The sequence below is a fragment of the Pseudomonas sp. SDO5215_S409 genome (assembly GCF_054071325.1).
The window spans coordinates 1-51,811 of sequence record NZ_JBSVWN010000048.1; the positions used below are offsets into that span (position 1 = coordinate 1).

At 63.2% G+C, this 51,811-nt stretch carries 46 protein-coding genes; 28 read left to right on the plus strand and 18 right to left on the minus strand.

Annotation, left to right across the window (positions count from 1 at the left end; all coding sequences use genetic code 11):
* Window positions 1-525: 525 nt before the first annotated feature.
* Together ACW9H9_RS21580 and hslO are read right to left on the minus strand one after the other, a co-directional pair.
* Complete coding sequence (locus tag ACW9H9_RS21580) at window positions 526-2,067, minus strand: phosphoenolpyruvate carboxykinase (RefSeq protein WP_457344456.1); 1,542 nt, start codon at window positions 2,065-2,067, stop codon at window positions 526-528.
* 179 nt (window positions 2,068-2,246) lie between these two features.
* Window positions 2,247-3,149, minus strand: a complete 903-nt coding sequence (gene hslO / locus ACW9H9_RS21585) for an Hsp33 family molecular chaperone HslO (RefSeq protein ID WP_457344455.1) — start codon at window positions 3,147-3,149, stop codon at window positions 2,247-2,249.
* 124 nt (window positions 3,150-3,273) lie between these two features.
* Here hslO and ACW9H9_RS21590 point away from each other — a divergent pair, with 124 nt between their 5' ends.
* On the plus strand, window positions 3,274-4,077 hold the full coding sequence (locus ACW9H9_RS21590) for a phosphatase PAP2 family protein (protein WP_457344454.1): 804 nt from the start codon (window positions 3,274-3,276) through the stop codon (window positions 4,075-4,077).
* Window positions 4,078-4,093: 16 nt separating this feature from the next.
* Here ACW9H9_RS21590 and ACW9H9_RS21595 read toward each other — a convergent pair whose 3' ends face one another.
* Window positions 4,094-4,501, minus strand: a complete 408-nt coding sequence (locus tag ACW9H9_RS21595) for an RNA-binding S4 domain-containing protein (protein WP_457344453.1) — start codon at window positions 4,499-4,501, stop codon at window positions 4,094-4,096.
* Between the two features lie 267 nt (window positions 4,502-4,768).
* On the opposite strand from ACW9H9_RS21595, the gene rimB reads away from it, so the two are divergent.
* Both rimB and rimK read left to right on the plus strand, forming a co-directional pair.
* The gene (gene rimB, locus ACW9H9_RS21600) at window positions 4,769-5,251 is read left to right on the plus strand and encodes a retropepsin-like aspartic endopeptidase RimB (protein WP_457344452.1); all 483 of its coding nucleotides are present in this window, start codon (window positions 4,769-4,771) and stop codon (window positions 5,249-5,251) included.
* Window positions 5,248-6,153: a 30S ribosomal protein S6--L-glutamate ligase gene (rimK, locus tag ACW9H9_RS21605; protein WP_457344451.1), complete on the plus strand. Its 906-nt coding sequence runs from the start codon at window positions 5,248-5,250 to the stop codon at window positions 6,151-6,153. Before rimB ends, rimK begins: the two co-directional genes overlap by 4 nt.
* Before the next feature lie 64 nt (window positions 6,154-6,217).
* On the opposite strand, the gene ACW9H9_RS21610 is transcribed toward rimK, so the two are convergent.
* Together ACW9H9_RS21610 and ompR are read right to left on the minus strand one after the other, a co-directional pair.
* A complete protein-coding gene (locus ACW9H9_RS21610) occupies window positions 6,218-7,531 on the minus strand; it encodes an ATP-binding protein (RefSeq protein ID WP_457344450.1) in 1,314 nt (437 codons plus the stop codon).
* Between the two features lie 117 nt (window positions 7,532-7,648).
* Complete coding sequence (gene ompR, locus ACW9H9_RS21615; protein WP_457344449.1) at window positions 7,649-8,386, minus strand: osmolarity response regulator transcription factor OmpR; 738 nt, start codon at window positions 8,384-8,386, stop codon at window positions 7,649-7,651.
* A 356-nt stretch (window positions 8,387-8,742) separates the two neighbouring features.
* Here ompR and ACW9H9_RS21620 point away from each other — a divergent pair, with 356 nt between their 5' ends.
* From ACW9H9_RS21620 to ACW9H9_RS21660, 9 genes are all read left to right on the plus strand, one after another.
* Complete coding sequence (locus ACW9H9_RS21620) at window positions 8,743-11,067, plus strand: Tex family protein (RefSeq protein ID WP_457344448.1); 2,325 nt, start codon at window positions 8,743-8,745, stop codon at window positions 11,065-11,067.
* The gene (locus tag ACW9H9_RS21625) at window positions 11,067-11,450 is read left to right on the plus strand and encodes a PaaI family thioesterase (RefSeq protein WP_457344447.1); all 384 of its coding nucleotides are present in this window, start codon (window positions 11,067-11,069) and stop codon (window positions 11,448-11,450) included. The genes ACW9H9_RS21620 and ACW9H9_RS21625 overlap by 1 nt, the downstream gene beginning before the upstream one ends.
* Before the next feature lie 215 nt (window positions 11,451-11,665).
* Complete coding sequence (gene gshA / locus ACW9H9_RS21630) at window positions 11,666-13,249, plus strand: glutamate--cysteine ligase (RefSeq protein WP_457344446.1); 1,584 nt, start codon at window positions 11,666-11,668, stop codon at window positions 13,247-13,249.
* 158 nt (window positions 13,250-13,407) lie between these two features.
* On the plus strand, window positions 13,408-14,385 hold the full coding sequence (gene tauA, locus ACW9H9_RS21635) for a taurine ABC transporter substrate-binding protein (protein ID WP_457344445.1): 978 nt from the start codon (window positions 13,408-13,410) through the stop codon (window positions 14,383-14,385).
* Window positions 14,386-14,401: 16 nt separating this feature from the next.
* The gene (gene tauB, locus ACW9H9_RS21640; protein ID WP_457344444.1) at window positions 14,402-15,181 is read left to right on the plus strand and encodes a taurine ABC transporter ATP-binding subunit; all 780 of its coding nucleotides are present in this window, start codon (window positions 14,402-14,404) and stop codon (window positions 15,179-15,181) included.
* Window positions 15,178-16,014 carry a taurine ABC transporter permease TauC gene (gene tauC / locus ACW9H9_RS21645; RefSeq protein WP_457344443.1) on the plus strand — a complete coding sequence of 279 codons (837 nt, stop codon included), beginning with the start codon at window positions 15,178-15,180 and terminating at the stop codon, window positions 16,012-16,014. Before tauB ends, tauC begins: the two co-directional genes overlap by 4 nt.
* 22 nt (window positions 16,015-16,036) lie before the next feature.
* Window positions 16,037-16,873: a taurine dioxygenase gene (gene tauD / locus ACW9H9_RS21650; protein WP_457344461.1), complete on the plus strand. Its 837-nt coding sequence runs from the start codon at window positions 16,037-16,039 to the stop codon at window positions 16,871-16,873.
* Window positions 16,874-16,973: 100 nt separating this feature from the next.
* Window positions 16,974-17,138 (plus strand): hypothetical protein, encoded by a 165-nt coding sequence (locus ACW9H9_RS21655; protein ID WP_457344442.1) that lies wholly within the window; start codon window positions 16,974-16,976, stop codon window positions 17,136-17,138.
* Window positions 17,139-17,215: 77 nt separating this feature from the next.
* The gene (locus tag ACW9H9_RS21660) at window positions 17,216-18,418 is read left to right on the plus strand and encodes a helix-turn-helix domain-containing protein (protein ID WP_457344441.1); all 1,203 of its coding nucleotides are present in this window, start codon (window positions 17,216-17,218) and stop codon (window positions 18,416-18,418) included.
* A 42-nt stretch (window positions 18,419-18,460) separates the two neighbouring features.
* Here ACW9H9_RS21660 and mgrA read toward each other — a convergent pair whose 3' ends face one another.
* From mgrA to ACW9H9_RS21675, 3 genes are all read right to left on the minus strand, one after another.
* Entirely contained in the window at window positions 18,461-19,498 is a 1,038-nt protein-coding gene (mgrA, locus tag ACW9H9_RS21665) for an L-glyceraldehyde 3-phosphate reductase (RefSeq protein ID WP_457344440.1), read from the minus strand.
* Between the two features lie 106 nt (window positions 19,499-19,604).
* Window positions 19,605-20,933 carry an OprD family outer membrane porin gene (locus ACW9H9_RS21670; RefSeq protein ID WP_457344460.1) on the minus strand — a complete coding sequence of 443 codons (1,329 nt, stop codon included), beginning with the start codon at window positions 20,931-20,933 and terminating at the stop codon, window positions 19,605-19,607.
* A gap of 161 nt (window positions 20,934-21,094) precedes the next feature.
* Entirely contained in the window at window positions 21,095-21,985 is an 891-nt protein-coding gene (locus tag ACW9H9_RS21675) for a LysR family transcriptional regulator (RefSeq protein ID WP_457344439.1), read from the minus strand.
* 124 nt (window positions 21,986-22,109) lie between these two features.
* On the opposite strand from ACW9H9_RS21675, the gene ACW9H9_RS21680 reads away from it, so the two are divergent.
* Window positions 22,110-22,841: an SDR family oxidoreductase gene (locus tag ACW9H9_RS21680; RefSeq protein WP_457344438.1), complete on the plus strand. Its 732-nt coding sequence runs from the start codon at window positions 22,110-22,112 to the stop codon at window positions 22,839-22,841.
* Window positions 22,842-23,132: 291 nt separating this feature from the next.
* On the plus strand, window positions 23,133-23,381 hold the full coding sequence (locus ACW9H9_RS21685; protein ID WP_457344437.1) for a hypothetical protein: 249 nt from the start codon (window positions 23,133-23,135) through the stop codon (window positions 23,379-23,381).
* Here the strand turns inward: ACW9H9_RS21685 and betT are convergent.
* Both betT and epsC read right to left on the minus strand, forming a co-directional pair.
* Entirely contained in the window at window positions 23,378-25,339 is a 1,962-nt protein-coding gene (betT, locus tag ACW9H9_RS21690) for a choline transporter BetT (protein ID WP_457344459.1), read from the minus strand. The two genes, ACW9H9_RS21685 and betT, sit on opposite strands and share 4 nt — an antisense overlap.
* Before the next feature lie 359 nt (window positions 25,340-25,698).
* Complete coding sequence (gene epsC, locus ACW9H9_RS21695) at window positions 25,699-26,625, minus strand: serine O-acetyltransferase EpsC (protein WP_457344436.1); 927 nt, start codon at window positions 26,623-26,625, stop codon at window positions 25,699-25,701.
* Window positions 26,626-26,792: 167 nt separating this feature from the next.
* Here epsC and ACW9H9_RS21700 point away from each other — a divergent pair, with 167 nt between their 5' ends.
* The 13 genes from ACW9H9_RS21700 (at window position 26,793) to ACW9H9_RS21760 (ending at window position 39,350) form a co-directional block, all read left to right on the plus strand.
* A complete protein-coding gene (locus tag ACW9H9_RS21700; RefSeq protein ID WP_457344435.1) occupies window positions 26,793-27,785 on the plus strand; it encodes a D-cysteine desulfhydrase in 993 nt (330 codons plus the stop codon).
* A gap of 169 nt (window positions 27,786-27,954) precedes the next feature.
* Entirely contained in the window at window positions 27,955-28,749 is a 795-nt protein-coding gene (tcyJ, locus tag ACW9H9_RS21705; protein ID WP_457344434.1) for a cystine ABC transporter substrate-binding protein, read from the plus strand.
* On the plus strand, window positions 28,749-29,414 hold the full coding sequence (tcyL, locus tag ACW9H9_RS21710; protein WP_457344433.1) for a cystine ABC transporter permease: 666 nt from the start codon (window positions 28,749-28,751) through the stop codon (window positions 29,412-29,414). Before tcyJ ends, tcyL begins: the two co-directional genes overlap by 1 nt.
* Window positions 29,415-29,417: 3 nt before the next feature.
* Window positions 29,418-30,164: an L-cystine ABC transporter ATP-binding protein TcyN gene (gene tcyN / locus ACW9H9_RS21715; protein ID WP_457344432.1), complete on the plus strand. Its 747-nt coding sequence runs from the start codon at window positions 29,418-29,420 to the stop codon at window positions 30,162-30,164.
* A 302-nt stretch (window positions 30,165-30,466) separates the two neighbouring features.
* Window positions 30,467-31,240, plus strand: coding sequence for a hypothetical protein (locus tag ACW9H9_RS21720; protein ID WP_457344431.1), 774 nt, complete (start codon window positions 30,467-30,469; stop codon window positions 31,238-31,240).
* 182 nt (window positions 31,241-31,422) lie between these two features.
* Window positions 31,423-32,664, plus strand: coding sequence for an SfnB family sulfur acquisition oxidoreductase (locus ACW9H9_RS21725; RefSeq protein WP_457344430.1), 1,242 nt, complete (start codon window positions 31,423-31,425; stop codon window positions 32,662-32,664).
* A gap of 5 nt (window positions 32,665-32,669) precedes the next feature.
* Window positions 32,670-33,863: an SfnB family sulfur acquisition oxidoreductase gene (locus ACW9H9_RS21730; RefSeq protein ID WP_457344429.1), complete on the plus strand. Its 1,194-nt coding sequence runs from the start codon at window positions 32,670-32,672 to the stop codon at window positions 33,861-33,863.
* A complete protein-coding gene (locus ACW9H9_RS21735) occupies window positions 33,863-35,248 on the plus strand; it encodes an LLM class flavin-dependent oxidoreductase (protein WP_457344428.1) in 1,386 nt (461 codons plus the stop codon). The genes ACW9H9_RS21730 and ACW9H9_RS21735 overlap by 1 nt, the downstream gene beginning before the upstream one ends.
* Window positions 35,249-35,250: 2 nt before the next feature.
* Window positions 35,251-36,060 (plus strand): MetQ/NlpA family ABC transporter substrate-binding protein, encoded by an 810-nt coding sequence (locus tag ACW9H9_RS21740; protein ID WP_457344426.1) that lies wholly within the window; start codon window positions 35,251-35,253, stop codon window positions 36,058-36,060.
* 2 nt (window positions 36,061-36,062) lie between these two features.
* On the plus strand, window positions 36,063-37,175 hold the full coding sequence (locus ACW9H9_RS21745) for a methionine ABC transporter ATP-binding protein (protein WP_457344425.1): 1,113 nt from the start codon (window positions 36,063-36,065) through the stop codon (window positions 37,173-37,175).
* The gene (locus ACW9H9_RS21750; protein WP_457344424.1) at window positions 37,165-37,809 is read left to right on the plus strand and encodes a methionine ABC transporter permease; all 645 of its coding nucleotides are present in this window, start codon (window positions 37,165-37,167) and stop codon (window positions 37,807-37,809) included. Before ACW9H9_RS21745 ends, ACW9H9_RS21750 begins: the two co-directional genes overlap by 11 nt.
* A 319-nt stretch (window positions 37,810-38,128) precedes the next feature.
* Complete coding sequence (locus ACW9H9_RS21755) at window positions 38,129-38,629, plus strand: hypothetical protein (RefSeq protein WP_457344422.1); 501 nt, start codon at window positions 38,129-38,131, stop codon at window positions 38,627-38,629.
* Between the two features lie 94 nt (window positions 38,630-38,723).
* Window positions 38,724-39,350 carry a class I SAM-dependent methyltransferase gene (locus ACW9H9_RS21760; RefSeq protein ID WP_457344421.1) on the plus strand — a complete coding sequence of 209 codons (627 nt, stop codon included), beginning with the start codon at window positions 38,724-38,726 and terminating at the stop codon, window positions 39,348-39,350.
* Here the strand turns inward: ACW9H9_RS21760 and ACW9H9_RS21765 are convergent.
* From ACW9H9_RS21765 to ACW9H9_RS21780, 4 genes are all read right to left on the minus strand, one after another.
* The gene (locus ACW9H9_RS21765) at window positions 39,347-41,521 is read right to left on the minus strand and encodes a glycoside hydrolase (protein ID WP_457344420.1); all 2,175 of its coding nucleotides are present in this window, start codon (window positions 41,519-41,521) and stop codon (window positions 39,347-39,349) included. The genes ACW9H9_RS21760 and ACW9H9_RS21765 overlap by 4 nt on opposite strands.
* Before the next feature lie 140 nt (window positions 41,522-41,661).
* Window positions 41,662-44,715: an efflux RND transporter permease subunit gene (locus ACW9H9_RS21770; RefSeq protein WP_457344419.1), complete on the minus strand. Its 3,054-nt coding sequence runs from the start codon at window positions 44,713-44,715 to the stop codon at window positions 41,662-41,664.
* Window positions 44,712-45,782, minus strand: coding sequence for an efflux RND transporter periplasmic adaptor subunit (locus ACW9H9_RS21775; protein WP_457344418.1), 1,071 nt, complete (start codon window positions 45,780-45,782; stop codon window positions 44,712-44,714). The genes ACW9H9_RS21770 and ACW9H9_RS21775 overlap by 4 nt, the downstream gene beginning before the upstream one ends.
* Window positions 45,779-46,864, minus strand: a complete 1,086-nt coding sequence (locus tag ACW9H9_RS21780; protein ID WP_457344417.1) for an efflux RND transporter periplasmic adaptor subunit — start codon at window positions 46,862-46,864, stop codon at window positions 45,779-45,781. The genes ACW9H9_RS21775 and ACW9H9_RS21780 overlap by 4 nt, the downstream gene beginning before the upstream one ends.
* Window positions 46,865-47,004: 140 nt before the next feature.
* Here ACW9H9_RS21780 and ACW9H9_RS21785 point away from each other — a divergent pair, with 140 nt between their 5' ends.
* On the plus strand, window positions 47,005-48,165 hold the full coding sequence (locus ACW9H9_RS21785; protein WP_457344416.1) for an AAA family ATPase: 1,161 nt from the start codon (window positions 47,005-47,007) through the stop codon (window positions 48,163-48,165).
* Window positions 48,166-48,208: 43 nt separating this feature from the next.
* On the opposite strand, the gene ACW9H9_RS21790 is transcribed toward ACW9H9_RS21785, so the two are convergent.
* Genes ACW9H9_RS21790 through ACW9H9_RS21805 form a run of 4 tightly spaced genes read right to left on the minus strand, consistent with a single transcriptional unit; the run spans window position 48,209 to window position 51,150 of the window.
* Window positions 48,209-49,075 carry a transporter substrate-binding domain-containing protein gene (locus ACW9H9_RS21790; protein WP_457344415.1) on the minus strand — a complete coding sequence of 289 codons (867 nt, stop codon included), beginning with the start codon at window positions 49,073-49,075 and terminating at the stop codon, window positions 48,209-48,211.
* Entirely contained in the window at window positions 49,072-49,848 is a 777-nt protein-coding gene (locus tag ACW9H9_RS21795; protein WP_457344414.1) for an amino acid ABC transporter ATP-binding protein, read from the minus strand. Before ACW9H9_RS21795 ends, ACW9H9_RS21790 begins: the two co-directional genes overlap by 4 nt.
* Window positions 49,845-50,504, minus strand: coding sequence for an amino acid ABC transporter permease (locus ACW9H9_RS21800; protein WP_457344413.1), 660 nt, complete (start codon window positions 50,502-50,504; stop codon window positions 49,845-49,847). Before ACW9H9_RS21800 ends, ACW9H9_RS21795 begins: the two co-directional genes overlap by 4 nt.
* Complete coding sequence (locus ACW9H9_RS21805) at window positions 50,485-51,150, minus strand: amino acid ABC transporter permease (protein ID WP_457344412.1); 666 nt, start codon at window positions 51,148-51,150, stop codon at window positions 50,485-50,487. Before ACW9H9_RS21805 ends, ACW9H9_RS21800 begins: the two co-directional genes overlap by 20 nt.
* Window positions 51,151-51,811 lie beyond the last annotated feature (661 nt).

Here is a 51,811-nt window from a genome sequence, read left to right on the forward strand (position 1 = left end):
GCTCCCGCGTGGGAATGCCTCCTGTGACGCTCTGCGTCACCGGTGCACCGGCCTGCGAGCGGGACGCAGAGCGTCCCGGGCTGCGTTCCCACGCGGGAGCGTGGGAACGAGTGAGAGGTAATACAAAATCAGCGCGCACAACTTCGGCACAGCCGCCTGGATCGCATCACTCACCTCAAACTTCCTGACGCTCGATCGTTCCCACGCTCCCGCGTGGGAATGCCTCCTGTGACGCTCCGCGTCACCGGTGCACCGGCCTGCGAGCGGGACGCGGAGCGTCCCGGGCTGCGTTCCCACGCGGGAGCGTGGGAACGAGTGAGGGGTGATACAAAATCAGCGCGCATAACTTCGGCACAGCCGCCTGGATCGCATCGCTCACCTCAAACTTCTTGAAGCTCCATCGTTCCCACGCTCCCGCGTGGGAATGCCTCCTGTGACGCTCTGCGTCACCGGTGCACCGGCCTGAGGAGTGCGCACAAAAAAGCCGCCCACTAAGGGCGGCTTTTTCGTACAGCCAACCGACCCTTACAACTTCGGCCCAGCCGCCTTGATTGCATCGCTCACTTCAAACTTCTTGAAGTTCTCAATGAACAACCCAGCCAGCGTCTTCGCCGCTTCGTCGTAAGCGGCTTTGTCAGCCCAGGTATTACGCGGGTTCAGCAGCACGGTATCAACGCCCGGCACGGCCAGTGGCACGTCCAGGTTGGCGATGTCCAGGTGCTCGGTTGCAGCACCGATCAGCGCGCCGCTCTGGATCGCTGCGATCACCGCGCGGGTGGTCGGGATGTTGAAGCGTTTGCCCACGCCGTAGCCACCGCCGGTCCAGCCGGTGTTGACCAGGTAAACCTTGGAACCAAAGCCACGGATACGCTTGATCAGCAGCTCAGCGTATTCACCGGCCGGGCGCGGGAAGAACGGCGCGCCGAAGCAGGTGGAGAAGGTCGACTTGATGCCGCCGCCCGAGCCCATTTCGGTCGAGCCCACCAGCGCGGTGTAGCCAGACAGGAAGTGGTAGGCCGCTTGTTCTTCGTTGAGGATGGACACCGGCGGCAGGACGCCGGTCAGGTCGCAGGTCAGGAAGATCACCGCGTTGGGCTCGCCGCCCAGGTTTTTCTCGGAGCGTTTGGCAACGTGTTCCAGCGGGTAAGCGGCGCGGCTGTTCTGGGTCAGGCTGACGTCGGTGTAGTCGGCGTGCTTGGCGCCGTCAATCACGACATTTTCTAACACTGCGCCATGTTTGATGGCTTTCCAGATGACCGGCTCGTTTTTCTCGGACAAATCGATGCACTTGGCGTAGCAACCGCCTTCGATGTTGAACACCACGCCTTCGCCCCAGCCGTGTTCGTCGTCGCCGATCAGGTAGCGGCTTTCGTCAGCGGACAGGGTGGTTTTGCCGGTGCCCGACAGGCCGAAGAACAGGGTCACATCGCCCTCTTCGCCGATGTTGGCGGCGCAGTGCATCGGCAGCACGTCGGCGGCCGGCAGCAGGAAGTTCTGCACCGAGAACATGGCTTTCTTCATTTCACCGGCGTAACGCATGCCGGCGATCAGGACTTTTTTCTGCGCGAAGTTGAGGATCACGCAACCGTCGGAGTGGGTGCCGTCACGCTCTGGTACGCACTCGAAATTGGCCACGTTGAGCACTTGCCATTCTTCACGACCCGCCGGGTTGTACTGGGCCGGGTTGATGAACAGGCAACGGCCGAACAGGTTCTGCCAGGCGGTCTGGGTGGTCATTTTGACGGCCAGGTAGTGGTCTGCAGCCGCCCCTACGTGAACGTGGGAAACGAAGTGTTCTTGCGCGTTGTTGAAGGCCTCGACGCGAGCCCACAGGGCGTCGAACTTGTCGGCCGGGAACTTGCGGTTGATGGGGCCCCAGGCAATGGCGGCCTGGGTGGAAGGCTCGTCAACGATGAAACGATCGACCGGCGAACGGCCGGTACGGTGACCGGTGTGCACGACCAGCGCGCCGGTGTCGGCAAGCTCGCCTTCACCGCGGCTCAGGGCTTCTTTGACCAGATCGTCGACACTCAGATCGGTGTACACGGTGTTATTGGCTTGCGTCATGAGGTTCCCCGTCGGCCTGTGGCCGAGTGCTCCAAACGTTTTGTAGTAGAAAGTTGCGCACTACTACCGCGAAAAAAGTGGGCCGGATTATGCCAGAAAAGCCCAAAAAGAGTAGGGCCCTCCGGTCAGAACAGCGCTACCCCGGCATTTGTCAGGTGATTTACCTGTGCTTAAACGTTTTAGTGGCGGGTGCCCGATGGGGTGTCGACGCCAGCGCCGGCGAATAACTGGGTGATATCGGCCGCGTCGAACAGGTAGCGCTGGTTGCAGAACTGGCAGTCGATCTCGACAGTGCCGCCCTGCTCCACGGCCAGATTTTGCGCATCTTCAAGGCCCAGGCTGACCAGGGCGTTGCCCGAACGCTCGCGCGAGCAACTGCAGTGGAAACGCAGCGGCTGTTCGTCGAACAGGCGCACGGCCTCTTCGTGGTACAGGCGATGCAGGATGGTTTCGTTGTCCAGGCCCAGCAGTTCTTCGGCCTTGACGGTGTTGGCCAGGGCGATGATGTGCTGCCAGCTGGCGTCGCGTTCGTCTTCGTCCTTGATGCGGTCGGCCGGCAATTGTTGCACCAGCAGGCCACGGGCGCGTTGGCCGTCAGCGTTGAGCCAGAAGCGTGTGTTCACTTGCTGGGACATCACGAAATAGTTAGTGAAACACTCCGATAGCGTTTCTCCGTCCAGGTCGACGATGCCTTGGTAGCGCTGGCCTTCGGTAGGGTCGACGGTCAGGGCCAGCACGCCGTTGGGCATCAGGTCGGCGAGGGTCGCGTCTGCGGCAATTTGACTCGCTTCGTAGCGGGCCAGGCCGCGGATTTCACGCTCGCTGGAGCACTCGATCATCAAGAGCGGCACCGGGCCTTCGGAACGCGCCTGCAAGATCAGCAAACCGTCGAATTTCATGGTGCCCACCAGCAACGCGGCGGCAGCCATGAACTCGCCGAGCAGTTGCGCGACCGGCTCCGGATAGGGGTGCTTGGCGAGGACTTCAGCATAGCTGCGCTCCAGGGCGACCAGTTCGCCACGGGCGTCGCTGTCGTCGAAGATGAAGCGTTGGGAGAAGTCGGTATCCGGCAAATCAGTCATAGGTCTGGGTATCTGAATGGATGACAAAAATGTGACAGCGTTTATAAACTTACGCGCTTTGGCACCATCTTGGTGCGACTTTCGACAGGAAATCGAAGGGTTTAAAGCAATGAGGAAACAGTTTATGAACAATCCGGGTTTGTTCCAAGCCAAGTGGAACCTCGGGCGATGGGCCCTGTGCAATTTACTGGCAGTAGGGCTGTTGTGTTTCTGGCTATGGCCGACAGGCCAGATGCTCTGCACGGTTTTCGACGAGTGGTTGTTTCACCGTCTCAATGACCCGCTGGCGACCCACACAGTGTGGTTGCACGTCTGGGCGGTGGGCAGCCTGCGACCGTTCGATGCGGTGGTGGGCGTGATTTTGCTGACGCTGCTCATTCGCGGGGAATGGGTATTCAAGGCCGTCGAGGTGCGCCAGGCGTTTTTTGGCTTTCTGGGCATCCTGTTGTTGCTGCTGTTTATCCGCCTGTTGTTTTCCAAACTGGTGGCCCAGATGGACTGGCAACACAGCAGCCCTTCGATGGTGATCAGTGGGGCCGTTCACATGAGCACCTACTTTCCCGACCTGGAAAAAACCTGGGAGTTGAAAGACCGCTCCAGCCAGAGCTTCCCGGGGGATCACGCCTCGGTGCTGTGGATCTGGGGGCTGTTCATGAGTGTGTTTGCCAAGCGTGCCGGGCAGTTCGTGGTGATCTGGGCACTGGCGTTGCTGTTCATGATGCCGCGCCTGGTGGCCGGGGCACATTGGGGCCAGGACGATTACATCGGCGGCGTGTTGCTGGCACTGCTGGCGTTGGGTTGGGGTTACTACACGCCCTTTGCGGCGCGGTTTTGCGGGCTGATGCTATGGGCGACCGGGCCGGTGTTCGGGCTGCTCGGCAAGCTGCCGGGGTTGCGGCGGTTGAGCGTCATGCGAGCGACTGCATGACGCCTGGTTCGCATCGTTAATCGTCGTTGCCGCTGCCGCGAAACTTGAACAGGTCGCGGCGCTGCTTCTTGCTGGGTTTGCCGTCGGTGCTCAGGCCCATCGCCCCGGCCTTGCGCAGGGCGGCGGCGTTTTCGCGCTTGGCGATGCTGGCTTCGGTTTCGGCATACAGGGTCTGCGCCTCGGGCGCTCCCCGGCGCACGATAGACAGCGCCTGAACCACCACGGAGCGTTCATCAAACCCGGTCCGAATCTCGAACTCATCGCCAATGCGCGGCTCCTTGCCAGGCTTGCAGCGCTCGCCACGGTGGTGCACCTTGCCGCTCTCGATGGCCGCCTTGGCCAATGCGCGGGTCTTGTAGAAGCGCGCCGCCCACAACCATTTGTCCAACCGGACCTTGTCTTCTTCTTCCTGCTTTTGAGCCACGGGTACTCCTCGCTCTGAAAAACGTCGCAACTTAACAGTCGATGCCCCCCGACGCATAAATACGGAGGCTCACCTAAGATACGTCAGCCGCCGGGCAGTTTCTGTGGGGAGCCCTAGATAACTGTCGCCATTTGCTGAATATTCTGCGTGAATACCGCGAAATCGGCACCGGGCCCTAAATCCACTCGCGGCTGTCACAATCCGTGAGCAGTGGGGCGCTACTGTCATTGCCGACTACGAAACATTTCTGATTGCCGGTTACCCATATTGAAGACATTTGACCATTTGACCGTTGTGGGTCTGCGTGAGTGGGTGGCCCTTCCCGACCTGGGAGTGGCCGGCCTGCGCGCCAAGATCGACACCGGGGCCAGCACCTCAAGCCTGCACGCCACCGAGATCGAGCCTTTTGAGCGCGATGGCGAAAAATGGGTGCGCTTCACCGCGCACCTGGGCAGCGTGGTGCAACTGCGTCACCGCCGCTGCGAAGCGCCGCTGGTGGCCATGAAAACCATTAAAAGCTCCAACGGCCAGGCCCAGGTGCGGTATGTGATCAGCACCACGCTGGCCCTGGGCGACGGGTTGTGGCGGGTGCAATTCACCCTGGCTTGCCGCAAGTCCATGCGTTACCGCCTGCTGCTCGGTTCCAAGGCACTGATTGATGGCCAGTTGGTGGTCAATCCCGGGCTCAAATACGTTCAAGACAAGCCGGTGTTCCCGGTGTCCACTCTCTCTGCCACAGGTGTTGCATGAAGATCGCTGTGCTGTCGCGCAACCCGCGCCTGTATTCCACCCGTCGCCTGGTCGAAGCCGGAACCGAACGCGGCCATGAGATGGTGGTGGTCGACACCTTGCGGGCCTACATGAACATCGCCAGCCACAAGCCGCAGATTCATTACCGCGGCAAACCGCTGGAAGGCTTCGATGCAGTCATTCCGCGTATCGGTGCGTCGGTCACGTTTTACGGCTGCGCCGTGTTGCGCCAGTTTGAAATGATGGGGGTCTTTCCCCTCAACGAATCGGTGGCCATCGCCCGCTCGCGGGACAAACTGCGCTCGCTGCAACTGCTGTCGCGCCGAGGCATTGGCCTGCCCGTGACCGGCTTTGCGCACTCGCCCGATGACATCCCCGACCTGATCGAGATGGTCAACGGCGCCCCCCTGGTGATCAAGGTGCTGGAAGGCACCCAAGGCATTGGCGTGGTGCTGTGCGAAACCGCCACGGCGGCAGAATCGGTGATCGAGGCGTTCATGGGCCTCAAGCAGAACATCATGGTCCAGGAGTACATCAAGGAAGCGGGCGGTGCGGATATTCGCTGCTTCGTGGTGGGCGACAAAGTGATTGCAGCGATGAAGCGCCAGGCGCGCCCGGGCGAGTTCCGCTCCAATTTGCATCGAGGCGGCAGCGCCAGCCTGATCAAGATCACCCCCGAAGAACGCATGACCGCCTTGCGGGCGGCGAAGGTGATGGGGTTGAGCGTGGCGGGCGTGGATATCCTGCGCTCCAACCATGGGCCATTGGTGATGGAAGTGAACTCGTCACCGGGGCTGGAAGGGATTGAAACCACCACGGGCAAGGATGTGGCGGGGATCATCATTCAGCATCTGGAAAAGAATGGTGGGCCGAACATGACGCGGACCAAGGGGAAGGGGTAAGCGGAAAGCTTCAAGCGGCAAGCAAAAGCGGCGACCTCGCGCTTGCTTGCCGCTCGCTGCTCTCTTAGACCGCGTCCCTTGGCAGCATCAGGCCCAGCGGCAATCGCACCCGGGCCTCCAGGCCGCCGTCTTCGCGGTTGCGCAGTTCGACGTTGCCACCGTGCATCGACGCAATCCGCCGCACAATCGCCAGGCCCAGCCCGGTGCCCTTGCCACCCCGGGCACGGTCGCCACGGGTGAAGGGGTTGAAGATCCCCTCCAGTTCCGCCGGGTCGATCCCGGCGCCTCGGTCCATCACGCTCAGCACCACATAAGGCGCGCTGGTGTCGCCCGACACATACGCCGCCACTTCCACATCGGAACCTGCGTGATGCAGGGCATTGCCGATCAGGTTGTTGAGCAGGCGCTTCATGGAAACCCGGCGCAATGCAAACGGCTGGATCGGCTCCAGGCGCATGCGCACCTGCTCGTCCTTCTGGTTGTACGGCGCCACCACCTCACGCACCAACTCGGTCAGGTCAACCTCTTCCACCACCTCGTCACGCCCGTCGCGGATGAAGGCCAGGAACTGGTCGAGAATCGCGTCCATGTCCTCGATATCGCGCACCATGTCGTCCGTCAGGTCGGTGTGGTCGCCCATCAACTCCAGGGACAACCGCAAGCGCGTCAGCGGGGTGCGCAAGTCATGGGACACGCCCGCCAGCATCAACTCGCGCTCACGACCGGCCTGTTCGACATCTTCAGCCATCTGGTTAAACGCGCCGTATACCTCGGTCATTTCACTGGGTGTGTCGCTGATGGGTAGGCGCACGCTACGGCCCTGCCCCAGTTGCCGAGCGGCAAACACCAGGCGTTTCAGCGGCTGATTGAGCTGGCGCACAAAAATCCACGCCGACGCGGTGGACAAGAGCCCGATGGCCAGGAACCACCCCAACACGTTCCAGATTTTCTGCCCGCGCAACGGGTGCGGATACAGCGGCACTTTCAGCCAGTCTTCACCCAGGCTCGGCGCTCGCACCCACAGCGCGGGGGAGACGTGCATGCGCAGCCGCACCTCGGTGTCTTCACCCAGTTCGGCCTGCATCTGGCGTTGGTAAATCTCACTGTAGGGCCAATGTTGCTCGCCTTCGGGCACCCCGGCACCCGCCACGCGCACCAGGGTGGCGGCCTTGGCGATTTTCTCGCGGTTCTCGGGGTCGGCGGCCCAGTAGGCCCGTAATGTCAGGGCCACGCCGTGGCTGTACTGGCGGTCCACCAGCACGTCTTCGTTCATCAGCAGATAAACCAGTGTCAGCGCCTTGGAAAACAGTACGACGATCAGCACCAGCCAAAGGGTGCGGGAGAAGAAACTTTGCGGGAACCACAGCGGGGTTTTCATAGGAGACAGCTAGACACCTTGCAGGCGCGAGCGACGCTCGCACAATCGCAGAATCCGGGCAACCGGCCGGCTCGTGTCGAGCCTGGCACCGGAGCGCCCGTCCCTGCAAAACGGGGGTTACTTGGCATTGCCGTCCGGCACGAACACGTAACCCACACCCCACACCGTCTGGATATAACGCGGCTTGGACGGATCCGGCTCGATCATGCGACGCAGACGGGAGATCTGCACGTCGATGGAGCGCTCCAACGCGTCCCACTCGCGACCACGGGCCAGGTTCATCAGCTTGTCGCGGGTCAGCGGCTGGCGGGCGTTCATCACCAGCGCCTTGAGCACGGCGAATTCGCCGGTGGTGAGCATGTGCACTTCTTCGCCACGCTTGAGCTCACGGGTGGCCAGCGACAGCTCGTAGTCACCAAAGGTCACGCTTTCGTCTTCGCTGCCTGGGGCGCCCGGCACCGGGGCAGACTGGCGACGCAAGACGGCTTTGACCCGTGCCATCAGCTCGTCAGGGTTGAACGGCTTGGCCAGGTAATCGTCGGCGCCCAGTTCCAGGCCCTTGATGCGGCTCAGCTCGTCGCCCTTGGCGGTCAGCATGATGATGGGGATCTGGTTGTTCGCGTTGCGCAGGCGTTTGCAGGCGGTCAGGCCGTCTTCGCCGGGCAGCATCAGGTCGAGCACCACCAGGTTGAACACTTCGCGTCCCAGCAGGCGGTCCATCTGTTCGGTGTTGGGCACCGCGCGTGCACGGTAGCCCTTGGAGTTGAAGAACCGCTCCAGCAGGCTGCTCAGCCCTGGATCGTCATCAACGATGAGAATTTTTTCGCCTTCAGCAGTTTGTACAGTGCTGCTCATTGGATGCTCCTCTTATCTCGGCGCGCATTATGGCTTAGGTGCCGTTATACGCACCGTGTGCATTGTTAGCAGATTTTTCCTATACCGCCAGCAACCTCACGCCCTGTCACCTTTGGCGCAGTGCCCTCAACCGCGGAACGCTGGTTATAATGCGGCGCCTTTGTGCAGGGCAACGTCAGTTCGTTACCGTTTGCTGCCGGGGATTTTTTTACCCGCTTGTCGCGATTTTTTATGTTTCGAGGGTCAACAGGCTGCCTCTTGACCCAGGCAACGGCGCCCCACGGGCCGCTCAACCAACCTCACAGGGCCTTGTTTTCCGGGCCTGCGAGCTGCTTTCAAGAATTTCAGGTGGTTTTATGGACAGCATCAACAGCCGCATCGCCGAAGAACTCGGTGTACGCCCGCAACAGGTCGAAGCGGCCGTCGCGCTATTGGATGAAGGCTCCACGGTGCCCTTCATCGCCCGTTACCGGAAAGAAGTGACCGGCAGCCTCGACGACACGCAATTGCGTCATCTGGAAGAGCGCCTGCGCTACCTGCGAGAACTCGACGAACGGCGGACCAGCATCCTCGCCAGCATCCAGGAGCAGGGCAAGTTGACCCCGGCCCTTGAGCGCGACATCAAGCTGGCCGACACCAAGACCCGCCTCGAAGACCTCTACCTGCCGTACAAGCAAAAGCGCCGCACCAAGGGCCAGATCGCCCTGGAGGCGGGCCTGGGGGACCTGGCCGACGGCCTGTTCAACGACCCGTCGTTGACCCCGGACAGCGAAGCCGCCCGCTTCGTCAACGCCGAAAAAGGCGTGGCCGACGTCAAGGCGGCCCTGGAAGGCGCCAAGTACATCCTCATGGAGCGCTTCGCCGAAGACGCCAACCTGCTGGAAAAACTGCGCACCTACCTCAAGCAGGAAGCCACCCTCAGTGCCCGTGTCATCGCCGGCAAAGAAGAGGAAGGCGCCAAGTTCCGCGACTACTTCGAGCACGACGAACCGCTCAAGAGCATGCCGTCCCACCGTGCGCTGGCCATTTTCCGTGGCCGCAACGAAGGTATTCTCAGTTCCGCACTTAAGGTCGGCGACGAGCTGCCGGGCACCATGCACCCGTGCGAAGGCATGATCGGTCAACAATTCGGCATCCAGAATCAGAATCGTCCTGCGGACAAGTGGCTCGGTGAAGTCGTGCGCTGGACCTGGAAGGTCAAGCTCTACACCCACCTGGAAACCGACCTGCTGGGCGAGTTGCGCGACGGCGCCGAAACCGAAGCCATCAACGTGTTCGCCCACAACCTGCACGATCTGCTGCTGGCCGCCCCGGCGGGCCCGCGGGCCACACTGGGCCTGGACCCGGGCCTGCGCACCGGCTGCAAGGTCGCCGTGGTGGACGCCACCGGCAAACTGCTGGACCACGCCACCGTGTACCCCCACGTGCCGCACAACAAGTGGGACCAGACCCTGGCCATCCTCGCCGCCCTGTGCGCCAAGCACTCGGTGGACCTGATCGCCATCGGCAACGGCACCGCCAGCCGGGAAACCGACAAGCTGGCTCAAGAACTGATCAAAAAATACCCGGGCATGCAGTTGACCAAGGTCATGGTGTCCGAGGCGGGCGCTTCGGTGTACTCGGCCTCGGAGCTGGCGTCCAAGGAATTCCCGGACCTCGACGTGTCGATCCGGGGCGCCGTGTCCATCGCCCGTCGCCTGCAAGACCCGCTGGCGGAACTGGTGAAGATCGACCCGAAATCCATCGGCGTCGGCCAGTACCAGCACGACGTGTCGCAGCTCAAACTGGCGCGCGGCCTGGATGCGGTGGTGGAAGACTGCGTGAACGCCGTGGGCGTGGACGTGAACACCGCCTCCGTCGCCCTGCTGGCGCGTATCTCGGGCCTGAACACCACCCTGGCGCAGAACATCGTCACCCACCGCGATGAAAACGGCGCGTTCAAAACCCGCGCCGCGCTGAAAAAAGTACCGCGCCTGGGCGAGAAAACCTTCGAGCAATCCGCTGGTTTCCTACGCGTCATGAACGGTGACAACCCGCTGGACGCCTCCGCCGTGCACCCGGAAGCCTACCCGCTGGTGCAGCGCATCGCCGCTGAAACCGACCGCGACATCCGCTCGCTGATCGGCGACGCCACCTTCCTCAAGCGCCTGGACCCGAAAAAGTACACCGACGAAACCTTCGGCGTGCCCACCATCACCGACATCCTGCAAGAGCTGGAAAAACCGGGCCGCGACCCGCGTCCCGAGTTCAAGACCGCCGAGTTCCAGGAAGGCGTCGAAGACCTCAAGGACCTGCAACCGGGCATGATCCTCGAAGGCGTGGTGACCAACGTGACCAACTTTGGCGCTTTTGTGGATATCGGCGTGCATCAGGACGGTTTGGTGCACATCTCTGCACTTTCGGAGAAGTTCATCAAGGACCCGCGTGAAGCGGTGAAAGCCGGTGACGTGGTCAAGGTCAAGGTCATGGAAGTCGACATCCCGCGTAAACGCGTGGGCCTGTCGATGCGCATGAGCGACACCCCCGGCGAGAAAATCGACGGGGCCCGTGGCGCCCGCCCGGGCTCGGCGCCGCGCCAGTCCCAAGGCAGCGCACCGCGCAAGGAAACCGCCGCACCGGCAGCCGCCAACAACGCGATGGCGTCGCTGTTCGCCAACGCCAAACAGCTGAAGAAACGTTGATGGACGTTCCGGCCAGCTTGACCCAGAGCGCCTTCAGCGAGCTGATCGGCTGCCGCCTGCAACGCCTGGACGAGGGCGTTGCCGAGGTGGCCCTCACCCTGGAGCCGCAACTGCGCAACCGCGCGGGCAAGCTCCATGGCGGGGCGATCTTCAGCCTGGTGGACATCACGATGGGGCTGGCCTGTTCCAGCGCCCATGGGTTCGACCAGCAGAGCGCGACCATCGAGTGCAAGATCAACTACATCCGCGCCGTGTCCGATGGCGATGTGCTGTGCACGGCCCGCGTCATTCACGCGGGCCGGCGCACGTTGGTGGTAGAAGCCGACGTGGTCCAGGAGCAGAAACTGGTCGCAAAAGCACAAGGCACCTTCGCGATCCTGTAGCTCCCTGTCATCTATTTGAGTTAATTTCGGCGCTGCGAAAGCGGCGTCGGAAGTTTCTTCCCTCCCGATAGCCAGATTCAAGGACTGAAGTCGGCACTTTCTGAACGGGCCACACCGGCCCTAAAACCAGGCGATCACGCCAGTTTCAACTTCACCCTTGTAGACCGTCCTGCCCACCCCCATATTGGGGCGACTGACGCGTGAAGGAATCCAACTTGAGCGAACTTCTCAACCGCCGCCTGGCCCTGCTCGGCAAGCACGAACACCTCTCTTTGCTCGAGCAATGCCTGCACGGCATCGAGCGTGAATGCCTGCGCGTTACCGGTGAAGGCCGCCTGGCGCAAACGCCGCACCCCGAAACCCTGGGCGCTGCGCTGACCCACGAACAGATCACCACCGACTACTCGGAGTCGCTGCTGGAGTTCATCACCCCAGCGCTGCCCAACCCGGCAGACACCCTGAGCAGCCTCGACAAGATCCATCGCTTTGCCTACAGCAAACTCGGCAGCGAGTACCTGTGGAGCCCCTCGATGCCGTGCCCGTTGCCGGCCGAGGAAGATATTCCGATTGCCTACTACGGCACCTCCAACATCGGACAGCTCAAGTACGTGTATCGCAAGGGCCTGGCCCTGCGTTACGGCAAGACCATGCAATGCATCGCCGGGATCCACTACAACTTTTCCCTGCCGGAAAAGCTCTGGCCGCTGCTCAAGGACGCCGAAGGTTTCGTGGGCACCGACCGGGACTTCCAGTCCACGGCCTACATCGCCCTTATCCGCAACTTCCGCCGCTACAGCTGGCTGCTGATGTACCTGTTCGGTGCCTCACCGGCCCTGGACGCGGGCTTCCTGCGCGGTCGCGCCCATCAGCTGGAACAGTTCGACGCCGACACCCTGTACCTGCCGTATGCCACCAGCCTGCGCATGAGCGACCTCGGGTATCAGAGCAACGCCCAGGCCGGCCTCACCCCTTGCTACAACGACCTGAACAGCTACACCGACAGCCTGCGCGAAGCGGTGGCAACGCCCTACGCGCCTTACGTCGAAGTCGGCACGCACAAGGACGGTGAATGGGTACAGCTCAACACCAACATCCTGCAGATCGAAAACGAGTACTACTCCAACATCCGCCCCAAGCGTGTGACCTACACCGGCGAGCGGCCGATCCAGGCCCTGATGGCCCGTGGCATCCAGTACATCGAAGTGCGCTGCCTGGACATCAACCCGTTCCTGCCCATGGGCATCGACCTGCAAGCCTCGCGTTTTCTCGACGCGTTCCTGCTGTTCTGCGCCCTGAACGACAGCCCGCTGTTTGAAAACAACGAATGCGGCAACGCCACGTCCAACTTCCTGAGCGTGGTCAAGGAAGGTCGCCGTCCGGGCCTGCAATTGCAGCGCCGAGGCCAGCCGGTGGACATGAAAGAGTGGGCCGCGCAGTTGCTCGAACAGATCGCACCCCTGGCCGCCCTGCTGGACCAGAGCCTGAACACCCAGGAACACAGCCATTCGCTGGACGCGCAACTGGCCAAGGTGCAAGACCCGTCGCTGACGCCATCGGCCCAGGTGCTGGCTGCGATGACCCAGCGCAAGGAAAGCTTTGCGCAGTTCTCCTTGCACCAGAGCCAGGTGCACGCCGAATTCTTCCGCAAAGAGCCGCTGGCGCCCGAGGAACAAGCGCACTTTGAAACCCTGGCGCGCAACTCCCTGGCCCAACAGGCTGAGCTTGAGCAGAACGAAGTGGGCGACTTCGACGTGTTCGTCGGTTCGTACCAGGCCAGCATCCTGGCCATCAGTAACTGAGCCCAGGAGGATCGTTCCCACGCGCCGTGTGGGAACGATCACCGCGCAACGCTCTTCCCCTCATAAGCTAATTCAAAAATGTTATTTATTTTCTGATTCTTAGATCATTTAGTCTCCTCATACGCCGACACTCGCGCGCCTTATTGAGGAACTTCCCTTTGAAACTGCACTTTCCCCTACGCCTCTTGGCAGCGTTGTCCCTGGCCGGTGCCAGCCTGTTTGCCCAGGCCGCCGATTTTACCGTCGCCTACCAGACCACCGTAGACCCGGCCAAAGTCGCCCAGGCCGACGGCGCGTACGAAAAAGCCACCAACGCCAAAATCAACTGGCGCAAATTCGATAACGGCGTCGACATCATCGGCGCCATCGCCTCCGGCGACGTGCAGATCGGCTACCTCGGGTCCAGCCCGCTCACCGCCGCCATCTCGCGCAACGTGCCGGTGGAAACCTTCCTGGTCGCCACCCAGATCGGCGGCGCCGAAGCCCTGGTTGCGCGCAATGGCGCCGGCATCAACAGCCCACAAGACCTGATCGGCAAGAAAATCGGCGTGCCGTTCGCGTCCACCGGCCACTACAGCCTGCTGGCCGCGCTCAAGCACTGGAACATCGACCCGTCCAAAGTCACCATCCTCAACCTCGCGCCACCGGCCATCGTTGCCGCCTGGAAGCGTAATGACATCGACGCCACCTACGTCTGGGACCCGGCGCTGGGCGTGGCCAAGGAAAACGGCAAAGTGCTGATCGACTCGGGCGAGCTGGCCAAGCTCGGCGCGCCGACCTTCGATGCGTGGATCGTGCGTAAAGACTTCGCCGAAAAACACCCGGAGATCGTCAGCGCGTTCGCCAAAGTCACCCTGGATGCCTACGCCGCCTACCGCAAAGACCCACAAGCCTGGCTGGCCAACACCAGCAACGTCGACAAACTCGTGAAGCTGTCCGGTGCCAAGGCCACTGACATCCCGGCCCTGCTGCAAGGCAACGTGTACCCGCTGGCCGCCGACCAGGCCACCCTGCTCGGTGCGCCCACCATCACGGCCATCACCGACACCGCCAAGTTCCTGAAGGAGCAAGGCAAGGTCGATGCCCTGCTGCCGGACTACGCCCCGTACGTCAGCGCCAAATTCGTCAAAAACTGATCAGGAGTTAACCGCGATGGCCTTGCTACAACTGGAGCGCATCAGCGCACAGTACCCAGGCGCCGCAGAACCGGTACTGTCCGACATATCCTTGAACCTGGGGCCCCAGCAATTGCTGGTGGCCCTCGGCCCGTCCGGCAGTGGCAAGACTTCGCTGTTGAACCTGATTGCCGGTTTCGTCGAACCCAGCGCCGGGCGCATCACCCTGGACGGCGTGCCCGTCAAAGGCCCGGGCGCCGAACGCGGCGTGGTGTTCCAGGACGACGCCCTGTTGCCCTGGCAAGATGTGCTGGCCAACGTCGGCTTCGGCCTGGAACTGGCCGGCGTGCCCAAGGCCCAACGGGAAATCCGCGCCCGCGAAATGCTTGCGCTGGTGGACCTGGCAGGCTTTGACAACCGCCGCATCTGGCAGCTGTCCGGCGGCCAGAAACAACGGGTGGGCCTGGCCCGCGCGCTGGCGGCCGACCCACGTTTATTGCTGATGGACGAACCCTTCGGCGCCCTCGATGCCTTTACCCGCGAACAGATGCAGGAGCTGTTGCTGCAAGTCTGGCGCCGCACCGCCAAACCGGTGTTCCTGATTACCCACGACATCGAAGAAGCCGTGTTCCTGGCCACCGACCTGATCCTGCTGGCGCCCAACCCGGGCCAGATCGTCGAACGCCTGAACCTGGACTTCGGCCTGCGCTACGCGGCCGGTGAATCGGCCCGGGCGATCAAGTCCGACCCGCGCTTTATCGAAACCCGCGAACACGTGTTGAGCAAAGTGTTCTCGCAACGGCAGGTGTCCGCATGAGCAGTTATGAATTACCCGCCACCGCCACCCAGCCGGTGACACACCCGCTGAAACCTGCGCGCCGCAGCCTGAGCACCCGCTGGATCAGCGTGCTGACCCTGTTGGCCTTGCTGGCCATCTGGTGGGCCGTGACCGCGGCGGGCTGGATCGAACCGTTGTTTTTGCCATCGCCCGGCGCCGTGCTGCAAAAAGGCTGGCTGCTGGCGACCACCGGCTACATGGACTCCACCCTGTGGCAGCATTTGGCGTCGAGCCTGGGCCGAATCGGCCTGGGCCTGGGTTTTGCCGTGCTCACCGCCGTGCCGGTGGGCATCGCCATCGGCTCCAACCGAGTGGCCCGGGGCATTCTCGACCCGCTGATCGAGTTCTACCGGCCGATTCCGCCGCTGGCGTACCTGCCGCTGATCGTGATCTGGTGCGGCATTGGCGAGCTGTCCAAGGTGCTGCTGATTTACCTGGCCATCTTCGCGCCCATCGCCATTGCCACGGCAACCGGCGTGCGCACCGTCGACCCGGCCAAACTGCGCGCCGCGCAGTCGCTGGGGGCAACACGGGCCCAACTGATTCGCCATGTGATCCTGCCCAGCTCCCTGCCCGACATCCTCACCGGGGTGCGCATCGGCCTGGGTGTCGGCTGGTCCACACTGGTGGCCGCCGAACTGATCGCCGCCACCAGCGGGCTGGGCTTCATGGTGCAGTCGGCGGCGCAGTTTCTGGTCACCGACGTGGTGGTACTGGGGATCCTGGTCATCGCCCTGATCGCTTTCGCCATGGAAATGGGCCTGCGCGCCCTGCAACGCAAACTGGTGCCCTGGCATGGCCAGGCACACTAAGCACACCACCTTCGAGAATCGCATGAGCCGCCTGACCGTTACGCCATTAAGCACCGCCCTGGGCGCCCTGATCAGTGGCGTCGACATTGCCCAACCGCTGCCCAGCGAGCACCGCGACGCCATCGAACAGGCGCTGCTCACGCATTCGGTGCTGTTCTTTCGCGACCAGCCGATCACCCCGCAGCAACAAGCGCGTTTTGCCGCGAACTTCGGCGACCTGCACATCCACCCCATCTACCCCAACGTGCCGGAACAGCCCGAAGTGCTGATTTTGGACACCGCCGTGACCGACGTGCGCGACAACGCCGTGTGGCACACCGACGTGACCTTTTTGCCCACCCCGGCGCTGGGCGCCGTGCTCAGCGCCAAACAGCTGCCGGCGTTCGGCGGCGACACACTGTGGGCCAGCGGGATCGCGGCCTATGAGGCCTTGTCCGAACCGTTCAAACGCCTGCTCGACGGCCTGACCGCCACCCACGACTTCACCAAATCCTTCCCACTGGAACGCTTCGGCAACACCGCCCAAGACCTGGCCCGCTGGGAAGAAACCCGCAAGAAAAACCCGCCGCTCTCCCACCCGGTGATCCGCACCCACCCGGTGAGCGGGCGCAAATCGCTGTTCGTCAGCGACGGCTTCACCACCAAAATCAACGAACTGGAACCGGCCGAAAGCGAAGCGATTCTAAAACTGCTGTTCGCCCACACCACCCGCCCCGAATTCACCATTCGCTGGCGCTGGCAAGAAAACGACGTCGCCTTCTGGGACAACCGCGTGACCCAGCATTACGCCGTGGACGACTACCGCCCGCAACGCCGCGTGATGCACCGCGCGACGATTTTGGGGGATGTGCCGTTCTGACCGCCTGTCCAATACAACTGGATAAACACACAGCACGCCCTTCCATAACGAATAAAATCGGCGTAGAAATCCGCTTACCGAATTGTAAGGGGGTGCTGTTATGGTCACCACAGAAGAGATCCTCGGATTCATCCGCGCCCAAGTGGACAGGGACTTTTTCGAGGAGCTGGAAATCCTCATTCCGCAAACCTTCCAGAAAGCCGCCAAGGATGCTCAAAGCCTCCTGATCAACATTCCCGCGCAAGACCTACCCGGCCACCTGTGACATTCGCCGGTGCAAGATGTCGCGCTGAAGAAACCGAAGATCAAGCCGATGACGAGCAAAACGCCAAGAGGTAAAGCATGAGAACTGGAGTTGCGGGCTTTCAGTCAGAGCGCCTCAAGCAACTGCGTTTGGCGTTTGGCATGACCCAGGCCGCACTGGCCGACCTGGTGGGGCGCGCCGCTGGGAACATATCGAAGTGGGAAAATGGGCTTCAGGTTCCCGAAGCCGATGCCTTTCAGCGTCTGTGTGAAGTGTTTGGCATCAGTGAAAACTGGCTGCTGGAAGAACAGGCCACGATGGATAAGCGCACCCCCTTTTTCTTTCGGTCCCAGCTGATCACTGCAACCCATGCCAGAGAGGTCGCCGAGGTTCGCCTGGAATGGCTACAGGAAATCGCCTACAAGCTGCAAGAAAGCCTTGAGTTCGCTGACGTCAACGTGCCCTGCCTGGACGAAACCAACTGCGAGCTGATCTCTGACGCAGAGATAGAACAAATGGCCAGCAACTGCCGCCAAGCGTGGGGGCTCGGCAGTGCGCCGATTCCCAACGTCATAGCGGTCATGGAGCGCGCGGGCATCGTCTGCGCCCGCACGGTGCTTGGCCATCTGAAAATGGATGGCGTATCCAACTGGTGCAGCCTCGATCAGCGTCCTTACGTACTCGTCGTTGCAGACAAAGCCAACGGCATCCGCAATCGATTTGATGCCGCCCACGAGCTCGGGCACATCGTACTTCACCGGCATATATCCAAAGAACAGTACGCGTCGAACCATGCTCTTCTTGAGTCTCAGGCCCATCGCTTCGCAAGCGCTTTTTTACTGCCTGCGCAGAGTTTCCTGAGGGAAGTGCGGTGGCCTACCTTGGACACGTTGCTCGCGTTGAAACCACGCTGGAAGGTGTCTGTGGCGGCGATGGTCAAACGTTGCCTTGATCTGGAAATCATCAACGACACGACGATAACCCGGTTGTGGAAAGCACGCTCGGCCAGGGGGTGGGTCAAAGGCGAGCCCATGGACGAGGACTTCGGTTTTGAAAAACCGCAGTTGCTGGCGCAAGGCGTGAAAATGCTGGTTGAACACAAGGTGCTTTCGCGCTCCCAGGTCCGGCAAATATTGGGATTGCCTCTGTCCGTATTAGAAAGCCTATGCAGCCTGGATGAAGGCTATTTCAACCTGCCTGACAGGCCCCAGGTGGTGGACCTTCACCTGCGAAAACGCCCCTCACGAGACAGACGCTTGAACGACACCGCCGACATTCTCGGCTTTCCAACCAAGAAGTGAACCGGCAAGCCCAGCCACGGATGCGCTGGGCTGCGCCACGGCTTATTCAGCGCTCGACGGCTTTTCCCACAAGTTGATCCCACCCTCGCGCGCGTGCTGGTCGATCTCGGCCAGTTCCTGTGCGCTGAAGCTCAGGTTTTTCAGGGCGCCGACGTTTTCGATGATCTGCTCCGGGCGGCTGGCGCCGATCAGGGCGCTGGTGACGCGCGGGTCGCGCAGGGTCCAGGCCAGGGCCAGTTGCGCCAGGCTTTGGCCACGGCGTTTGGCGATTTCGTTCAGCGCACGGGCGTGGGCGATGTTGGTCTCGGACAAGTGCTTGGCCTGCAACGAGCTGCCCCCCGGGCGGTTGACCCGTGAGTCGGCCGGTACGCCGTTGAGGTATTTGTCGGTCAGCACGCCTTGGGCCAGTGGGGTGAAGGCGATCACGCCCGTGCCGAGGTCTTCGGTGGTGTCCAGCAGGTCTTTTTCGATCCAGCGGTTGAGCAGGTTGTAGGCCGGTTGGTGGATCAGCAGCGGGATTTTCCACTCTTTGAGCAACGCGGCCATTTCGCGGGTTTTGACGCCTGAGTACGACGAGATGCCGATGTACAACGCCTTGCCCTGCTGCACGGCCGTGGCCAGTGCGCCGGCGGTTTCTTCCAGCGGGGTGTCGGGATCGAAGCGGTGGGAATAGAAAATGTCGACGTAGTCCAGGCCCATGCGCTGCAGGCTTTGGTCCAGGCTCGCCAGTACGTATTTGCGCGAACCGCCGCCCTGGCCGTAAGGGCCTGGCCACATGTCCCAGCCAGCTTTGCTGGAGATGATCAGTTCATCGCGGTAGTGCTTGAAGTCTTCGCGCAGCAGGCGGCCGAAGTTGGTTTCGGCGCTGCCATACGGCGGGCCGTAGTTGTTGGCCAGGTCGAAGTGGTTGATACCCAGGTCGAACGCGGTGCGCAGCAAGGCGCGCTGGGTGTCGATGGGGGTGCTGTCGCCAAAGTTGTGCCACAGGCCCAGGGACAGTGCGGGGAGCACCAGCCCGCTGCGGCCTACGCGGCGGTAAGGAATGGATTCATAGCGGTTTTCGGCAGCAAAGTAAGTCATCGAATCCTCTCTTGGGCAGGGCTTGAAAGGCCCGGGAATAAGCATATTCCCGGGCCTTTCAAACAGCTGAATCGCTTAAGTGGGCCTACCCTTGTACAGCAATTTCCTACCAGAGTGGAACGACGTAGCTCACATAAAAGCGGTTCTCGTCCTGCACGGTTGCGCCGGTAATGTCCGGGCTCGCGTGGGCATTTCGCCAGGTCACACCCAGGCCCTTGAGGGTGCCGGTCGGGACCTGGTAAGCCAAGGTAATGTTGCGTTCCCACTCGCTGGTGGTGCCTTGGGCGGTGCGGATGTCATCGCCGTGGGCATAGGCCGTGGCGAACGTCAGCCCATTGAGGCCCAGCTTGGCGAAGTCATATTTGTATTGCGCAAGCCAGGTGCGCTCGCCCGCATGCTGGAATTTGTTCAATTGCATGTTGGTCAGCGCCGGGGTGTCGGCACCCGAGCCCGGGCCCTGGTGCAGGTCGCCGCTGTTCAGGCCCGAATCCAGGTACGGGAAGTCGCTGTCGCCGCTGTTTTTCTGGATGCCCAGGCCCACGGTGTGACCGTCCAGGCTGTAGCTTTCCAACAAGCTGACGGTGGACTGGTTGATGCGGCCCTTGTTCAGGCCGTCGCCGTAGAGGCCCGCTGCTGCGAAGTCCTTGTCACCGTCGGCGTTGCCGCCCACACCCAGGCTGCGGTACAGGCGCACGTCGGTGTCGATCGCGCCCACGGGCAAGGCGTCGTGGCGTTTGGCGCCCAGGAAGGCCTGCTCGTAATAATCCTCGAGGTTGGAGTACCACAGGCTCAGGGTGGTGCCCGGCAAGCCGGTGTAGTCGGCGCCGCCGTAGAGGAAGCGATCGCTTTCCTTGGTGCCGCCAGCGGTGATCATGCCCTGGTCGCCGGTTTCGTTGCGGATCTTGGTCTTGAGGATGTCACCTGCGGTGAAGGTGAAGTCCGTCAGGTCCTTGGACACCAACTGCACCCCGGTGTTGGTCTGCTGATACAGGCGACCATCGGTATTGGCCAGCACCGGGTTGTTGCCGAACAGGGTGCCGACGCGCAGTTCATCCTTGGCAAAGCGCACCTTGAAGGTGGGGCTGAGCACACCGAACTGGTCGGCGGACTTGCCGTTTTCCAGCGGGAACATGCTGCCCGGGTAGCGGCCCTGGTGGTCTTTGTCGTTCAGGTCGCCGCCCGAGTCCAGTTTGAGCCCGTAGAACGCCTGCAGGTCGAGGCCAAAGCCCACGGGGCCTTCGGTGTAGCCGGACTTGAAGTTGAACTCGAACCCCTGGCCCCAATCACGAATGCTCTTGGCTTTGGCGTTGCTGCCCACCACGTCGCGGCCCTGCTGGTTGAGGTAGCGGTTGAGCAGGGTCACATCGGCGTGGCTGTCATCGATAAAATCGGCATGGGCGGACAGCATAAAGCTCGCCATGGCGACACCCACCATGGGGCTTAATAACGTCTTCATTGGTACCAATCTCCGTCACTGTTCTGAAATGAAAGCGTCAAACGCTTCACACAATTAGGCGATGGCCATGTGACAGTTCGGAGTCAAAACGAGATTTGCCCGGATGAAATTAAATTTAGTAAACCCTTTAAGGACGGGGCTTAGCGGGCATTTTCAAAGATTTTTGCCAGCCAATCGACGAATACGCGCACCCTCGGTGACAGGTGTCGATTGTGGGGGTAAAGCACCGACACCGGCATGGGCGGCGGCGGGGTGTCGGTGAGGATTTCACGCATGGCGCCCTGCTCGATCAGCTCGGCCATGCGGTAGTGCGGGCACTGGATAATGCCCAGCCCGGCCACCGCGCTGGCGGAGTAGATTTCGGCGCCAAACACCGAAATCGCGCCTTCGATCATCACTTCTTGCACCTCACCGTCCACCAGAAACTCAAACGCAAACGGCTTGGCGGTGGAGCGTGACACGTAGTTCACCGCACGGTGCTGGCCCAGTTCATCGAGGCGTTTAGGTTCGCCGTATTTGCGCAGGTAAGCGGGGCTCGCGCAGGTCACCTGGCGCAATGTGGCCACCCGCCGGCCGATCAATGCCGAGTCACCCAAGGTGCCCGCCCGCAGCACGCAATCGACCCCTTCGGCGATCAGGTCGACAAACCGGTCGGCCTCGCTGATGGACAGTTCGATATCGGGAAACTGCGCCATGAACTGCCCCAGTGCCGGGATCACAAAGTACTTGGCCAGGGTGCCGTGCACGTCCACCCGCAAACGGCCCTTGGGCGCCACCGAACGAAACGCCAACTCGGCCTCTTCCAGCTCGGCCAGCAGTTGCACGCAACGCGGGTAATAGGCTTCGCCGTCCAGAGTCGGGCGCACACGGCGGGTGCTGCGCTCCAGCAAGCGCGTGCCCAGCCAGGCTTCGAACCCGTTGAGGGTGTGGGTGAGCGTGGCGCGGGGCAGGTTCAAGTCATCAGCCGCTAGAGTGAAGCTGGCACGCTCGTAAATGCGCACAAATACCTTCATCGCCTTGACCTGGTCCACGCCGCGCTCCCGGAGTTGATTGTTGGTGATTATTGAACAGTAAAGGCAACTTTGGCGCATTTATCGGCCCCGGTAAACATGTGAATCTTTGCTCACACCCTGTCACTTCCCAAGGAATTCGATCATGACCCAGCAAGTTGCCATCGTTACCGGCGCCTCCCGTGGCCTCGGTGCATTAGTGGCCAAACGCCTGGCCGCCGACGGTTACGCCGTTGTCATCAACTTCGTCAATAGCGCTGTCGAAGCCTCCAAATTGGTGGTGGAGCTGCGTCAGGCGGGCCACCAAGCCATAGCGGTACAAGCCGATGTGGTCAAGGCAGCCGGCGTGAAGCGCCTGTTCGATGAAACCGAAGCTCAGCTGGGCAAGGTCGATGTGCTGGTCAACAACGCCGGCATCCTGAACATCCAGCCACTGGCCCAACACACCGATGAGCTGTTCGACGAAAACTTCGACATCCACGCCAAAGGCACCTTTAACGGCCTGCGCGAAGCCGCCAAGCGCCTGAAGGATGGCGGGCGCATCGTCAACGTCTCCAGCAGCGCCGTGGGCCTTAACCTGCCGGGCTATGCGGTGTATGCCGCCAGCAAGGCCGCAGTGGAAACCATGACGCGCATTTTTTCCAAGGAAATGCGCGGTCGCGGCATCACCGTCAACGCCATCGCTCCGGGCCCGGTGGCTACCGAACTGTTCCTGCACGGCAAGAGCGAAGAACAGATCCAGACCCTGGTCAAGATGGCGCCCTTGGAGCGCCTCGGCCAGCCGGAAGACATCGTGCCGATCGTGGCGTTTCTGGTAAGCCCGGCGGCAGGCTGGATCAACGGCCAGGTGCTGCGCGCCAACGGCGGCATGGTCTGAAGCCCTGCCCTTTGACGTGATCGTGCACAACGCCGGGCACATGTCGTTCAGCCCCGGGCAGTTCGCGCAGCGGTATGACATCAACGTGCCGAGCACCCAGCGGCAAACCGGCCGACCAGCCGCAGGTGGCGTTGCTGGAAGGGCTGGGCGGCCTGTTGTTGGTGCTGGGCCTGGGCGTGGATCGACCGGGGTATCGAATACCCGGTGCTGATGGCGCTGCTATCGTTCTACCTGGTGTTTCGCGGCGCTGGCCGTTACGCCCTCGACCATTGGCTGGGCAAGGAGTAACCCATGCACACCACCCTCGTCATCAGCGCAGGCCTGGTCCTGTTGGCCCTGATACTGTTCATCGGGCAAAAGCTGGGCGTTGGCCGCGATGCACTGGCCTACCGTTTCGTGGGCCTGTGGCTGGTACTGACGGTGATCAACGGCGCGGTCGGCGTGGTCACTGCCGGCCAGCCCCTGATGTCGGAGCTGGTGATCGGCAGCGCGGTGTTCGGCGTGCCACTGGTGGCCCTGGCCCTGTACCTCAGGGCCTAGCGCACCAGGTGCAAGAACTGCAGATGACGCTCGTACTGGTCGAGGATATCGTTGATGATCTGCTCCTTGGTGTAGCCCACCAGGTCGTAGTCCTGACTGCCCTCGCTCAAGTGCACTTCGGCGCGGTAATAGCGGCGGTTGTTGAGCTCTTTGAAGCCCATGCCGCCCCGGGCGAACGAGGGCGTGAAGTAGCCGCGCATCTGCACCTGGTAGATGAACGGGCGCTCCTCGCCATGGCCGATTTCCAGGCTGACGCTGTCGTGGGCAGGGTCAGGCTGGGTCAGCACGTTCAGGCCCTTCTCGACAAAAACCGCGGTGACTTCCTCGATGGCCGGGCGCACGGTAGTGTCCATGAAGCGGTACACCTCGTCGCGTGACGGAAAGTGCACCGCCTGGCTCAACCGCTGTCGCCAACCGCCCCTGCCCTTGCGCGCCGCCGACACCGGTGCCAGGGAGTGCAACTGGGCGATCTGCTTTTGCGACTCCAGGTAAAAGGCCTTGTGCAGCCCCCACATCATCAACAGCAAAATCATCGAGAACGGCAGCGAGGTCAGCACCACGGCCGACTTGAGCGAATCGATGCTGCCGGCAAACAACAGCGCACTGGTCACCAGCGCCGTCATCGCGCCCCAGAACACGCGCAGCCACTTGGGACCGTCTTCGTCGGCGTTGCCGCCCTTGGCCGACAGGGTGGACAGCACCACAGTGCCGGAGTCGGCGGAGGTGACGAAAAACACAAAGCTGATGAACACCGTCACCGCGATGACCGTCTTGCTCCACGGGTAGGTTTCCAGCAGCAGGTACAGGCTCATCGACGGGTCATCGATGGCCGACTGGCCCAGCGCCGCCATGCCGTGGTTGAGCACCTGGTCGATGGCGCTGTTGCCGAAAATCGACATCCACGCCAGGGTGAACCCCAGCGGGATCAACAGCACGCCAAACACGAATTCGCGAATGGTGCGGCCCCGGGAAATACGCGCGATAAACAGGCCCACGAACGGCGACCACGCGATCCACCACGCCCAATAAAACACCGTCCAGCCGCCCAGCCAGTCGCTGGGCTTGTCGTAGGCGTACACGTCAAAACTCTTGGTGGGCAGCGCGCCCAGGTAATCGCCCAGGTTTTGGATCAGCGTGTTGAGCAGGTGCTGGGTGGGCCCGGCGAACAACACAAACAGCAACAGCGCACAGGCCAGCAGCATGTTGATGTCGGACATCACGCGCACGCCCTTGTCCACGCCGGACACCGCCACGATGATCGCCGCGCCCATCATCAAGGTGATGAGGCCGACCTGGATCCAGTGGGTGTGGGCCACCCCAAACAGGTAGTCGAGCCCGGCGTTCAAGTGCAGCACGCCAAAGCCCATGTCGGCCCCCAGGCCAAACACCGTGGCGATGATGCCAAAGCCGTCCACCGCATACCCGATGGGGCCGTTGATACGCTTGCCGATCAGCGGGTACAACGCCGAACGCAGGGCCAGCGGCAGGTTATGCCGGTAGGCGAAATACGCCAGCGCCATGCCCACAAACGCGAACACGCCCCAGCCGTGCAGGCCCCAGTGCAGAAACAGGATCTGCATGGCCTGGCGTGCCGACTCGGCGGTGAGCGGCGGCCCTTGGGGCGGCTGCACCAGGTGGGTCAGGGGCTCCGACACGCAAAAGAAAAACAGCGTGATGCTGATACCGGCGGCAAACAGCATGCCGGCCCAGGACAGGTAACTGAACTCGGGCTCGTCGTGGTCGGCACCGAGTTTGATCTTGCCGTAGCCCGATACCGCGGTGACCACCACGAAGACCAGGTACAGGGTCATCGCCAGCATGTAGTACCAGCCGACCGTATTGGCCGCCCAGTTTTGCGCGGCCAACAGCCACGCGCCCGCCTGTTCGGGCATGGAAATCACCACCAGGCCAAACAGCAGGATGAAGCTTGCGGCAAAGTAGAACACCGGCGCATTCATGCGCACCAGGCTGCTGGAAGGGGTCGACGATGCACTCATGAACGGTGCACCCCGAGCGTGGGGAATGTGGCTGTAAAAAACGGACTCAGCAAAGGCAAGCCTCCTGTTGTGAGCGGGCAGCGAACCACCGGTTTAACTTGAACGATCGATCAAGTTAAACATGGTTAGGGGGGTTGGGGCGAATCACAGAGCCAGGCGGTAGGGCTATTCCTACGCAAGCTCAAGGCAAGGTATGACGCTTTTGAATGACAAAACGTTCAGTGCGGCCGCTGGGGAAGTGCCCGCGAGGGCGGTCGACAGGCCCAGATCCAGCCTGCCTTGCCGCCCCCGCGGTTGTGCGCTGCGGGCCGCAGAAGGGCTTACTTCTGGCTGCCGTCGTCGTGCTGCAGGTTGGCCTGCGTCAGGTTCGCCCCGGCGGGCACGCTGCGGGTCAGCCACACGTTGCCGCCAATGGTGGAGCCCTTGCCGATGGTGATGCGCCCCAGAATGGTCGCCCCGGCATAAATCACCACGTCGTCCTCGACAATCGGGTGGCGCGGGTGGCCCTTCTGCAACTGCCCGTCTTCATCCGCCGGGAAGCGCTTGGCGCCCAGCGTCACGGCCTGGTAGATACGCACCCGCTCGCCAATGATCGCCGTCTCGCCGATCACCACGCCGGTGCCATGGTCGATAAAGAAACTGGGGCCGATCTGCGCGCCCGGGTGGATGTCGATGCCGGTGGCCGAGTGGGCGATTTCGGCGCTGATGCGCGCCAGCAGCGGCAAACCGGCGCGGTACAGGTGGTGCGCCAGGCGGTGGTGAATCACCGCCAGGATGCCGGGGTAGCACAGCAGCACTTCGTCCACGCTGCGCGCGGCCGGGTCGCCGTGGTAGGCGGCCAGCACATCGGTGTCCAACAGGCTGCGCAGGGCAGGCAGGGCCAGGGCAAAATCCTGGATCAGGCGGATGGCCTGGGCGTCGACCTCGCGGTCGTCCTGGCCGCTCTGGCGGGCGGCGTAGCGCAGCTCCAGGCGCGCCTGGGCCAGCAACGCGTTCAGCGCCACGTCCAGGGTGTGGCCGACGTAGAAGTCCTCGCTTTCCTCGCGCAGGTCCACCGGCCCCAGGCGCATCGGAAACAGCGCACCGCACAAAGCCTCCAGGATCTGCGCCACCGCGTCCCGCGACGGCAGTTCACGACCGCCCTGCTCGCCGCTGACCCGGCCATTGCGCGTACGCCACTGATCCCGGGCGCTGCGCAGTTGGCCGACGATGGTCTGTAATTGCCAATGGCTGGAACGCTCACTCACGGTTTTCACTCCTGACGAAATGGCGGTCACTGTAAGCCATGCACCCCGGGCGCCCTTAAGAACCAATAGTGCGGTTCCAAGAACATCCCGGCATATGCGATTGGCGGTTGCCCGCGCGCAAAGTGCCTGCCTATAGTCCGCGCATCGTTGACTACCCGAACCCTCTCATGATCAAACACCAGCTCGACCGCTTTAACCGCCTGCCCCTGCTGGGCGGCGCCACGCCCCTGGAAAAGCTCGAACGGCTGTCGGCCTGGCTTGAACGCGACGTTTACGTCAAACGCGACGACCTCACCCCGCTCGGCCTGGGCGGCAACAAGCTGCGCAAACTCGAATACCTGGCCGCCGACGCCCTCACCCAAGGCGCCGACACGCTGGTGACCGCGGGCGCGATCCAGTCCAACCACGTGCGCCAGACCGCAGCGCTGGCGGCCAAGCTGGGCCTGGGCTGCGTGGCCCTGCTGGAAAACCCCACCGGCACCGAAGACCCCAACTACCTGGCCAACGGCAACCGCCTGTTGATGGGCCTGTTCGACGCCAAGGTCGAATTGGTGGACAACCTCGACAACGCCGACGAGCAACTCAACGCCCTCGCCCAGCGCTTGCGCAGCAACGGCAAAAAACCCTACCTCGTGCCCATCGGCGGCTCCAACGCCCTCGGCGCCCTGGGGTACGTGCGCGCCGGGCTGGAGCTGGCCGAGCAGATCGAACAAAGCGGCGTCGAATTCGCCGCCGTGGTGCTCGCTTCGGGCAGCGCTGGCACCCACAGCGGCCTGGCGCTGGCCTTGAGCGAAGCCTTGCCGCAACTGCCGGTGATTGGCGTCACCGTGTCGCGCAGCGAAGAAGACCAGCGCCCCAAGGTACAAGGCCTGGCCGAACGCACGGCCGAGCTGCTGGGCGTGGCGCTGCCGCCTGCGTTCAAAGTCACCCTGTGGGACGAGTACTTCGGCCCCCGCTACGGCGAACCGAACGCCGGGACCCTGGCGGCAGTCAAACTGCTGGCCAGCCAGGAAGGCCTGCTGCTGGACCCGGTCTACACTGGCAAAGCCATGGCCGGGTTGCTGGACGGCATCGGTCGCCAGCGTCTGGAAGACGGGCCGATCCTGTTCCTGCACACCGGCGGGGCCCCTGCGTTGTTTGCTTATGACGCGGCGTTCTAAAAACTTGTTATTCCAAATAGAAATAACAAAATTTATTTATATTATTTTCAAGTCTTAAAAAGCGGCTTTATAGTCGCGCCGTAGGCGAAGACGCGCACCGCGCTTTAAGGCAGGATACGACCTTTGCGTCACCTGCTTCGCCCCACATAAAAAAACACAGGAGCTTGTCATGACTATTTCTGCACTGCGCCGCACCTTGTTGGTTGGCACATTGGGGCTGGCGCTCGGCGCCGGATGGCTGGGCCAGGCCGTTGCCGGCGAGCAACTGAACGACATCAAAAAAGCCGGCGTGATCAAAGTGGGCCTGGAAGGCACCTACCCGCCGTTCAGCTTTGTGGACGAAAGCGGCAAGCTCACAGGTTTCGAGGTGGAGCTGTCCGAAGCCCTGGCCAAAGAGCTGGGCGTGAAGGTCAAGCTGCAAGCCACCCCGTGGGACGGCATCCTCGCGGCGCTGGAGTCCAAGCGCCTGGACGCGGTGATCAACCAGGTGACCATCTCTGAAGAGCGCAAGAAAAAGTACGACTTCTCCGCCCCCTACACCGTCTCCGGTATTCAGGCGCTGACCCTGAAAAAGAACGAAGGCAGCATCAAGACCGCCGCTGACCTTGCGGGCAAGAAAGTCGGTGTGGGCCTGGGCACCAACTACGAGCAATGGCTCAAGGACAACGCGCCGCAAGCTGTCATCAAGACCTATAACGATGACCCGACCAAGTTCCAGGACCTGCGCATCGGCCGTGTCGACGCCATCCTCATCGACCGCCTGGCCGCACTGGAATACGCCAAGAAAGCCCCGGACACCGCCGCTGCTGGCGAAGCCTTCTCCCGCCAGGAAGCCGGTGTGACCCTGCGCAAAGGCGAGCCGGAACTGCTGGATGCGGTCAACAAGGCCCTGGACAAGCTGCGCGCCGACGGCACCTTGAAGAAGCTGTCGGTCAAATACTTCAACGCTGACGTCACTGAATAATGGAAGCAGGTTTTCAACTCGCGCTCGACTCCGCGCCCTTTCTGCTCAAGGGCGCGTACTACACGGTAATCCTGAGCCTGGGCGGGATGTTTTTCGGCTTGCTGCTGGGCTTCGGCCTGGCCTTGATGCGCCTTTCGCGCCTCAAGCTGGTGAGCGGGATCGCCCGGGTCTACGTGTCGTTCTTTCGCGGCACGCCGTTGCTGGTGCAGCTGTTTCTGATCTACTACGGCCTGCCGCAACTGGGCATCGAGCTGGATCCGATCCCGGCGGCCATGATCGGCTTTTCGCTGAACATGGCGGCCTATGCCTGTGAAATCCTGCGGGCGGCCATCAGTTCCATCGAGCGTGGCCAGTGGGAAGCCGCCGCCAGTATTGGCATGACCCGCGCGCAGACCCTGCGCCGGGCCATCCTGCCGCAGGCGATGCGCACGGCCTTGCCGCCGTTGGGCAACAGTTTCATTTCGCTGGTCAAGGACACGGCGCTGGCCGCCACCATCCAGGTGCCCGAGCTGTTTCGCCAGGCGCAACTGGTGTCGGCGCGCACCTTTGAAATTTTCACCATGTACCTGTCTGCCGCCCTGATCTACTGGATTTTGGCGAGCATCCTGGCGCACCTGCAAAACCGCCTGGAAGACCGGGTCAACCGGCATGACCTGGAGTCTTGAAGCATGATCGTGGTTGAAAAACTCACCAAGCAATTCAAGGGTCAGGTGGTGCTTAACGGCATCGACCTTGAGGTGAAGGCAGGCGAAGTCGTGGCCATCATCGGCCCCAGCGGCTCGGGCAAGACCACCTTGCTGCGCTGCCTGAATTTCCTTGAAGAGCCCACCAGCGGCCGCATCAAGGTGGGCGACATCCAGATCGACGGCAACCGCCCCCTCAGCCAGCAGCAAAACCTGGTGCGGCGCTTGCGCCAGCACGTGGGTTTTGTGTTCCAGAACTTCAACCTGTTCCCCCATCGCACCGCCCTGGAAAACGTGATCGAAGGCCCGACAGTGGTCAAGAAAGTGCCCCGGGACACCGCGATTGCGCTGGGCCGCAAACTGCTGGCCCGTGTGGGCCTGGCAGGCAAGGAAGACGCCTACCCACGGCGCCTGTCCGGCGGCCAGCAACAGCGCGTGGCGATTGCCCGTGCGCTGGCGATGGAGCCCGAGGTGATCCTGTTCGACGAACCCACCTCGGCCCTGGACCCGGAGCTGGTCGGCGAAGTGCTGGCGACCATCCGCAGCCTGGCCGAAGAAAACCGCACCATGGTCATCGTCACCCACGAGATGAGCTTTGCCCGGGATGTGGCCAACCGCGTGATCTTTTTCGACAAGGGCGTGATCGTCGAACAAGGCGAGGCCAAGGCGCTGTTTGCCAACCCCAAGGAAGAGCGCACCCGCCAGTTTCTGAGCAAGTTCCTCACCCATTGATAACGTGCGCAGCGGGCGCCTGCCCGCTGCGGCCACGCTTGGGAAAACCCGCCTGAACGGCCGGTAAAACAGCCCTCCCCACCCCCCTTCAAACCGCTGCGCCAGTCAGACCGTTCTGAATCTGTCCCAACCCGCCGTTTAGCACTTCGCCTCCATTGACGCCCCCCGGCCAACCCTCTTATCTAGCGCCACGAGGATTGGATCCCATCGTCTTTTTTTCATTACGCCGCGTCTTTCAGGCCCACGCGCCCCTGCGCCCCTGCCTGGAACGAACGCGGCTGCCTGTCTCAAGGAGAGTATTTATGAAGCGCGTTTCCACCTCGGCCCTGCTCATCGCCCCGACCCTGCCCGGGGCCCACAGGCAAGGCATCAATGCGCTCGCCGCCACGCAGTTGCTGGTCGAGATCGCGGCGTACCCCGGCATGGAAGAAGGCGACGTGATCGAACTGTTCTGGAACGACTGCTTTGCCGCCTCACGGCGCATCACCACCGGCAAAATCGGCACGCCAACCTGCCTGCGCGTCCCCGAAAGCTTCGTGCAGAACGGCCCCGCGCAGGTGCACTACCGAGTATTGCAGATCGGCCACGGCCCGGCGTGCTCGGCCAGCACCTGGGTACAGGTCAAGACCGACGGCCCGGGCGGCGCGCCCTCGCCCTTGTGCGGCGACGAAAACCAGAACCTCGCCCCCGTGGGCCTGCCTGACACCATCCGCCGCCAGGGCGTCAACCGGCGGCAGATCCAGCGCGGCGTGCCGCTGACCATCGAGCCCTACCTGAACATGGCCGCAGGCGACGCCATCACCCTGCGCTGGGGCGATGCGCGCCTGGACCTGGCCCCACTGCAACCGGCTGACGTCGGCCAGCCGGTGCAGGTGTGGGTGCCGCCCGCGCTGATTATGGAAGCGGGCGACGACCAGCGCCTGGATATCAGCTACTGCATCCTCGACCGGGTGGGAAACTCCTCGCACTGGGCGCCCGCCCGTACGCTGCGCATCGCCCCGGCGGCCAGCGCGCCTGCTGAAGCGGCGCTGGTCTACCTGCCGCGTCGGCCCGGTTCGCCGTGCGAGCCTGGGTGAAGGCCCTTCTATGCATATTCCTAAACGTTAGTTTCTTAAAAAATTTAACGCGTTTAGGGTATATGCACCGGACCACCGGACATTCCTGATTTTTTGCTTTTCAACGGATGTGAGGTAGGTATGGTCAAAATTACCCCGGTGTACAACGCCAGGGCATTACGTGCAGCCAAGGAGCGGCGCTGATGTCTAACTTGGCACAAACACCCCACCAGAGTGATCTGGACGTAGCCCCGCTGTTGCTGCCCGCCAAAGTGCTGCGCAGCGACGCCGAGGCCTTGGACGCCGCACGCGAGCTGGCACAGGCTGCGCGCCTGCAAGCCGCCCGGCGTGACAGCCAGCGCAAACTGCCCTGGGCTGACATCGAGCAGTTCACCCGCAGCGGCCTGGGCAGTATTTCCATCCCCCGCGAGTACGGCGGCCCGCAGGTGTCCTACGTGACGCTGGCCGAGGTGTTCGCGATCATCAGCGCGGCCGACCCGGCCCTGGGGCAGATCCCGCAGAACCACATCGCCATCCTCAACGTGCTGCAAGGCGTGGCCACCGAGCGCCAGAAAAAACAGCTGTTCCAGAGCGTGCTCGATGGGTGGCGCATCGGTAACGCGGGCCCGGAACGGGGCACCAAACACACGCTGGACCTGCAGGCACGCCTGCGCGCCAGCGGCGACGGGTTTGTGGTCAGCGGGCAGAAGTTCTATTCCACCGGTGCGCTGTTCGCCCACTGGGTGGCGGTCAAGGCGCTGAACGATGACGGTAAGCCCGTGATGGCGTTCGTGCGCCGGGGCACCGAGGGCCTGCGCATCGTGGACGACTGGTCCGGCTTTGGCCAACGCACCACCGCCAGCGGCACGGTGCTGCTCAACGAGGTGTCGGTGGACGCCGACCTGGTGGTGGACACCTGGCGCCTGGGCGAGCAGCCGAATATCCAGGGCGCCGTGTCGCAACTGATCCAGGCCGCCATCGACGCGGGCATCGCCCGGGGCGCGCTGGAGGACACCTTGAGTTTTGTGCGTGAACGTTCACGCCCCTGGATCGACGCCAATGTCGAGCGGGCCAGCGACGACCTGTATGTGATCGCCGACATCGGCAAGCTGCACATCGAGCTGCACGCCGCCGAGGCGCTGTTGCGCAAGGCGGGCCAAGTGCTGGACCAGGTCAGCGCCGCGCCCATCACCGCGCAATCGGCCGCCCAGGCGTCTATCGCCGTGGCCGAAGCCAAGGTGCTCACCACCGAAATCGCCCTGCTGGCCAGCGAAAAACTCTTCGAGCTGGCCGGCAGCCGCGCCACGCTGGCCGAGTTCAACCTGGACCGGCACTGGCGCAATGCACGGGTGCACACCCTGCACGACCCGGTGCGCTGGAAGTACCACGCCATCGGTGCCTACCGCCTCAACGGCACCCTGCCAGCCCGTCATTCCTGGATCTGACCGCCATGACTCACACTCACCCCGTCGCGGTTATCACCAGCGATGAACACGCCCTTATTGTGGCCAGCGACCTGGCCGAAGACTTTCGCCGTGACAGCGCCCAGCGCGACCGCGAGCGCCGCCTGCCACTGCCTGAACTCGACGCGTTTTCCCGCTCCGGCCTGTGGGGCATCAGCGTGCCCAAGGAATACGGCGGCGCGGGCGTGTCCAACGTCACGCTGGCCAAGGTCACGGCGCTGATCGCCCAGGCGGACGCGTCCCTGGGGCAGATCCCGCAAAACCATTTTTATGCCCTGGAGGTGCTGCGCGTAAACGGCAGCCCCGCCCAACAGAAACGCCTATACGCCGAAGTGCTCGCCGGCCAGCGCCTGGGCAATGCCCTGGCAGAACTGGGCACCCGCACCGCCCACGACCGCATCACCCGGCTCACCCGTGACGGCGACGGCTTTCGCATCAACGGCCGCAAGTTCTACGCCACCGGGGCGCTTTACGCCCAACGCATCCCCACCTCGGTGGTGGACGAAAACGGCGTGCAACAGCTGGCCTTCGTCCCCAAAGACAGCACCGGCCTGAGCGTGATCGACGACTGGAGCGGCTTCGGCCAACGCACCACCGGCAGCGGCTCGGTGGTGTTCGATAACGTGTGGGTCGCGGCTCACGACGTGGTCCCGTTCCAGAGCGCATTTGAACGCCCGACCCCGGTCGGCCCGCTGGCGCAGATCCTCCACGCCGCCATCGACACCGGCATCGCCCGCGCGGCGTTTGAAGACACCTTGCACTTTGTCCGCACCAAGACCCGCCCGTGGATCGACGCGGGCAGCGACCAGGCCACCGAAGACCCGCTGACGCTCAAAAGCATCGGCCATCTGAGCATCCGCCTGCACGCCAGCGAAGCCCTGCTGGAGCGCGCCGGTCAATGGCTGGACCGCGCCCAGGCCGACACGAACGCCCAAACGGTGGCCGCCGCGTCCATCGCCATCGCCGAAGTGCGCGCCCTGAGCACCGAAATCTCGTTGGCCGCGGGCAGCACACTGTTCGAGCTGGCCGGCAGCCAGGCCACCCTCGCCGAACACGGCCTGGACCGCCACTGGCGCAACGCCCGCGTGCACACCCTGCACGACCCGGTGCGCTGGAAGTACCACGCGGTGGGCAATTACTACCTCAACGACACCAACCCGCCGCTGCGGGGGACGATCTGATGGCCAAGAAAAAGATCCTGTTCAATGCCTTCAACATGAACTGCATCGGGCACATCAACCACGGCCTGTGGACCCATCCACGGGACACCTCCACCCGCTACAAGACCGTCGAATACTGGACCGAACTGGCGCAGTTGCTGGAGCGCGGGCTGTTCGACGGGCTGTTCATCGCGGACATCGTCGGGGTGTACGACGTGTACCAGGACTCGGTGGACGTCACGCTCAAAGAATCCATTCAACTGCCGGTCAACGACCCGCTCCTGCTGGTGTCGGCCATGGCCGCCGTCACCAAAAACCTGGGCTTTGGCCTCACCGCCAACCTCACCTACGAGCCGCCGTACCTGTTCGCCCGGCGCATGTCGACGCTCGACCACCTGAGCCGTGGTCGGGTGGGCTGGAACATCGTCACCGGCTACCTCGACAGCGCCGCCAAGGCCATGGGCCTCACCGAACAGGTGGAACATGACCGGCGCTACGACCAGGCCGACGAGTACCTGCAAGTGCTCTACAAACTCTGGGAAGGCAGCTGGGAACACGACGCGGTGGTCAACGACCCCCACGCGCGGGTGTATGCAGAACCCGCCAAAGTGCACAAGGTCGAGCACAAGGGCGAGTTCTACCAGGTCGAGGGCTACCACCTGTGCGAACCCTCGCCGCAGCGCACGCCGGTGCTGTTCCAGGCGGGCAGTTCGGACCGTGGCTTGCTGTTTGCCGGCACCCATGCCGAGTGCGTGTTCATCAGCGGCCAGAACAAGGCCGCCACCAAGGCGCAGGTGGACAAGGTGCGCGCCAGCGCCGTGGCCGCCGGGCGCGAGGCCGCGGACATCAAGGTGTTCATGGGCATCAACGTGATCGTCGCGGCCACGCAGGACGAGGCCTGGGCCAAGCATGCCGAGTATGTGAGCTACGCCAGTGCCGAGGCGGGCGTGGCGCACTTTTCGGCGTCCACCGCGATTGATTTTGCGCAGTACACGTTGGACGAGCCGATTCAGTACGTGAAAAGCAACGCGATTGAGTCGGCCACCAAAAACCTGCAAAACAACGACTGGACCCGGCGCAAGTTGCTGGAGCAACACGCCCTGGGCGGGCGCTACATCACGCTGGTGGGCTCGCCTGCGCAGGTGGCGGACGAATTGGAGTCGTGGGTCGCCGAGACGGGGCTGGACGGCTTCAACCTCACCCGCATCGTCACGCCGGAAAGCTATGTGGACTTCATCGACCTCGTCGTCCCCGAGCTTCAGCGCCGCGGCGCCTACAAGACCGCCTATGAGCACGGCACGCTGCGCGAAAAAGTCTTCGGGCAAGACGCCCACCTGCCCGACCAACACACCGGCGCCGCCTACCGCCACACGCCCTCCACCGCCCCCCTGACGACTGGACTTTAACCATGAACACCACCTTGCTCTCTCGCCCGGTCAAAGCCCTGGCCCTGGCCATCGGCCTCTTCAGCACGGCCGCCTTCGCCGCCGACGCGCCGCTGAAAGTCGGCACCACCGCCGCCTTCGCTATCCCGCTGGAAGCGGCTGTCGAGGAAGCCGGCAAACAAGGCCTCAAGGTCGAGCTGGTGGAGTTCACCGACTGGATCGCCCCCAACGTCAGCCTGGCCGCCGGGGATATCGACGTGAACTATTTCCAGCACATTCCCTTCCTGGAAAATGCCAAGGCCGCCGCCGGGTTTGACCTGGTGCCGTTCGCGCCCGGCATCATCAACAACGTGGGCCTGTACTCGAAAAAATACCCAAGCTTCGACGCGCTGCCCCAAGGCGCCACCGTGGCCATCGCCAACGACCCGATCAACAGCGGGCGCGGCCTGCAACTGCTGGCCAAGGCCGGGTTGATCACCCTCAAGCCGGGCGTGGGCTACAAGGCCACCGAAGAAGACATCGTCAGCAACCCCAAGAAACTCAAGATCCTGCAAGTGGAAGCCGTGCAACTGGTGCGCGCCTATGACGACGCCGACCTGGTGCAGGGCTACCCCGCCTACATCCGCCTGGCCAAGACCTTTGCGCCCGAGTCGGCCCTGCTGTTCGACGGCATCGACCACAAGGAATACGTGATCCAGTTCGTGATCCAGCCCAAGAGCAAAACCGACCCGCGCCTGATCAAATTCATCGACATCTACCAGCATTCGCCGGTGGTGCGCGCCGCGCTGGACAAGTCCCTGGGTACGCTCTACCAGGTCGGCTGGGAAGGCTGACCATGAGCACCGCTATCGCTGCCCTGCACGCGCGGGGCACCGCGCCCCGGGACGCCACGCAGACCGAACTGCACCCGGACCTCAACCGCGCCCATGTGCGCTTCATCAACCTGGGCAAGACCTACAACGGCACGGTGCAGGCGCTACAGGGCATTGACCTGGCGATCCAGCACGGCGAAGTGTTTGGCATCATCGGCCGCAGCGGCGCGGGCAAGTCGTCGCTGATCCGCACCATCAACCGCCTGGAACAGCCCAGCAGCGGCCGCGTGCTGATCGATCAGGTGGACATCGGCGACTTCGACGAAGACCGCCTGGTGGCGCTGCGCCGACGCATCGGCATGATCTTCCAGCACTTCAATCTGATGTCGGCCAAGACCGTGTGGCAGAACGTCGAACTGCCACTGAAAGTGGCCGGTGTGCCCAAAGCGCGCCGCGAGCAAAAAGTGCGCGAGTTGCTGGAACTGGTAGGCCTGCCCGACAAACACAAGGCCTACCCGGCGCAGCTCTCCGGCGGGCAAAAACAGCGGGTGGGCATCGCCCGCGCGCTGGTGCACGACCCACAGATTCTGCTGTGCGACGAAGCCACCTCGGCGCTGGACCCGGAAACCACCCAGTCCATCCTTGCCCTGCTGCGCGAGATCAACACACGCCTGGGCCTGACCATCGTGCTCATCACCCACGAGATGGCGGTGATTCGCGAAATCTGCGACCGCGTGGTGGTGCTCGAACACGGCAAAGTGGTCGAGCAAGGCCCGGTGTGGCAGGTGTTCGGAAACCCGCAGGATGCGGTCACCAAAATCCTGCTGGCACCGCTGCAACACGCCCTGCCCGCAGAACTGCAACAGCGCCTGCAACCGCAGCCCGTCAGCGACGCCGCCGTGGTGCTGCGCCTGCAATTCACCGGCATTGACCGCGACGAGCCTGACCTCGCCGCCCTGTTCAACGCCCTGGGCGGGCGCGTGCGTTTGCTGCAAGGCGGCGTGGAACGCATCCAGGGCCATGCGCTGGGGCAACTGTTACTGGCCGTGACCGGCTCACCGCTGGCCGCCGACGCCCTGCGCACCCGCGCCGCACGCTGGGCACAACACGTGGAGGTGCTGGGTTATGTGGTTTGAGCGTTTACTGCAAGGCGCCATCGACACCTTGTTGATGGTGGGCGTGTCCTCGTTGATCGCCCTGCTGGCGGGCATCCCGCTGGCGGTATTTCTGGTGACCAGCGACAAAGGCGGCATCTACCAGGCCCCGCTGCTGAACCGCGTGCTGGGGGCGTTCGTGAACCTGTTTCGCTCCATCCCGTTCCTGATTCTGATGGTCGCGCTGATCCCCTTCACCCGCCTGATCGTGGGCACCACCTACGGCGTGTGGGCCGCCGTAGTCCCCCTGACCATCGCCGCCACCCCGTTCTTCGCCCGCATCGCCGAAGTCAGCCTGCGCGAAGTCGACCACGGCCTGATCGAAGCCGCCCAGGCCATGGGCTGCCGCCGCTGGCACATCATCTGGCACGTGCTGCTGCCCGAAGCGCTGCCGGGCATCGTCGGCGGGTTCACCATCACCCTGGTCACCATGATCAACTCATCCGCCATGGCCGGCGCCATTGGCGCCGGAGGGCTTGGAGACATCGCGTACCGCTACGGGTATCAGCGGTTCGACACACAAATCATGCTGACGGTGATTGTGCTGCTGGTGATCGGCGTGGCGGTGATTCAGTTGGGCGGCGACAAGCTGGCGCGGGTGCTCAATAAGCGCTGAAATCGCGGGGGATCGGCTGATGTGAGGATCGCCCCGATCCGTCTGATCACGCTCGGAAGTAGCCTTCTGAAAAAGGGAAATTTTCCGACATCAATCACAGATAACAAGACTTTACGCTCCGGGCTCCCGCCAATCCCGGAGCGCCTTCATCATGTCAGACCTGCAGCCTTTGCAGAGCTGGAGCCATCCGTTCAAGGACAGGGGCCATTCGCTATCACAACTCACCCGATTAGCCTGCGCAACGGGCGGCTCGCCCACCAGGCCAAATGGGGCTTGAAGAACGAGAAGCGGCCTACCGGCTAATTGAGCGAGTACTCACGTGATAAAAAACACATTACTGGCCTGTATGCCCGTGGCGCTCGTGTGCCTGACGCCGATGGCAACCGCCGCTGAAGGAGGCTTGTGTAGCGCAACCGAATGGATGATCGCCTCCTGCCAGATGGACGAAAACCAGGGCCGGACGGTGTCCTTTTGTGCCAATGCCAACAAAACGAGGGTGACCTACACGTTCGGCACACGTGCGCACATTGAATGGCGTAAGTCTTTTTCAAATCGCGCGCCGGTTTATCGCTGGGTGGATAAAGCCACTGACACCACGTACCTGGGATTTCGATCCTCCGGATACGCCTATGTGTTTGGCATTCCACAGGAAAAACCAGGCGCCAGGGCCTTTCTGGAAGTGACTCACCACGAGCGCCGCGTGCAGACGCGAACATGCACACAAAACTCATTCGGGGCGCAAACCCTGAAAAGCAGTGCAATAAAAGAGGTGCCGGATGACACCGTCAGAAATAACGGGTTTGTGTTTCCACCTCATTGAAAACCAGCGTCATGCCCAAACGAGGGACGCGGGATAAGCAAACCGGCCCTCACAAGGTATAGTCGGCCCACCAACCACTGCGGTGCAGCCTGCCATGAAACTCGCCCCTGACGACCTCAACCACATCACCTCTGCCACGCTCGACCACTACAACGCCGTGGCCGAGGACTTTCGGGAAGGGACACGTGATCACGATGTGAGCCAGAACATCGACGCGCTGTTGCGCCATATCCGGGGGGAGGCGCCGTTTACGGTGCTGGATTTTGGCTGCGGGCCGGGGCGTGATTTGCGCGCGTTGACGCGCAGGGGGCATGTGGCGGTGGGGCTGGACGGGTCGGAGCGGTTTGCGCAGATGGCGCGTGAAGACAGCGGCTGCGAGGTGTTGCAGCAAGACTTTCTGAAGCTGGACTTGCCCACCGGGCGCTTTGACGGGGTGTTTGCCAATGCGGTGCTGTTTCATGTGCCCAAGCAGGAGTTGCCCCGGGTGCTCAAGCAGCTTCACGGGACGTTGAAGGACGGCGGTGTGTTGTTCAGCTCCAACCCCCGGGGGCAGAACCAGGAGGGTTGGAACGGGCCTCGCTATGGCGCCTACCACGACCTTGCGGCGTGGCAGGCGTTGCTGACGGCGGCGGGTTTTGTGGAGTTGGAGCATTACTACCGGCCCGCCGGGCTGCCTCGTGAGCAGCAGCCCTGGTTGGCGAGTGTGTGGCGCAAGGTTTAAAGGCGCGCGCGATACACCACCGGCGGCTCACCCACCACGTAGGCTGTGACCGTGGCGGCATCAAAGTCCGCCACCAGCCGGGTGCCGTCTGCAAAGGTGGTCTGTTGCACACGCCGGTCCTCGCTCAGCCAGCGAAAATCAGTCAGCGCCTGTGTGGCCAGGCGCTGGTGCAGCGGTCGGAAAAACCGGTCCTGGCGCACCATGAGCGGCACGCGCTGGGCCAGGGTCGCGGCATTGAGGTGGTACAGCGGCGGCACGTTGTAGAGCAGCTGCGTCAGCTCGTTTTCCACGCGCACGTTGCTCAGCTTGAGGCTGTCGAACAGCCAGTGGTGCGTGGTGATGACCGAGCCGTGAAACACCGCCTGGTACAACGGCAGGCGCATTGCCGGGTCGAAGTGCACGGTGCGTAACGTGGGCTTTACCTGCGCCGGTTTGAAAAACACTGTCGGTTGCTCCGGCGGATACCAGTTGCCCACGTAGTAGGGCGAGGCGGTGTCCTTTGTCATCTGCCGGTCGCCCCAGCCGATCACCGGCGTCTGCATGCCGTGGGCGAACAGGATGCCTTGGGCAGTGACGGCGTTGCCGTCTTCGGAGCCCGACGGCAGTTTGAGGGTGGTGTTGATCCAGCGAGAAGCGTCGATGTTGCCCCCAGCGTTTTGCGCCTGGGTCATCGTGGCGCCGTCGCGGTAGCTGTCGAACACCATGGCGGTGGCGTAGGCGTCGAGGAACCAGGCGTTGAAACCCGCTGCGGCCTGTACCGCCTGCACTCGCGCTTGCAGCAGGGGCCGCACGCAACGGGGGTCGGTGTAGTGGCCGGACTGCTGGAAGCCGGTCTTGAAGCGGCCATCGCGCAGCACGATGGCGCAGTCGCGGTGGGCCTTGCTGCCCAGGTGCGCGGTGGTCCAGTCGGGGTTTTCACTGGCCGACAGCGCGGTTTCGTAGGAATCGTAGGGCGCCATCAGGTAACCGGCATTCACCCCTGCGCGTACCGTTTCGGGGTGCCACAGGCCGCCTTCCCAGCCTTCGCCGAGGGTCAGCAGCAGGCGTTCCAGCCCCGCGTGCTGCAAGGCCTTGAGGGTGCTGGTCGACAAGGTGCTGCCCCATTTGGCCGGTGCGGGCGTCAACGCCCCGGCGAACGTGAGCGCCACTTCCTGGCGCACGGCGCCATAGCGGGCGGCCAGCTGGGTCATGTCGGGCTCGACGCGGTCTTGCCAGGCTCGCCGGGCTTTTTTGTTGAAGGCCGCATTAAGGCCGCGCAGCAGCACGCTCTGTTGATACACCGTCAGCGTGGGGGCTTGCAGTGTTTGCCGTGCCTCTGCATCCAGCAGATCACGCCAGGCCCTGTCGCCTTGCAGCACCTTGAGCAACCGCGGCCAGTCTTGCACATCCCCCGGGCCGAGCAGGTCGTTGCCCCACAGGTAAACGTGGCTAGCGCCCAGCAGTTTTGCAGCGTCGGGGGTCTGCACCAGCTTGTCGGCCAGGGGCTCATAACGGCCCTGCTCCACCAACCATTGGCGATAACGCTTGGCCCCGGCCAGCGGGTCACTGTCGCCCAGGTGCAGCAGCAGGGTCAGCGGTGCGCCCGGGTCCAGCGCGGTGAATGTGTGGGACATCGACAACGCCAGCCCCGAGCCCTCGGCGCGCCAGTGCAGGCGGTTGTTGAAAGGCTGGGTGAGCAGCCAGTTAAGGGTGAAGCCGTCATGCGCCACCCCCCACAGCGGCAAACTCAGGTCCTGGGTGGAGTTGAGTGCGCCCTGGTCCAGCAAAAAGTCGCGCCACACCGGCTTGCCCGCCGGCACGTAATGCCCCTCGGCCAGCGGCCAGATCACGCCGTTGCCAAACGCGCTGGCGGGTTGCTGGAGGATCGCCAGTTCGCCCGCCGCCCGGGCGGTGATGCTGAGGCTGAGATCGCCCGCCTCAAGGGTGGCGCTCAGGTGATAGGCACCCTCGTCCCATTGCCAGCGGGCCTGGCGGGCAGTTTGAACGAGTTGATCGACTGCATGGGCGGCCACGCCGCTGGAGGCCTGCACGGCGCCTTTGCCTTGGGGGGTGACGCGGATCGCCAGCGTGGCAGGGTCGAGTTCAACCCGCCACACGGCGTTTTCCAGCACCGTGTCGGCCAGGGCCAAGGGGGACAGCAGCAGGGTAAAAGCCAGCAGAAAGCGACGCATGGGCAAGGGCCTTTGGCAGATGAATCGATGCCGCAGGGTAGAACAGCAGGCCCGCTGAAAACGGTAATTAAGTGTGACCAAGAGCGGTCCCACACACTTTAAAGATCGCTCCCACGCGCAAGAGGGAGCGATCCGGTATATCAGGCCGCGTCTTTTTTCGGCTCGCGGATTTTGTACCAGGCCACGTACAGCGCAGGCAGAAACAGCAGCGTCAGCAAGGTGGCGATGATGATGCCGCCGATCATCGCGTAGGCCATCGGCCCCCAGAACACCTCCCGCGCGATGGGGATCATGCCCAGGCTCGCCGCTGCCGCCGTCAGCAGGATGGGCCGGCGCCGGTGTTCGGTGGCCTCCACCACCGCGTCCCACGGCGTATAGCCGTCGCGCTCGTAGGCGTCGATCTGGGTCACCAGAATCACCGAGTTACGGATGATGATGCCGATCAGCGCCAGGATGCCCAGGATCGCCACGAACCCCATCGGCGTGCCCGTGGGAATCAGAGCCAGCACCACGCCGATCAACCCCAGCGGCGCCACGCTGGCCACCAGGAACATCTTCTGCACGCTGTGCAGTTGGATCATCAAAAAGGTCGCCATCAGGAACAGCATCAGCGGCACCACCTTGGCGATCGGCCCCTGGGCCTTGCCGCTTTCTTCGACGGTGCCACCGGTGGCCACCTTGTAACCCACCGGCAATTGGGCGCTGAACTTATCGATTTGCGGCTTGAGCTGTTTCACCAGGTCGGTGGGCTGCATGTCGTCGCGCACCGAGGCTTTTACGGTAATCGTCGGCTTGCGGTCGCGACGCCACACCAGCGGCTGCTCCAGTTCGTAACGCACGGTGGCGAACGCCAGCAGCGGAATCGAGGTGCCGTTGGGCGTGACGATCTGCAGGTTCTGCAAGGTTTCCGGCGTGCCGCGCTCGGCGTCTTCGGCGCGCCCGACCACGTTGATCAGGTAGATGTCGTCATGCACCTGGGTCACCGCCGCGCCGCTGACCACGCTGTTCATCAACTGCGCAACGTCTTCGGACGACAGCCCCAGCTGCCGCGCCTTGTCCTGGGCGATGTCCACGCGCAGGACTTTGCCGGGCTCGTTCCAGTCGTAGACGATCTCGCCCAGGTGGGTGTTTTGATCCAGCAGGGTCGCCAGGGCGATCGCGTGTTTGCGCACCTGGTCGATGTCTTTGCCCGACACCCGGTACTGGATCGGACGCCCCACCGGCGGGCCCATTTCCAGCGGTTGCACAAAGCTGCCCACGCCCACGAAGTCATCGCGCAGGCGTTTTTGCAGGCGCGCGATCAGCGCGCCGCGCTCCTTGAGGCCTTTGCTCACGATCACCAGTTGCGCGTAGTAGGGGTTTTCCAGTTGCTGGTCCAGCGGCAGGTAGAAACGGATCGCGCCCTGGCCGATGTAGGTGCTCCAGCGCGCAATGTCCGGGTCGTCCTTGATGATCGCTTCGAGGCGGTCAACGGCTTTGCGGGTTTCGTTGATCGAGGCGTTTTGCGGCAGGTTCAGGTCCACCAGGATTTCGGGCCGGTCCGACGAGGGGAAAAACTGGTTCTGCACAAACTGCATGGAAAACACCGAGGCGGCAAACAACAGCACGGTAATGCCGATGGCCCACCAGCGGTTGCGCATGGCCCACAGCATGCCGCCGTTGAACGCCCGGCCGACCCGCCCCGGTTCTGCGTTGTGCGGTTTGACCTGGCTGCTGAGGATGTGCACGCCCAGCACCGGCGCGAACAGCACCGCCACGCCCCACGACACCAGCTTGGCCACGGCGATCACCGCAAACAGGGTAAAGGTGTACTCGCCCGCCGAACTCGCGTTAAGGCCAATCGGCACAAAGCCTGCCACCGTCACCAGGGTGCCGGTGAGCATCGGGAAGGCCGTGGAGGTGTAGGCGTAGGTGGCCGCCTGCGCTTTGGTTTCGCCTTTTTCCAGGCGCGTGATCATCATTTCCACGGTGATCATCGCGTCGTCCACCAACAGGCCCAAGGCAATGATCAACGCGCCCAGCGACACCCGCTGCATGGTGATGCCGCTGTACTCCATGAACACGAACACCAGCGCCAGCACCAGCGGGATCGAGCACGCCACCACCAACCCTGCGCGCATACCCAGGCTGATAAAACTCACCACCAGCACGATGATCACCGCCTCGAACAGCGCGCTGGTAAAGCCGCCCACGGCCTCTTGCACCACCTCGGCCTGGTCCGACACCTTGTGCACGCCCACGCCCACCGGCAGGTCGGCGGTGAGCTCGTCCATGCGCTGGTGCAGGGCCTTGCCGAAGTCCTGGATATTGCCGCCCTTTTGCATGGCGATGGCCAGCCCGATGGCCGGTTTGCCGTTGACGCGAAACATCGGGGTGGACGGGTCGACGTAACCGCGGGTGATGTCCGCCACGTCCGCCAGCCGGTAGAAGCGATCGTTGAGCCGCAGGTTGACGTTGGCCAGGTCTTTCTCGGAGGCGAACTGCCCCGAGGTGCGCACCGAAATCCGCTCCGGCCCCGCCTCGATCACCCCGGCCGGGGTCACGGCGTTTTGCGATTGCAGGCTTTGCACCACCTGGCGCTGGTCGATGCCCAGGGCGGCGAGTTTGCGCGTGGAAAAGTTCAGGTACAGCACTTCGTCCTGCTGGCCGATCATCTCGACCTTGCCCAGCCCCGACACCGAGCGGATCTCGGCGCGCACCTGCTCCACGTAATCGCGCAGCTGGCGCATCGACAGGCCATCGGCGGTAAACGCGTAGACCGAACCGAACACATCACCGAACTCGTCGTTGAACGCCGGGCCCTGCAAGCCCTGGGGGAAGCTGCCGCGAATGTCGTCGATCTTTTTGCGCACCTGATACCAGATGCCCGGAATGTCCTTGGCGCTGGTGGTGTCGCGCAAAAACACAAACACCGTGGACTCGCCGGGGCGCGTGTAGCTTTTCACGTAGTCGAGCGCGTCCAGCTCTTCGAGTTTTTTCTCGATGCGGTCGGTGACTTGCTTGAGGGTTTCTTCCTGGGTGGCGCCGGGCCAGCGGGTCTGGATGACCATGGTCTTGATGGTGAAGGACGGGTCTTCCTCACGGCCCAGGTTCAGGTAGGAAAACACGCCCATCAGCAGCGCGACGAACATCAAGTACCAGACGAACGACTGATGCTTCAACGCCCAGTCAGATAAGTTGAAACGGCCGTTCATCGCGGGCTGTCCTCGTCGATTTTGACTTTTTGCCCGGATTTCAGGCTGTTCACGCCCGCGCTCACCACCCGCTCACCGGCCTTGACGCCGCCGTTGAGCAGCACGCTCTCGGCGTCGCGGCTGACAACCGTGACCTCGCGCGGCTGCACGGTCTGGGCCTGGGTGTCGACGATCCACAGGCGGGTCTTGCCGTCCACGGTTTGCACCGCGCTCAACGGCAGTTCAATGCGCGGCGCGATGGCCGAGCTGAGGGTGACGCTGATGGCGGTGCCCAGGCGAAACGCCGCGGGCGTCTGGGCCAGGCTCAGGCGGGCGCGACGGGTGCGGGTGGCGCTTTGGGCCTGGGGCTCGATCTCACGCACGATGGCGGTGGTGCTCACCCCGGGGTTCAACTGCTCGGCCACGCGAAACACCACATCGGCGGGCAGGCGCTCGGCCAGGCCGGCGGGCAGGTCGATCACCGCTTCCTTGACGTCGGGGCGGGCCAGGGTCACCACCTGCTGACCGGCACTCACCACCTGCCCGGCTTCGGCGTTCCAGGCGGTGACGATGCCTGCGTGGTCGGTACGCAGTTGGGCATAGTTGAGCTGGTCTTTGGCCTGGCTGACCGAGGCCTTGGCCTGGTCGAGGGTGGCCTGGGTGGTTTTCAAGTCGGTCTGGGCCACGTCCAGTTGCGCCTGGGCGCCGACGCCACGGTCGAACAGCGACTGCTGGCGGCGCGCGTTGGCCTGGGCGTTGATGTATTGGGCCTGTATGCGGGCCAGGTCGCCCTGGGCGGCGCGCAGCTGGTTTTGCTGGTCGGTGGGGTCGAGCACGGCCAGCACGGCGCCCTTTTCCACTTCGGCGCCCACGTCCACGGCGCGACGGGCGATGCGGCCGGGCACGCGAAAGCCCAGGTTGCTTTCATAGCGGGCCTGGATGGTGCCGGCAAAGCGGCCGAGGTTTTCCTGGTCTTCGGCTTTCACCTCGATGGACAGCACCGGGCGCACCGGGTCGGGCGCGGGCTCCTGCTTGGAGCAGGCCGCGAGCCACAGGCTGGCGGCGAGCACTGCCGTAAGCCGCTTCATGGCTGGGCTCCTTGCGGCTGGGCGATTTCGACGCGCATGCCGGGGTGCAGCAATTGCCCACCGGCCACCACGACTTTTTCGCCGCCCTTGAGGCCGTCGCCAATGATGACTTTGCCGGTGAGGTAGCGGGCCACCGTGACCTTGTGCAACTGCGCCTGGTTATCGCCGTCCACCAGCCACACGGCGGGCGCGTTGAGGTCTTTGGTCAGCGCCGCCCAGGGCAATTCGATGCTGGCCTTGGCGGGCCCGTTGGCGGTGGCGCTCACCACCGAGCCCAGCTCCATGCCTTTGGGCAGGCTGTCCAGGGCGATCTTGACTTGCACGGTGCCGGTGTTGGCGGCCACGGCAGGCGTCACTTCGCGCACCCGGCCCACGGCCTTGATGCTTGGGTTGTCGAGCAGGCTCACGGTAATCGCCACGTCCGGTGGCGGCTCTACCAGCAGGGATTCGTAGACGTTGAACACCGCGTCCCGCTCGCCATCGCGGGCCAGGCTAAAAATCGGCACGGTGGCTTGCACCACCTGGCCCACCTCGGCCTGGCGTGCGGTGATCACCCCCGGCGCCTCGGCGATCAGCGCGGTGTAACCCAGTTGCTCACGGGCATTGGCCAGTTGCGCCTGGGCGGCGGTCAGCGCGCTCTGGCTGCTGCGCAGGGCGGCTTGGGCGGCGTCGTATTCGCTTTGGCTGGTGTAGCCCTTGGGCAGCAGTTTTTCCTGGCGCACAAAGGCGGCGGCGGTCTGTTTGACCCGGGCCTGTTCGGCCACGACCTGGGCCTGGGCGGAATCGACGTTGGTTTGCAAGTCTTTGGGGTCGAGCCTGGCCAGCACTTGCCGGGCGCTGACGCGGTCGCCCACGTCCACCAGGCGCTGGATGATCTTGCCGCCCACGCGAAACGAGAGGTCGGCCTGCACCCGGGCCTGGATGTCCCCGGTCAGCGTCACGGCCGCCGCAAAATCGGCGGGTTGCACGGTTTGCACAAACACCCGGGAATGAGCCTTGGGCTCGGCTTTTTCCTGGCCGCAGCCGGTGAGCAGGGCCACCAGGCCAAGGCTGAGAACAAGGGTAGAAATGGGACCGCCCATGCAGGCTCCTTTTGCGTGATGCCGACGTGCCGTGTTTATGCGACTGTGAGCTTAGTTCAGGGTTCCGTGATCGGCAGGAACCCGCCTATCGATCGCTGCGGGGCGTAATATGCCTGTCCCTCAACCGGGAAACACGTGAAATGCTCAAAACGCTCGCGGTGGCCAATTACCGCTCAATCAACCAATTGGTGGTGCCGCTGGAGCGCCTGAACCTGATCACCGGTCCCAACGGCAGCGGCAAGTCCAACCTCTACCGCGCCCTGCGCCTGCTGGCCGAAACCGCCCAGGGCGGGGTGATCAACGCGCTGGCCCGCGAGGGCGGGCTGGGCTCTACCTACTGGGCCGGGCCCGAAACCATCAGCCGGCGCATGCTCAACGGCGAGGTGGCGGTGGAGCCCAGCGTGCCCAAGGGTGCCAAGCGCCTGCGCCTGGGGTTTGCCGGTGAAGACTTCAGCTACGCCATCTCCCTAGGCTTGCCTACACCCAGCGCGTCGTTTTTCTCGCTGGACCCCGAGGTGAAGAAAGAATGCATCTGGGCCGGTCCCGTGTATCGCCCGGCGAGCCTTTTGGTGCAGCGCACAGGCCCCATGGTGCGTGCACGTGAGGGGCGCGATTGGGACGTGCTGGCCCAGCACACGCCCAACTACCACAGCCTGTTCGATCAGGTCGGCAACCTGCGCGGTTCGCCGGAAGTGTTGATGTTGCGCGAAAGCATTCGCGGCTGGCGGTTTTATGATCACTTTCGCAGCGACGCCGACGCCCCGGTACGCCAGCCGCAACTGGGCACCCGCACGCCGGTGCTGCACCACGATGGCCGGGACCTGGCGGCAGCGTTGCAGACCATTCGCGAAATCGGCGACCCCGACGCACTCAAGCAAGCCGTCAGCGACGCCTTTCCCGGTGCCCGCCTGGATATCCATCCGCTGCAGGGCGCACGCTTTGCCATCGAGTTTTATCAGGACGGGTTGTTGCGCCCCTTGTCGGCGGCGGAATTGTCCGACGGCACCTTGCGGTATTTGCTGCTGGTGGCGGCGCTGTTGACCCCACGGCCCCCGACGATGATGGTGCTGAACGAACCGGAAACCAGCTTGCACCCGGACCTGCTGCCCGCGCTGGCGCGGTTGATCATCAAGGCGTCGCAGCACTGCCAGGTGTGGGTGGTGTCCCATGCCAGCCGCCTGATCGCGGCGCTGGAACAGGATGAATCGTGCAATTCGATCGTGCTGGAAAAGGTGATGGGCCAGACACAGATCGTGGGCCAGCGGGTGCTGGATGAACCGGCGTGGCAGTGGCCGGACTAAAGGGCATGCATCGCATGCCCCTGTGTTGCCCGCGAGGGTTGTATCAGCCCTGCCACTTGCCGCCTTCAACGATCACGCTTTCAGGCTTGGTGTCGTCGCTCAGTTCTTTGCGCACGTACTGGTCATACAGCTTGAGCAGGTACTTCTGCTCGCCCAACTTGGCCAGTTCGGTGTTCACCCAGTCGCGCAGCTCGGTGTTGCCCTTCTTCACGGCTGGCGCAATGGGTGCTTCGTCGCCCAGTTTTTCGTCCAGCACGCGGTAGCCCGGGTTCTGCTTGGCCCAGCTGAACAGCACCAGGTTGTCTTGCGCGTAGGCATCACCACGGCCCGCCGACAGCGCCTGCAGCGACTCGGAGTTTTTCTCGAACTTGAGCAGTTTCCAGTCTGGGTGGTTTTTGGTCAGCCAGATGTCCGCCGTGGTGCCGGTGGTGACGATGGTGGTGCGGGTGGCCAGGTCATTCAGGCTTTTCACGTCGCTGCCCTGGGGCACCAGCGCCTGAACGGCCACCTTGAGGTTAGGGTTGGTGAAGTCCACCGCGTCCTTGCGCTCCGGCGTCACGGTCATGTTGGCCAGGATCAGGTCAACTTTGTCGCTTTGCAAAAACGGAATGCGGCTGGCCGGTTCCACGGCCACGAACTCGACCTTGTTTTCGTCGCCCAGCAGGTCCTTGGCGAATTGGCGACCGATGTCGGTATCAAAGCCCACATAGCGGCCGGCCTCGTCGACAAAACCAAACGGCGGCTTGTCGGTGAATACGCCGACGATCAGCTTGTCGCGGGCTTTGATCTTGTCGAGGTAGCTCACCGACGCAGCGGCAGGTTTGGCAGGCTCTTCAGCCTTGTTGCAGCCGGCCAGCAACGCGAGGCCGAGCAGTGGCAGTAACAGCAGGGGGTACTTGGCAGTTTTCATGTCAGTTCCAGTTCCTTGGTTTTTTTGGGCAGTGTTGAAACAAAGGAGAACTTCTCCAGGAACTGCTGCGCGCGTGCGGTTTGCGGGTTCGTAAAGAATGCCTCGGGGGTGTTTTGCTCCAGGATGCGACCGGCCTCCATGAACACCACGCGGTCGGCGACGGCGCGGGCGAAGGCCATTTCGTGGGTCACGATGAGCAGGGTCATGCCGTCACGGGCCAGGCCCTGGATCACTTCCAGCACTTCCTTGACCATTTCCGGGTCGAGGGCGGCGGTGACTTCGTCAAACAGCATCACCTGGGGGTTCATGCACAGCGAACGGACGATGGCGATGCGTTGCTGCTGCCCGCCCGAGAGCTGGCGCGGGAAGGCGTCGCGCTTGTCCAAAAGGCCCACGCGCGCCAGCAGGGTTTCGGCTTGGGCACGGGCCTGGGCGGCGTTGCGTTTTTGCACTTTGAGCGGGCCGAGCAGGATGTTGTCGAGCACGCTCATGTGCGGGAACAGGTGGTAGCTCTGGAACACCATGCCGATGTCCTGGCGCACCTGGCGCCAGTCGGTGGCCTTGCCCAACAGCTCGCGGCCGGCAAAACGCAAGCTGCCGCCGTGGGCGGTTTCCAGCCCGTTGAGGCAGCGCAGCAAGGTGCTTTTGCCGCAGCCGCTGGGGCCGAGGATCACCACCACTTCGCCGCTGTGCACGCTCAGGTCGATGCCCTTGAGCACCTGCGCCTCACCGAAGTATTTGTTGAAACCCTGAAACTCGATCAATGCGCTCATGCGTTGGCCCAGCGCCGTTCCAGCACCTTGGAGGCGGCCGACAACGGGTAGCAGATAAAGAAGAAAAACAGGAACAGCGCGCCATAGATCAACACCGACTCGTAGGTGCGCTCGATGATTTGTTGGCCCACTTTGATGATGTCCACCACGCCGATCAGCACCGCCAGCGAGCTGGTCTTGATCAGGCGCGTGTACACGTTGATGGTCGGTGGGGTCATGCGTTTGAGGGCCTGGGGCAGCAGCACGTAGCCGTACAGTTGCGGCGCCGACAGGCCAATCGACAGGCCCGCTTCGCGCTGCCCGCGGGGCAACGAGTGCAAGGCGCCGCGCACCACCTCGCCCACTTCGCTGGCGCCCCACAGGGACAGCACCAGCACCGCGCACCAGAAGCTTGGCAGGCTCAACGCAAAGAAAATCGGCAGGCCAAAAAACAGCAGGTACAGCCACACCAGCACCGGGATGGCGCGAAACAGTTCCAGGTACACCCGCAGCACGGCGTTGATGACCTGGTTATTTAAGGTGCGCAACACGCCATAGAGCACGCCGCCGACGGTGCTGAAGGCGATGCTCAGAAATGAGATCGACAAGGTTTGCGCCGCGCCCTTGCCCAGTTGCGGCAACGAGATCCAGAGCAATTCAAGACCCGAACTGGCCATGTTGGATCCTCCGTTCCAGGCGGCTGAGCAGCAGCGACAGTGGCAGGAATAACAGCACACAGATCAGCGTGAGCACGGCGAGCATTTCGTAGGTTTTGTAGTAGAGGGCGATGTAGTTTTTGGTGGTGTAGAGAATCTCGGGCACCGCCACCGCCGAGACGACGGTGGTTTCCTTGAGCAGGAAAATGAAATTGGCGAACAGCGCGGGCAAGCTGAGGATCCCGGCCTGGGGCAGGATGACGTGGCGCAGCAGTTGCCAGTCAGACAAACCGATGGACTTGCCGGACTCGATCTGCGCCACCGGCACCGCTTCCACCCCGGCGCGCAGCACTTCGGTGAGGTAGGCGCCGCCCAGGAACGTCATGGTGATAATCGCGGCCCAGAAACCGGAGATGTTGAGCCCCAGTGCGGGCAAGGCGAAGTACACGAAAAACAGTTGGATCAGCAACGGCGTGTTGCGCGCCAGCTCGACGTACAGCGCCACCAGGCGCCACGCGTACGGCGTGCGAAACACCAGCAAGGCGGCGTTGACCAGCGCGACTGCAAGCGAAGTGGCGATGGCGATCAGGCCCACTTGCAGGGTGACTCCCACGGCTTTGAGAAACGCCGGGAGGGTACTGAGGATAAAGGCGTAATCGAAGGTCATCTGAGATCCCTGACGCCGCAGGGGTAATGCGGCGGTGGTGCAGTCCGGGTGGGCGTGGGTAACGCCGGGAGGGGATGACTTTATAGGTATAAAAAGCAAATTTTAAATACCCAAATAGAATATTCATATCACCAAACGCGGCGCTGCGGTGGTGCTCGTGGTGATCGTTCCCACGCTCTGCGTGGGAATGCAGCCGGTGACGCTCCGCGTCACCCCTGGCGCAAGGCTCAAGTGCACGCTGAATGGCGGGACGCAGAGCGTCCCAGGAGGCATTCCCACGCAGAGCGTGGGAACGAGGGGCGGCGGGGGTGATCGTTCCCACGCTCCGCGTGGGAATGCAGCCGGTGACGCTCTGCGTCACCCTGGCGCAAGGCTCAAATACGCGTTGGATGGCGGGACGCGGAGCGTCCCAGGAGGCGTTACCACGCAGAGCGTGGGAACGAGGGGCGCGCGGGGTGCTCGTTCCCACGCTCCGCGTGGGAATGCATCCGGTGACGCTCCGCGTCACCCTGGCGCAAGGCTCAAGCACGCGTTGGATGGCGGGACGCGGAGCGTCCCACGAGGCGTTACCACGCAGAGCGTGGGAACGAGGGGTGCGCGGGGTGCTCGTTCCCACGCTCCGCGTGGGAATGCAGCCGGTGACGCTCTGCGTCACCCTGGC

Excerpts from the sequence above, each read along its gene's own strand:
- mgrA (WP_457344440.1), bottom strand. The coding sequence starts at position 19,498 with ATGACTTACTTTGCTGCCGAAAACCGCTATGAATCCATTCCTTACCGC.
- ACW9H9_RS21775 (WP_457344418.1), bottom strand. The coding sequence starts at position 45,782 with ATGAAGCGGCTTACGGCAGTGCTCGCCGCCAGCCTGTGGCTCGCGGCC.
- ACW9H9_RS21780 (WP_457344417.1), bottom strand. The coding sequence starts at position 46,864 with ATGGGCGGTCCCATTTCTACCCTTGTTCTCAGCCTTGGCCTGGTGGCC.
- ACW9H9_RS21660 (WP_457344441.1), top strand. The coding sequence starts at position 17,216 with ATGAGAACTGGAGTTGCGGGCTTTCAGTCAGAGCGCCTCAAGCAACTG.
- ACW9H9_RS21745 (WP_457344425.1), top strand. The coding sequence starts at position 36,063 with ATGAGCACCGCTATCGCTGCCCTGCACGCGCGGGGCACCGCGCCCCGG.
- tauC (WP_457344443.1), top strand. The coding sequence starts at position 15,178 with ATGAGCAGTTATGAATTACCCGCCACCGCCACCCAGCCGGTGACACAC.
- ACW9H9_RS21805 (WP_457344412.1), bottom strand. The coding sequence starts at position 51,150 with ATGACCTTCGATTACGCCTTTATCCTCAGTACCCTCCCGGCGTTTCTC.
- betT (WP_457344459.1), bottom strand. The coding sequence starts at position 25,339 with ATGAATGCGCCGGTGTTCTACTTTGCCGCAAGCTTCATCCTGCTGTTT.
- tcyJ (WP_457344434.1), top strand. The coding sequence starts at position 27,955 with ATGACTATTTCTGCACTGCGCCGCACCTTGTTGGTTGGCACATTGGGG.
- rimK (WP_457344451.1), top strand. The coding sequence starts at position 5,248 with ATGAAGATCGCTGTGCTGTCGCGCAACCCGCGCCTGTATTCCACCCGT.
- ACW9H9_RS21735 (WP_457344428.1), top strand. The coding sequence starts at position 33,863 with ATGGCCAAGAAAAAGATCCTGTTCAATGCCTTCAACATGAACTGCATC.
- tauD (WP_457344461.1), top strand. The coding sequence starts at position 16,037 with ATGAGCCGCCTGACCGTTACGCCATTAAGCACCGCCCTGGGCGCCCTG.
- ACW9H9_RS21750 (WP_457344424.1), top strand. The coding sequence starts at position 37,165 with ATGTGGTTTGAGCGTTTACTGCAAGGCGCCATCGACACCTTGTTGATG.
- ACW9H9_RS21765 (WP_457344420.1), bottom strand. The coding sequence starts at position 41,521 with ATGCGTCGCTTTCTGCTGGCTTTTACCCTGCTGCTGTCCCCCTTGGCC.
- ACW9H9_RS21730 (WP_457344429.1), top strand. The coding sequence starts at position 32,670 with ATGACTCACACTCACCCCGTCGCGGTTATCACCAGCGATGAACACGCC.
- hslO (WP_457344455.1), bottom strand. The coding sequence starts at position 3,149 with ATGACTGATTTGCCGGATACCGACTTCTCCCAACGCTTCATCTTCGAC.
- ACW9H9_RS21580 (WP_457344456.1), bottom strand. The coding sequence starts at position 2,067 with ATGACGCAAGCCAATAACACCGTGTACACCGATCTGAGTGTCGACGAT.
- ACW9H9_RS21800 (WP_457344413.1), bottom strand. The coding sequence starts at position 50,504 with ATGGCCAGTTCGGGTCTTGAATTGCTCTGGATCTCGTTGCCGCAACTG.
- ACW9H9_RS21720 (WP_457344431.1), top strand. The coding sequence starts at position 30,467 with ATGAAGCGCGTTTCCACCTCGGCCCTGCTCATCGCCCCGACCCTGCCC.
- ACW9H9_RS21795 (WP_457344414.1), bottom strand. The coding sequence starts at position 49,848 with ATGAGCGCATTGATCGAGTTTCAGGGTTTCAACAAATACTTCGGTGAG.
- ACW9H9_RS21680 (WP_457344438.1), top strand. The coding sequence starts at position 22,110 with ATGACCCAGCAAGTTGCCATCGTTACCGGCGCCTCCCGTGGCCTCGGT.
- ACW9H9_RS21760 (WP_457344421.1), top strand. The coding sequence starts at position 38,724 with ATGAAACTCGCCCCTGACGACCTCAACCACATCACCTCTGCCACGCTC.
- ACW9H9_RS21610 (WP_457344450.1), bottom strand. The coding sequence starts at position 7,531 with ATGAAAACCCCGCTGTGGTTCCCGCAAAGTTTCTTCTCCCGCACCCTT.
- ACW9H9_RS21670 (WP_457344460.1), bottom strand. The coding sequence starts at position 20,933 with ATGGTGGGTGTCGCCATGGCGAGCTTTATGCTGTCCGCCCATGCCGAT.
- tcyL (WP_457344433.1), top strand. The coding sequence starts at position 28,749 with ATGGAAGCAGGTTTTCAACTCGCGCTCGACTCCGCGCCCTTTCTGCTC.
- ACW9H9_RS21725 (WP_457344430.1), top strand. The coding sequence starts at position 31,423 with ATGTCTAACTTGGCACAAACACCCCACCAGAGTGATCTGGACGTAGCC.
- ACW9H9_RS21700 (WP_457344435.1), top strand. The coding sequence starts at position 26,793 with ATGATCAAACACCAGCTCGACCGCTTTAACCGCCTGCCCCTGCTGGGC.
- ACW9H9_RS21625 (WP_457344447.1), top strand. The coding sequence starts at position 11,067 with ATGGACGTTCCGGCCAGCTTGACCCAGAGCGCCTTCAGCGAGCTGATC.
- ACW9H9_RS21655 (WP_457344442.1), top strand. The coding sequence starts at position 16,974 with ATGGTCACCACAGAAGAGATCCTCGGATTCATCCGCGCCCAAGTGGAC.
- ACW9H9_RS21740 (WP_457344426.1), top strand. The coding sequence starts at position 35,251 with ATGAACACCACCTTGCTCTCTCGCCCGGTCAAAGCCCTGGCCCTGGCC.
- ACW9H9_RS21790 (WP_457344415.1), bottom strand. The coding sequence starts at position 49,075 with ATGAAAACTGCCAAGTACCCCCTGCTGTTACTGCCACTGCTCGGCCTC.
- ACW9H9_RS21685 (WP_457344437.1), top strand. The coding sequence starts at position 23,133 with ATGCACACCACCCTCGTCATCAGCGCAGGCCTGGTCCTGTTGGCCCTG.
- tauB (WP_457344444.1), top strand. The coding sequence starts at position 14,402 with ATGGCCTTGCTACAACTGGAGCGCATCAGCGCACAGTACCCAGGCGCC.
- tcyN (WP_457344432.1), top strand. The coding sequence starts at position 29,418 with ATGATCGTGGTTGAAAAACTCACCAAGCAATTCAAGGGTCAGGTGGTG.
- ACW9H9_RS21590 (WP_457344454.1), top strand. The coding sequence starts at position 3,274 with ATGAACAATCCGGGTTTGTTCCAAGCCAAGTGGAACCTCGGGCGATGG.
- ompR (WP_457344449.1), bottom strand. The coding sequence starts at position 8,386 with ATGAGCAGCACTGTACAAACTGCTGAAGGCGAAAAAATTCTCATCGTT.
- ACW9H9_RS21770 (WP_457344419.1), bottom strand. The coding sequence starts at position 44,715 with ATGAACGGCCGTTTCAACTTATCTGACTGGGCGTTGAAGCATCAGTCG.
- ACW9H9_RS21785 (WP_457344416.1), top strand. The coding sequence starts at position 47,005 with ATGCTCAAAACGCTCGCGGTGGCCAATTACCGCTCAATCAACCAATTG.
- ACW9H9_RS21620 (WP_457344448.1), top strand. The coding sequence starts at position 8,743 with ATGGACAGCATCAACAGCCGCATCGCCGAAGAACTCGGTGTACGCCCG.